This is a genomic window from Streptomyces corallincola (genome assembly GCF_019104725.1).
In the GTDB taxonomy this organism is placed as follows: Bacteria; Actinomycetota; Actinomycetes; order Streptomycetales; family Streptomycetaceae; genus Streptomyces; species Streptomyces corallincola.
This window is the reverse complement of sequence record NZ_JAHRXF010000047.1, coordinates 1-46,523: the sequence shown is the minus strand read 5'-3', so window position 1 is coordinate 46,523 and position 46,523 is coordinate 1. Positions and strand designations below refer to the sequence as shown.

Genomic DNA, 46,523 nt, shown 5'->3' with positions numbered 1-46,523 from the left:
CCCCCGGGCCCCCCCCCCCCCCCGGGCGGGTGCCCCCCGCGCGCCGCCCCCCGCCGGTGCCCCCGCCGCCGAGGTCGCGGCGCCCGCCGTCGAGGCCGCGCCGGTCGTGGCGGACGTCCCCGCCGTCGAGGCCGAGGCCGAGGCAGAGGCCGCCCCCGCCCGTGCGCGCCGCCGGGCCACCCGTCGTTCGTCCGCGCCCGCCGGTGCGCCCGCCGCCGAGGCCGTCGAGCCGGTTGTCGAGGCTCCCGCCGTGGCGGCCGTGGTGGAGGAGACCCCCGCCGTGGAGGCGGAGGCCCCCGCCCGTGCGCGCCGCCGGGCCACCCGCCGTTCGTCCGCGCCCGCCGGGGCACCCGCCGCCGAGGACACCGCGCCCGTCGCCGAGCCCGTGCGGGCCGCCGAGCCCGCGCAGGCGCCCGCCGCGCGGCAGGACGAGTCCGCCGAGGACGCCGGTCCGCGCCGTCGCCGCCGGGCCGTGCAGCGCGCCGCCGGTGGTTTCTCCGCGCCCACCCGTTCCGGTGGCGGGAAGGACGACGCCGACGGCTCCCGCCGCCCCGCGCGTCCGTCCGTCGCCGTGTTCCAGGCGCCGGTCTTCACCGAGCCCCGCTTCCAGACCCCCGAGCGCGCCGCCGCCGAGGCCGCTGCCGAGGCCGCCGGTACCCCGGCCGCGCCGGTGAGCGCCGAGGAGCCCGAGGAGACGTACGCCGAGGAGCGCGCCGACGCCGGTTCGCGCCGTCGCCGTCGCCGCCGGGGCGCGCCCGAGGAGGCGCCCGCCGCCGAGGCCGCGCCGGTCGAGGAGACCGCGGACACCGAGGACGCCGACGACAGCGACGAGGGTGACGAGGCCGAGGGCGCCGAGGCCGCGGACGGCTCCGAGGAGGCCGGTTCGCGCCGCCGTCGCCGCCGGGGCGGCCGTCGCCGCCGCAAGGGCGACGCCGCCGAGGGCTCCGACGACTCCGCCGACGACGACGAGACCGACGCGGCGGCCGAGCAGGCCACGCAGGACGCCGAGGACACCGCCGAGCAGGAGGACGAGGACGCCGACGACGCGCGCGGCGAGGAGTCCGGCTCGGGCTCCAGCAGCAGCCGTCGCCGCCGTCGCCGCCGTCGCCGCGCCGGGGACTCCGGCCCGGACGGCGAACCGTCCGCCGACGACCCCGAGCGCACCGTCGTCAAGGTCCGCGAGCCGCGCAAGGCCACCGAGCCGTCCGACGAGGTGCAGTCCATCAAGGGCTCGACCCGTCTGGAGGCGAAGAAGCAGCGCCGCCGCGAGGGCCGCGAGCAGGGGCGCCGCCGCGTCTCGATCATCACCGAGGCCGAGTTCCTGGCCCGCCGCGAGGCCGTCGAGCGTGTCATGGTCGTGCGCCAGCACGGCGAGCGCACCCAGATCGGCGTCCTGGAGGACGGGGTGCTCGTCGAGCACTACGTCAACAAGGAGCAGTCCACCTCGTACGTCGGCAACGTCTACCTGGGCAAGGTCCAGAACGTGCTGCCGTCGATGGAGGCCGCGTTCATCGACATCGGCAAGGGCCGCAACGCCGTGCTGTACGCCGGTGAGGTCAACTTCGGCGCGCTCGGCATGGCGAACGGGCCGCGCCGGATCGAGTCGGCGCTGAAGTCCGGCCAGCCGGTGCTCGTCCAGGTCACCAAGGACCCGATCGGCCACAAGGGCGCCCGCCTGACCAGCCAGGTCTCGCTGCCCGGCCGGTACCTGGTCTACGTGCCCGAGGGCTCGATGACCGGCATTAGCCGCAAGCTGCCCGACACCGAGCGGGCCCGGCTGAAGACCATCCTCAAGAAGATCGTCCCCGAGGACGCGGGTGTCATCGTGCGCACCGCCGCCGAGGGCGCGAGCGAGGACGAGCTGCGCCGCGACGTCGAACGGCTCCAGGCGCAGTGGGAGGACATCCAGAAGAAGGCCAAGTCCGGCAACGCGCCGACGCTGCTGTACGGCGAGCCGGACATGACCGTCCGCGTCGTCCGGGACATCTTCAACGAGGACTTCTCCAAGGTCGTCGTCAGCGGTGACGAGGCCTGGCAGACCATCCACGGCTACGTCGCGCACGTCGCCCCCGACCTGGCCGACCGGCTGTCGCGGTGGACGTCCGAGGTGGACGTGTTCGCCACGTACCGGATCGACGAGCAGCTCGCCAAGGCGCTGGACCGCAAGGTCTGGCTGCCGAGCGGTGGTTCGCTGGTCATCGACCGGACCGAGGCGATGGTCGTGGTCGATGTCAACACCGGCAAGTTCACCGGCCAGGGCGGCAACCTGGAGGAGACGGTCACCAGGAACAACCTGGAGGCGGCCGAGGAGATCGTGCGCCAGCTCCGGCTGCGCGACCTCGGCGGCATCATCGTGATCGACTTCATCGACATGGTGCTGGAGTCCAACCGGGACCTGGTGCTGCGGCGCCTGCTGGAGTGCCTGGGCCGGGACCGGACCAAGCACCAGGTGGCCGAGGTCACCTCGCTGGGCCTGGTGCAGATGACCCGCAAGCGGGTCGGCCAGGGTCTGCTGGAGTCCTTCTCCGAGACCTGCGTGCACTGCAACGGGCGCGGTGTCATCGTCCACATGGAGCAGCCGGTGTCCGTCGGCGGCAACGGGGGCGGCGGCTCCAAGCGCAAGAAGCGGGGCAAGGGCGGCGACGCCCACGAGCACGACCACGCCCACGACCACGTACACGAGACGGCCGCCGTCGCCGAGGAGGGCGGCGAGGCCCTGACGCCCGAGGTGGAGACCGCCGTCGAGGTGGCCGCCGAGGCCGCCGCGCCGGTGGCGCTGCCCGCGCCGGAGTTCGCGCCCGACGAGGAGCTGTACAGCTCCGTCGCCGAGGCGGAGGCGGCGGCCGGGCGCGGCCGTGGCCGCCGCCGGGCGAGCCGCCGGGCGTCCTCCCCGGCCGGTGCCCCGAGGGCCGCGTCCCGCCCCGAGCGGGAGCCCGCCGCCGAGGTGCCGACCGCGCGGGACGTCACCGTGGCCGAGGAGGTGGCCCGCCCCGTCCTGGCGGAGGCGTCCGCCGCTCCGCAAGCCGCGCCGGTCGCCGCCGAGGACCCGGTGGTCCCCGCCGCGTCCGACGACGCCGCGCCCAAGGGCCGTACGCGCCGTCGCGCCACCCGGAAGGTCTCGGCCCCGGCCGGTTCCCCGGCGGGCGCGGAGGCGACGGTGGTGACGGTCCCGGAGACGGTGACCGAGACCCCTGTGGCGGAGGCTCCGGCCGCTGCCCCGGCCGCTGTCGAGGAGACGCCCGCCGAGAGCGCCGCCCCGGCCCGCCCGCGCCGCCGCGCGGTCCGCAAGGCCACGGCGCCCACCGCCCCGGAGGAGACGGCCGTCCTGGTCGTCCCCGCCGCGTCGGAGGAGCCCCCGGCCGCCGAGGTCCCGTCCGACGAGCCGGCCCCGGCCAAGAAGACCGCCCGTAAGGCGGCCACCAAGAAGGCCACGGCGAAGAAGACGGCCACCAAGAAGACCGCGGCCACCGCCAAGAAGACGGCCGCCAAGAAGACGACGACCAAGAAGGCCGCGGCCAAGAAGACGACGGCAAAGAAGACCGCCGCCGTCCCGGCCGAGGAGAACTGACCTTCCGGGGTTGAGCGTTCACTGCCGCGCGGGCTCCCGACACTTCGGTGTCGGGGGCCCGCGCGGTTCCGCGTACTGCCCGGTACGGTTTCGCCGAGTACGAGGACATGGCCGGACTCGCCCGTACGGTGGACGTGCGCGCACTCGCGGCAGACCTGGGCGCGATCGTGGCATTGGTCCGCGGGGAGGACTCCGGTGAGGCGTTCACCGCACCGGACCGCACCTGGCCCGGGTCCCGGAGGACCTCGCGCGGAGGGCGTCCCGGCTGCCCCGCCGAGCAGTCCCCGGAGCCCGGTTTGACCCCTCACCCGCCGCCCCGTAACCTTGGGCGTCGGCGTGTCGAGTGGTGCGCCACATCTCCGTAAACCTTCTTCCTCCTGGGTGCCGGTTCGGCGGCCTGGAGAGGTGGCCCGTGTCCTGTGTCCGGGCTGCTGGACTGCGGGGGTGCCGTTTCCTAGCAGAGAGTGAGATCCGCGTGTACGCCATCGTGCGCAGCGGTGGTCGCCAGCACAAGGTTGCTGTCGGCGACATCGTCGAGGTTGACAAGATTTCCACCGCCAAGGTGGGCGACACGGTCGAGCTCTCGACCCTGCTCGTGGTGGACGGCGAAGCCGTCACCAGCGACCCGTGGGTGCTGGCCGGCATCAAGGTCCAGGCCGAGGTCGTGGACCACCACAAGGGCGCGAAGATCGACATCCTCCGCTACAAGAACAAGACCGGCTACCGCCGTCGTCAGGGCCACCGCCAGCAGTACACGGCGATCAAGGTCACTGAGATCCCCGCGGCTGCGAAGTAAGGGACTGAGAACACATGGCACACAAGAAGGGCGCATCGTCCACCCGGAACGGGCGCGACTCCAATGCCCAGCGGCTCGGCGTGAAGCGCTTCGGCGGTCAGGTCGTCAACGCCGGTGAGATCCTCGTCCGCCAGCGCGGCACCCACTTCCACCCCGGCGCCGGTGTCGGCCGTGGCGGCGACGACACCCTGTTCGCCCTGCAGGCCGGTGCGGTGGAGTTCGGCTCCCACCGCGGTCGCAAGGTCGTGAACATCGTCCCCGTCGCCTGAATCGACTGATTCGGCACACCGGACGAACGCTTGCGCGAGGCGGACCTCACTTCCCGTACGGGAAGGCGGGTCCGCCTTTCGCGTGTTGACAATGGCAATACCCGTGATTTTCTGGAGGCACTGAACCATGACCACCTTCGTGGACCGCGTCGAGCTGCACGTCGCCGCGGGTAACGGGGGCCACGGCTGTGCCTCCGTCCACCGGGAGAAGTTCAAGCCGCTCGGCGGCCCGGACGGCGGCAACGGCGGCCGGGGCGGCGACGTCATCCTGACCGTGGACCAGTCGGTCACCACGCTGCTCGACTACCACCACTCCCCGCACCGCAAGGCCACCAACGGCAAGCCCGGCGAGGGCGGCAACCGCTCCGGCAAGGACGGCCTGGACCTCGTCCTGCCCGTGCCGGACGGCACCGTCGTCCTCGACAAGCAGGGCAACGTGCTCGCCGACCTCGTCGGCCACGGCACCTCCTTCGTCGCCGCCCAGGGCGGCCGGGGCGGGCTCGGCAACGCCGCGCTGGCCTCCGCCCGCCGCAAGGCGCCCGGCTTCGCGCTGCTCGGCGTCCCCGGCGACCTCCAGGACGTCGTGCTGGAGCTGAAGACCGTCGCGGACGTGGCCCTCGTCGGCTACCCGAGCGCCGGGAAGTCCTCGCTGATCTCCGTGCTCAGCGCCGCCAAGCCGAAGATCGCGGACTACCCGTTCACCACCCTGGTGCCCAACCTCGGTGTGGTGACGGCCGGTTCGACCGTCTACACCATCGCGGACGTGCCGGGTCTGATCCCCGGCGCCAGCCAGGGCCGCGGCCTCGGCCTCGAATTCCTGCGGCACGTCGAGCGGTGCAGCGTCCTGGTGCACGTCCTGGACACCGCCACCCTGGAGTCCGACCGCGACCCGCTCTCCGACCTCGACATCATCGAGGAGGAGCTGCGCCAGTACGGCGGTCTGGATGACCGGCCCCGCATCGTCGTCCTGAACAAGACCGACGTGCCCGACGGCAAGGACCTCGCGGAGATGGTCCGGCCCGACCTGGAGGCGCGCGGCTACCGCGTCTACGAGGTGTCCGCCGTCGCCCATCTCGGGCTGCGCGAGCTGTCGTTCGCCCTCGGTGACCTCGTCGGCCGGGCGCGTGCCGCCAAGCCGAAGGAGGAGGCGACCCGTATCGTCATCCGGCCCAGGGCCGTGGACGACTCCGGGTTCACCGTCACCCCCGAGGAGCTCGACGGCGCGCCGGTGTTCCGGGTGCGCGGCGAGAAGCCCGAACGCTGGGTGCGGCAGACCGACTTCAGCAACGACGAGGCCGTCGGCTACCTCGCGGACCGGCTCAACCGTCTCGGTGTGGAGCAGGAGTTGATGAAGGCGGGCGCCCGCAACGGCGACGCCGTCGCCATCGGCGCCGAGGACGACGCGGTCGTCTTCGACTGGGAGCCCACCGTCATGGCGGGCGCCGAGATGCTCGGCCGACGCGGCGAGGACCACCGCCTGGAGGAGCCCCGCCCGGCCGCCCAGCGCCGCCGCGACAAGCAGGCCGAACGGGACGAGTCGCAGCGGGAGTTCGACGACTTCGAGCCCTTCTAGACCTCGTTGGGCGCGGCATGAAGAAGCGGGCCGGGGCTTTCATAGCCCCGGCCCGCTTCTTCGTGCCCGGTGCGCGCGGGCTCTCATGCCCCGCGCATCCGGGCGCCGCGCTCTCAGGCCGTCTCGGCCACCGCCGGAGTCCCCGGCTTCGCCTGCGCGGGTACGAACGGTGCCGCCGCCGGTGCCGGGGCGTGGGTGCGCTCGTCGAACGGCACGAACGGCACCGGCTCGGTCTCCCCGAGGAACACCCGGCGTACCACGCGCTCGGCGGCGTGACCGTCGTCGAACTCGCAGAAGCGGCGGCGGAAGACGTCGCGGCGGGCCGCCGCCTCCGCGCCGCGGTACTCGTCCGAGCCGAGCAGCTCGAACAGCTCTTCCTGCGTGGTGGCGACCGAACCGGGCGCCTCCTCAAGGAGGTTGAAGTACGTGCCGCGCACCGCCGAGTAGATGTCCCAGTCGGGGGCGTAGATGATGATCGGCCGGTCCAGCACCGCGTAGTCGAACATCGCGGAGGAGTAGTCGGTGATCAGGGCGTCGGCGGCGAGGTACAGCTCCTCGACCTCCGGGTGCCCGGACACGTCGATGATCCGGCCGCTGCGGCGCAGGTCCTCGATGTGCGAGTCGGCGCCGTAGAAGTAGTGGCCGCGCACCAGCAGGGTGACGTCCTCGCCGACCTCGTCCGCGATGCGGGTCAGATCGATGCTGGGCACGAAGCCGGGCTGGTACTCGCGGTGCGTCGGCATGTAGAGGAAGGCACGGGTGCCGTCCGCCAGGCCGAGCGCCGCGCGGGCCCCGGCGACGTCCTCGGCGCTGGCGTGGACCAGGCGGTCGTTGCGCGGGTAGCCCGTCTCCAGCGACTCGTACGAGCAGGGGTAGACCCGCTCCCAGATCGCGGTGGAGAACCGGTTGGCGCTGAGGCTGAAGTCCCAGCGGTCGCACCGCTTGAGGAGCTTGCGGAAGCTCATGTCGGTGGACGCCGGGAACTTGCGCTGGTCGAGACCCATCGTCTTCAGCGGTGTGCCGTGGTGGGTCTGGAGGTGGATCTGGCCCTCGCGCTTGAGCACGCTGTCGGGGAAGTTCACGTTGTTGACCAGGTACTTGGCCCTGGCCACGGCCGCCCAGTACTCCCGGGAGCCGACCCGGACGACGTCCACGCCCTCGGGGACCCGCTCCACGGAGTCGGGGCGGACCGCCCACACGCGGCGGATCTGCGGGGCCAGGCGCCCGAGTTCGGCGTCGATGGCCGCCGGGTTGCAGCTGACGCTGCGGCTCCAGTACGCGGAGAACACCGCGAGGTTCTCGTCCAGCGGACGGCGCATCTGGGAGCGGTACAGCAGGCCCATCGCGCGCTTCTTGGACCGGGTGACGGTCTTGCGGGCCCGTCCGCGCAGCGACTCGCGGAGCTTTCCGGCGGCGCTCGCGCCGAGCAGCGAGCTGTACGAGTCCCGCTCCAGCATCGCGTACTTGCTGCCGCGGTTGCCGTCCGGGCGGACGAAGCCCTTGGGCAGCCGGGCGCGGTAGTCGGCGGAGGCGCGGTGGAAGAACTCGGCGCGGGCCTGGGCCGGGAGCCGGTCCGGGCGCTCCAGGACGGTCAGGAAGTGATCGACCATCTTGCCGAACAGCGGGCCGCGCCAGGCGTCCAGTTCGGGGTGCGCGTCGAGGTACTCGAAGACCCGGCGGTACTGGTCGAACACGTCGAAGTGCTTGCGGCTGACGGTCTTGAGGATGTTGCCGCCCTCACGGCGCTGGCGGTACTCCACGACGACGCGCGCCAGGACGGCGATCCGCTCGGCGCTGATCATGGAGCAGAACGTCCAGGGGGCGTCCTCGTAGTAGCCGGGCGGGAAGGTCAGCCCGTGCCGCTGGACGAAGTCCATGCGGTACGCCTTGTTCCAGACGATCTGGAGCAGGTCGAGCAGTTCGGGCCGCTCGGCGAGGGTGAACGTGTCGGGGCCGTCGGGCTGGAGGAGTTCGGCACGCTGGTTGGGGCGGACGCGACCGTCCCAGAAGGTGCGGGCGTAGTCGAAGACGAGGATCTCGGGGTCCTGGGCGGCTTCCAGCCGCTCGGCTATGGCCCGCAGCGAGCCCTTGGTCAGGGTGTCGTCGCTGTCCAGGAACAGGACGTACTCACCCGTGACGTGCTCAAGACCGGCGTTGCGCGCGCGGCCGAGGCCGACGTTCTCCGCGAGGTGGAGCACCCGGACGCGCGGGTCGCGGGCGGCGTACTCGTCGAGGATCGCGCCCGAGTGGTCGGGCGAGCAGTCATCGACGGCGATGACCTCGAAGTCCGTGTAGTCCTGGCCCAGCACGGAGTCCAGGCACTCGGCGAGGTAGCCCTGCACCTTGTACGCAGGTATGACGAGGGAGAGTCTGGGCATCAACACAACCTGTTCCGAGACTGATCACAAGGGCAAGGGCCGGGCTCGGGGCACTCGTCGCCGGTGACGGGTGCTCGCAGCACGCCATCCGGCCAGACTAAGGGATTCACCTGAAGTCTCCGTGCGCGTACCGGACCCGTCGGATCGGCATGGTGCGACTTTCGGCCGCCCGCCCGTCGGCTTCCGGCCGTTCCCCTTCCCACCTGGGGTACGGGGGTCCCGGACGCCCTGCCACCAGCACGGAAGTGTGGGTAAGTTGTCCCTTTTGGGGCGTATTGAATTCTTACGCATCCCTCACCGCCGGCCCCCGTCGGCGTGACTGCTTTCACGTCCGCGGGCGGGGGCCGACGGGGCGGTCAGGCGCGCAGTTCGGCCCGGTCGCCCATCACGACCACGGGGTGCTGGGCCGGGTCCAGGGTGCGCAACAGGTAGCGCATGTCGGCCTCGGGCTGGCTGACACAGGCGGAGGTGCCGCTGCCGTGGTCCATGTGCAGCCAGATGCTGCCGCCCTTGGTCTGGCCCTGCGGCCGGGTCGGGTCGTTGGGCGAGGTGCCCTTGACGCGGTTGTAGTCGATGGCGATGACGTAGTCGAAGTCGTGCCAGTACGCCTTGTTCCAGTAGTGCGGGGCCTGGAAGGACGCCGACCGGGTGTACGGCAGCCTGCCGCCCGGCGAGGGGAGCACACCCCCGGCGTCGCTCAGGGTGAAGACCCCCACGGGGCTGCGTTTGTCGCCCTCGTGGTGGTCCGGGGTCCAGCCCTTGCGGCCGTTGTGCGCCGACCAGGTCCGCTCCTGCTTCCACACCGAGCCCTGCTTGGTGAACAGCGCCACGGTGGAGTCCGGGGAGTCCTTCCCCGCGCCGTACACGGCCACCACCTGGCGGCTGTCCGCCGGGACCCGGTCCCACAGCCGGTCACCGATGCCGGGCACCCGCTTCAGCGGGGCCTTCTTCTCCGGCGCCGCGGCCTTCTTCCCGCCCGGTGCCGCCGTCTGCTTCTCCTGTGAACCACCGCATCCCGCAAGGGACATCACCGACAGCGCGCACCCGGCCGCGACCAGTGCGACCCACCCCGAACCTCGTTTCGACATGTCTTCATGGTCGCAGGCGAGGTGTGGCGATTCGGTCCGGGTACGGACACGGGTGGACACGAAGGGGCGGCGCCGCACGCCGCGGCGGCCTCGCGACGGTGCCCGGTGGCGGTCCGGCAGGTGGAACGCGCGGGCGCGGCACGTGACGTTTCGCATAGATTGCGAGGGCAGCCGTCGTCGAGCAGGAAGACCAGCCGTGACCAGCGCAAGGCAGGCCGTGAGCGAGGCTCGCAGGGTCGTCGTCAAAGTGGGCTCCTCCTCGCTGACCACCGCCGCCGGAGGACTCGACGCGGACCGGGTGGACGCCCTCGTGGACGTCCTCGCGGGCAGCCGGGGCATCGGCGGCGCCTCCGGGGCCGCGTCCCGCGAAGTGGTCCTCGTCTCCTCCGGCGCCATCGCCGCCGGGCTCGCCCCGCTCGGCCTGCCCCGCCGCCCCCGCGACCTCGCCCGCCAGCAGGCCGCCGCCAGCGTCGGACAGGGCCTCCTCGTCGCCCGCTACACCGCGTCCTTCGCCCGCTACGGCGTCCGTGTCGGCCAGGTGCTGCTGACCAGCGACGACATGAGCCGCCGCGCCCACCACCGCAACGCCTCCCGCACCCTGGACAAGCTCCTCGCGATGGGCGCGCTGCCCGTCGTCAACGAGAACGACACCGTCGCCACCGACGAGATCCGCTTCGGCGACAACGACCGGCTCGCCGCCCTCGTCGCCCACCTCGTCCACGCCGACCTCCTCGTCCTCCTCTCCGACGTGGACGGCGTCTACGACGGCGACCCCGGCCGCCCCGGCACCTCCCGGCTGGCCGAGGTGCGCGGCCCCGAGGACCTAGCCGGGGTCGAGATCGGCAGCTCGGGCCGGGCGGGCGTCGGCACCGGGGGCATGGTCACCAAGGTCGAGGCCGCCCGGATCGCCGCCGCCGCGGGCATCCCCGTCGTCCTCACCAGCGCCGTGCACGCGGCCGAGGCGCTGGCCGGCGGCGACACCGGCACCTACTTCCACCCCACCGGGCGCCGCTCCGCCGACCGGCTGCTCTGGCTCCAGCACGCCTCCACCCCGCAGGGCGCGCTCACCCTGGACGACGGTGCCGTACGGGCCGTGGTCGAGCGGCGCACCTCGCTGCTGCCCGCCGGGATCGCCGCCGTCGAGGGCGAGTTCAGCGCGGGCGACCCCGTCGAACTCCGGGACACCGCCGGGCGGCCGGTCGCGCGCGGGCTCGTCAACTTCGACGCCCGCGAGATTCCCCGGCTGATCGGGCGTTCGACCCATGAGCTGGCCCGTGAACTGGGGCCCGCCTACGAACGGGAGGTCGTCCACCGGGACGACCTCGTCCTTCTGCACGCCTGACGGGACGCGCGGCGGGCGGTCCGGGAGGAGCGGGGGCGGTGCCGGGCGGTGGGCGCCCGTGCGTCCCGGTGGGGGACGTTCCGTAAAACCGCCCCAATCCGGCGCTCGGCCTGCTCAACTTTGTTGTCGGGGCGGCGGGTCCGCGCGCCCCCGCGGCAGCGGTCCCCTGAGCCGTACGCCTGAGCTGTCTGAGCTGTGCGACTTCGTGAAGGAGGCCGTCGTGAGACGAGTACGCCCCGGTCCGGCGGCGTCCCGCGGTGGGCTGAAGAGTGTCGCGGCGGGGGAGTCGTACTCCGGCCCGCCGCCGAAGGATCTGCCCCGGCTGTGGCACGTCACGCTCAGTCTCTCCGGGGCGTCCGTGCCGCTGCCGGAGCTGCGGCGGGCGCTGGAGCGGCTCGCGCAGGACCATCCGTTTCTGCTGACCAGCAGGTACGCGCCGGACCACACGGAGATCCGGTACTGGGAGGAGGCACGGGATCTGCACGACGCCGCGGCCGTCGCCCTGCGGTTGTGGGGGGAGCACCGGGTGAGTGCGGGGTTGCCCTCCTGGGAGATCGTGGGGCTTGAGGTGATCGACCGGGAGACGTATCACCAGCGGGTGGCCGAGGGATACGGCCCCGCGCCCGCCACCCCCGTCGGGGTGCACCCGTTCTGAGGGCGCCCTCCGGGGTGCGGGTCCGTCACGGGCGCTCGCGCAGTTCCCCGCGCCCCTCGCGGGAGCTGGGCACTACGCTGCCTGCATGACCACGCTCTCGCCGTACGACTCTCTCTCGCCGGTTGTCCAGGCCGCCTACCGGGCCAAGGCCGCGGCTGCGGATCTGGCCCCGTCGCCGCGGGCCGAGAAGGACGACGCGCTGCTGGCGGTGGCGGACGCGCTGGAGGTCCGGACGGCGGAGATCGTGGCGGCGAACGCGGAGGACGTGAAGCGGGCGCGGGAGAGCGGTACGAGCGAGTCCGTGGTGGACCGGCTCACGCTGACCCCGGAGCGCATCCGGGCCATCGCCTCCGACGTACGGGACGTGGCCGCGCTGCCCGACCCGGTCGGGGAGGTCGTCCGGGGCTCCACGCTCCCCAACGGCATCGACCTGCGCCAGGTACGCGTCCCGCTGGGCGTCGTCGGGATCGTCTACGAGGCCCGGCCCAACGTCACCGTGGACGCCGCCGCGCTCTGCCTCAAGTCCGGCAACGCCGTGCTGCTGCGCGGGTCCGCCTCCGCGCTCGCCTCGAACACCGCCCTCGTACGGGTGATCCGGGACGCCGTCGGGGGCGCCGGTCTGCCCGCCGACGCGGTACAGCTCGTCCCCGGCGAGAGCCGCGAGTCGGTACGGGAGCTGATGCGGGCCCGCGGCCTGGTGGACGTGCTCATCCCGCGCGGCGGCGCCTCGCTGATCCGGACCGTCGTCAACGAGTCCACCGTGCCCGTCATCGAGACCGGCACCGGCAACTGCCACGTCTACGTGGACGCCGACGCCGACATCGACATGGCGATCGACATCCTGATCAACTCCAAGGCCCAACGGGTCAGCGTCTGCAACGCCGCCGAGACGCTCCTCGTCCACCAGGACATCGCGGACGCCTTCCTGCCCCGCGCGCTCGACGCGCTCGCCGCCGCCGGGGTCACCGTGCACGCCGACGAGCGGGTCATGGCGTACGCGGCGGACTCCGGGGCCACCGTGGTCGAGGCGACCCCGGAGGACTGGGAGACCGAGTACCTGTCGTACGACATCGCCGCCGCCGTCGTGGACTCCCTCGACAGGGCGGTCGAGCACATCCGGCTGTGGACCTCCGGGCACACCGAGGCGATCGTCACCACCTCGCAGACCGCCGCCCGCCGGTTCACCCGGCTGGTGGACTCCGCCACGGTCGCCGTGAACGCCTCCACCCGGTTCACCGACGGCGGCCAGTTCGGCTTCGGCGCCGAGATCGGCATCTCCACGCAGAAGCTGCACGCCCGCGGCCCGATGGGGCTGCCGGAGCTGACCAGCACGAAGTACATCGTCACCGGGGACGGGCACGTGCGCCGCTGAGCCCGTCCCCACCGGGGTGTCTCATCTGGCGGGAGAATTTCCGTACCGTCTGCCCAAATTGACCCCCCAGGTCTACTCTGGACGCGTGCCGGAGGACGCGGGGGGCACGCCGTCGTTCCCTGACGGCTGGGAGCCCGACGACGACACCGACCACGGGGTGACGGACGAAGAGTTCGCCTCCGTGGTCTTCGACGAGGAGTTCGTGCGGGCGGCCGTGGTGCACGAGCCCAGCGCCGTCGAGCGGCTGCTCGCCGCCGCGCGGGCACGGGCCGAGGCGTCCGAGGCCCGGCGGGACCGGGGGGAAGACGGATTCGGGCCCGGGTTCGAGGGGTACGACGGCGAATCCGACGACGAGGGGTACGCCCCCGGCGGTTATCCCGGTACCTACGCTCCCTACGGCAAGTACGTCCGGTGGCATCGGCCCGTCGCGTGGCTGCTCGCGCTCGTGATGGGCGTCGGGATGGTTGTGCTCGCCTTCGCCGCGGTGTACCGGGGGGCTTCCGGAGGGCGGGACCGGGTGCCCTCGCCCGCGACCACGGGGCTTGAGCAGGGGGTCGGTCCCGTGCCGGGCGCGTCCGCGGGGGTGGGGGCCGGGGCCGGGCAGCCCGCGGTGTCCTTGGTGCCGCCTGCGCCCTGAGGGGCCTTGGTTCTCGGTGCGGGTGCGGGTGCGGGTGCGGGTGCGGGCGCGGGTGTGGGTGCCGGTGCGTGGTGGCTGTGGCTGGTCGCGCAGTTCCCCGCGCCCCTTTGGGGGATTGCCGTGCGGCCTTGTCGCGGGTGCGGCTCGGCCGTGGCTGGTCGCGCAGTTCCCCGCGCCCCTTGGGAAGTCTGCGTGGTCCCTTGCTTGGTCGTGGCCGGTCGCCGCACTTGCCGCGCAGTTCCCCGCGCTCCTTTGGGGGTGGCTCGTGGGCTGGAAATGGGGGCTTGTTGGGGTTTATCGGGGGCTGTGGGGACCCACTCTGAAAGTATGAGCGGGCCTGGAGAGTTCCCTGAGGGGGCATCCGAGGACGAGTACCGATCCGTCGTGTTCGACGAGTCGTTCGTGCGGGCTGCTCGGATTCAGGAGTTCTCGGCGCGGGAGCGGATCGCGGATCATTCGCCGGCCGTGCGGCGCCGGAGGCCCGCGCACCGGACGCTGACGCGGCAGTTGATGGTGATCGCCGTGCTGATCGCCGCCGCGTTCGGTACGGCCGTGTGGATGGGGGTGCGACACCCCTACGGGGCCGACCCGCAGGTCCGCCGTACCGTCGGCGCCGCGCGGACCGCGTTCGTACCGCTCGCGCCGGTCGGACGGGTGCCGGGGGACAGCGATCCCGAGGCGTTGTACGCGCACAGTCCCGCCGCCCGATTCGAGGCCGGGGCCAGCGGGATTCCGCTGCCCGCTGTGCGGGGGACCGCGCACTTCTCCGACAGCCAGGTCACGGCCGCGCTGATCAGCGCCCGGAGCTATCTGGTGCGCTCCTCGCTCTACCCCGAGGTGCTCACCGGACGGCAGTACCGGCCGGTGCGCCCGCTGATCGACTCCGCGCAGCTCGACCAGTTCGACCGGAGCTTCACTCGTCCGGCGGCGGACGGGCGGCACGCGCCGACCGGCTGGCTGGTGCGGTTCGACCCGGCGCGGGTACGGCTCGCCGACGAGCGGATCAGGGCGCGGGGCACCCTCCGGGCCGCCGAGGCGGACCCGGCGACGCTGGAGGTCAGCTCCGACGCGGTGTTCGTGTACGCGCTGCGGCCCGCCCAAGCCGCCGACGGGACCGCCGCCTCCCTGTTCACCGTGCGCCGGGAGATCGTGTTCCGGCTCGACCACGAGGACCTGCGCCTCGGCCAGCTCCAGCTGGTCTCCGCCCGCGCCGAGGCCGGGCCGGAGTCCTGCGGCGACGACAGCACCGGCTACCTCCAGCCCCTCCTCGCCGGTCGGACCGCCCGCCCCGGCACGCCCAGGGGCACCGACCCGTACCGCACGGGCGCCGAGGCGGCCCTGTGCGGCACGCTGGCGCCGGGGGACCGGCCGTAGGCCGTCGGGGCCTCAGCCGTCCTTGGCCTCTCCCCCCTTGCCCGCCTCGCCCGCTTCGCCCGTGCTCCCCGTGTCCCCCGTGTTCTTCGGCCGGGGCGTGCCCCGGAAGCCGTCGAAGCCCCGGCGGACCCGGCCGCCCAGGTCTCCCGCGCCGCCCGCGAGGTCGGAGACCAGCTTCATCAGGGGGTCCTTGGAGGACTTGACGTCCTCCGCGTACCCGGCGGCGGACTCGCGGAAGGCGTCGCGGACCGAGGCGTCCTTGTCGTCCTCGCGGCGCGGATAGTGGCCGTCCATCAGTCGCTGGAAATCACGCGACTCCGCCCACCTCTTCAGCTCGGCGGCGCGGATCGTGGCGAACGGGTGCGAGCGGGGCAGCACGTTCAGGATCTTCAGCACCGAGTCGCGCAGGTCGCCGCCCGCCTCGTACTCCTCGGCCTGCTCCAGGAAGGCGTCCACGTTCATCTCGTGCAGATGGTCACCGCCCGCGATCTTCATCAGGCCGCGCATCGAGGCCCGTAGATCCTGGCCCACCAGCAGTCCGGCCCGGTCGGCGGACAGCTCCGACTTGCGGAACCACTCGCGCAGCGCCGTGACCAGCGCCATCACCGCGATGTTGCCGAGCGGAATCCACGCCACCCGGACCGCGAGCGTGGTCAGGAACAGCAGCACCGTGCGGTACACCGCGTGACCGGAGAGGGCGTGGCCCACCTCGTGGCCGACGACCGCCCGCATCTCCTCCTCGTCCAGCAGCTCGACCAGGCCGGTGGTGACCACGATCAGCGGCTCGTCCAGGCCCACGCACATCGCGTTCGGCCGCGGGTCCTGCGTGACGTACATCGGCGGGACCTTCTCCAGGTCCAGGATGTGACAGGCGTCGCGGAGCATGTCGTTCAGGTGCGTGAACTGGCGGTCGGAGACCCGCACCGAGTCGGACAGGAACAGCAGTCTCAGGCTCCGCTCCGGGAGCAGCGCGCTGAGCGCCCTGAACACCGTGTCGAAGCCGCTGAGCCGACGCAGCGCCACCAGCGCCGACCGGTCGGCGGGGTGTTCGTACGCCCGCGAGGAGAGCCCCGGAAAGCGCCTGCGCTGCCTGCCCGGCACCTGCTCACGCCCCGGAAGTCCCGGCTGTCCCTGCTGGCCGTCGGACATGTCTTCCCCCATGCGCTCGTCGTGACCACACCTGCCGCGCGGCTCCCGCGGCGACCCCGGGGCCGGGGCCGACCCGGGCGGGGATACCGTGGACGGGCAGTACAGCCGAAGGAGTCCCCATGCACCACCAGCGAGCAGCCGCCCGGCTGTCCGAAGCAGTGAACCTCGCCGCCCCGCAGCACGGGACGGGCGACCTGCTCCGCATCGTGATCATCGTGATGGTCCTCGGTTGTGCACTGACCGCCTGGTTCCTGCTGCGCGGCTACAAGCAGAACGACGACTGACGCTCCCCGCGAGTTCCCGGCGGGGCGGGGCGGAGCCCCTGAGAAAACCCCGGAGACGATCCCCTACGGGACACCCCGCGCCCCCGCGCCGCCGCACGAACCCTGCCCCGCCGCACCCCCTCCCCGCCTCTCGGCGGAGTCGGGGTGATCGCCGACAGGCACCCCGCTTACGATGAGGGCAGTCGTCTTTATCCCGCCCTCACGCGATAGGTCCTGCCGAAGATGAGCCTCCACAGCGTCGCCGCACAGCTGGTCACCCTCGCCGCCGACGAGCACGGCGGCAACCACAACAGCCTCAACCCGGCCGTCACGGGCGGCTGCGCCCTGGGCATCCTGCTCCTCCTCCTGTGGATCACCACCCGCTTCAACCGCGACCGCTGAGCCCACCGGGCCCCACCTGGTCCGGCCCCGGCCGAGGACCACGGACCGGGCCGGTAGGGTCTGCACGCATGGAGCAGGACATGGCTACCGGTCCGGCGCACGAGACGGCCGCACACGCGACCGGCGCCGCCGACGACGCCCGCCGGGAACCCGGCGCGGCGCGCACCCCGCTGCCGGGACCGGGGAACGGCCCCGCCGACACCGGCAAGCGACGCCTCGGCGTGATGGGCGGAACGTTCGACCCCGTGCACCACGGGCACCTCGTGGCGGCCAGCGAGGTCGCCGCGCGCTACCAGCTGGACGAAGTGGTGTTCGTGCCCACCGGCCAGCCCTGGCAGAAGTCCGACCGCCGGGTCTCCCCGGCCGAGGACCGCTATCTGATGACGGTCATCGCCACCGCCGAGAACCCGCAGTTCTCCGTCAGCCGCATCGACATCGACCGCGGCGGCCACACCTACACCGTGGACACCCTGCGCGACCTGCGGGCGCTCAACCCGGACACCGACCTGTTCTTCATCACCGGCGCCGACGCCCTCGGCCAGATCCTCACCTGGCGGGACTCCGAGGAGCTGTTCTCCCTCGCGCACTTCGTCGGTGTCACCCGCCCCGGCCACGTCCTGGCCGACCCCGGCCTCCCGGCGGGCGGTGTCTCGCTCGTCGAGGTCCCCGCGCTGGCCATTTCCTCCACGGGATGCCGGGCGAGAGTCGCCAAGGGCGATCCCATCTGGTACATGGTGCCCGACGGAGTCGTGCGCTACATCGACAAGCGCGAGCTGTACCGCGGCGACTGAGCCGAGAGGGGCACCGGTGAACGACCGATACGACGCGGGGGACTCCGGCCACGGCGGCGACCCCTGGGAGCTCGTCGGCTACGACGAGTACGGGCAGCCCGTGTACCGGCAGGTACCGGCACAGCAGCCCCCGCAGCACCAGCCGTACGACCCCTACGGGCAGCAGCCCCAGGCCCCGTACGGCTACGACCCCTACGGGACCGGAGGGACCTCGGGGAACGGAACCGGCCAGACTCAGGCCGGGGACTACAACACCGGCCAGACGTACGGGAGTTACGACACCGGGCAGCAGCCGCAGACCCCGTACGGTTACGACCCGTACGGGACCGGCGGCCACCAGAACCCCTACGGGCAGCAGGCCGGGTCTCCTGGGTCCCCCGGGTCACCCGAGGCACCCGCGCGCCCGGCCCGCACCGCCGAGCAGACCGCGTACATACCCCAGCAGCCCGCACCCGCCGCGCCCGGACCGGACCCCCGCGACGCCCATGACACCCGTGATGCCCGCGACCCCCGTGACCCGCACGGTGAACCCGCCCCCGGCACCGAGGAGTTCGCGTTCGCGGAGGAGCCCGACGGCGACTCCGAGGACGTCATCGACTGGCTGAAGTTCACCGAGAACCGCACCGAGCGCCGCGAGGAGGCCCGCCGCCGTGCCCGCAGCCGGATCATCGCGCTGCTCGTCGTCCTCGTCCTCGTCGTGATCGCCGGAGCGGGCTACCTCTGGTACGCGGGCAAGCTGCCGTTCCTCGCCTCCCCGCGCGCCAAGACCGGCGCCGCCACCCCGGTGGGCGCGCAGAAACGCGACGTCATCGCCGTGCACCTGCACAACACCGGCAAGGGCGGGACCTCCACCCTGCTGCTGGTGGACAACACCACCACCCGGCACGGCACGGTCGTCCTGCTGCCCAACTCCCTTGCCCTGTCCGGCGACGACGGCTCCACCACCACCCTCGCCAAGTCCGTGGACGACGACGGCGCCTCCGGCACCCGCGACCAGCTCGACAGCGTTCTCGGCACCGACATCCAGGGCTCATGGCGGCTGGACACCCCGTATCTCCAGAACCTCGTGGACCTCGTCGGCGGCATCGACGTGGACGCCAACGCCGACGTCCCCGATCCGGACAGCGGGAAGAAGGGCGCCGGGCCGCTGGTGCACCGGGGCAAGGGCCAGTCGCTGAGCGGCCGGATGGCCGTCGCCTACGCCACGTACCGCGCCGCCGGGGAGAGCCAGGACGCCCAGCTGGAGCGGTTCGGGCAGGTCATGCAGGGCGCCCTGCGGAAGATCTCCTCCGACGCCTCCGGTGCCACGGTCACCGTGCAGACCCTCGCGCAGATCCTCGACCCGCCGCTCACCGACCAGGACCTCGGCGCCTTCCTCGCCCGGTTCTCCGCACTCGCCAAGGGCGGCGACTCCGGCACCGCGCTGCTGCCCGTGCGGGCCGACGGCACGCTCGACGCGAGCACCGGCGACAGCGTCGTGAAGACCGTCCTCGGCGGCACCGCCAAGAGCCCCGACGCCGGTTCCGCCGTGCGCGTCTCGGTGCAGAACGCCACCGGGGTCAAGGACGACACCGAGCAGGCCCGTGTGGTGCTGCTCAACGGCGGCTTCACCTTCCTCGGCGGCGGCACCGCCGACAGCGCGCGCACCACCTCCGAGGTGCGGTACGCCGACGCCAAGGACAAGGAGAACGCCGCCGAGGTCGCCAAGACCCTCGGACTGCCCGCCGGGTCCGTAGCCAAGGGGACTGTCTCCTCCGGCGCCGACGTCTCGGTGGTCCTCGGCACCGACTACCGGCCGCCCGCGCGGTGACCCGGAACCGGCCGTGCCTCCCCGTCGTCCGGCGGTCACCGGGAGGCACGGCCGGTTCGCCGTGAGACCCTTGGTGCCAAGTGACCCTTGACGGAAAGCCGTGCAGTGACCGCCACCGACCGTTCCCTTGACCTCATCAACATCGCCGCGCAGGCCGCGGCCGACAAGCTCGCCCACGACGTCATCGCCTACGACGTCAGCGACGTGCTGTCGATCACCGACGCCTTCCTGCTGGCCTCCGCCCCGAACGACCGCCAGGTGCGGGCGATCGTGGACGAGATCGAGGAGCGGCTGCAGAAGGAGCTGGGCGCCAAGCCGGTCCGCCGTGAGGGCGACCGCGAGTCCCGCTGGATTCTGCTCGACTACGTGGACATCGTCGTCCACGTCCAGCACAGCGAGGAGCGTGTCTTCTACGCCCTGGAGCGGCTGTGGAAGGACTGCCCCGAGCTGGAGCTGCCCGCCGACGCCAAGGCCACCCGTGGCAAGGGCGAGGAGCACGCCAAGCTGCGTGCCGACGAGGCCGAGGCCGACGAGGCCGGCGGGGCCTGGTGATGAGCGCCACGGGAGAGGTCGGCGACCGGCCCGGCCGGGGCCGCCGGGTCATCCTGTGGCGGCACGGCCAGACCCCCTGGAACGTGGAACGCCGCTTCCAGGGCGACACGGACGTCGAGCTGACCGGGACCGGCGTCGGACAGGCGCGCCGCGCCGCCCGGCTGCTCGCCTCGCTGAAGCCCGACGCCATCGTCGCCTCCGACCTGAAGCGCGCCGCGGACACCGCGGCGGAACTCGCCGCGCTCACCGGCATCGAGGTCGTCCTGGACCAGGGCCTGCGGGAGACCTTCGCGGGGGTCTGGCAGGGCCTGACGCACGAGGAGATCATCGAGCGGTACGGCGACCAGTACACGGCCTGGAAGCGCGGCGAGCCCGTGCGCCGGGGCGGCGGCGAACTGGAGACCGAGGTCGCGGACCGCGCGGCCCCCGTGGTGCTCCGGCACGCCGAGAAGCTGCCCGAGGACGGCACCCTCGTCGTCGTCAGCCACGGCGGCACCATCCGCACCACCATCGGCCGCCTCCTGGGCCTCGAACCCCGGCACTGGGAGAGCCTCGGCGGGCTCTCCAACTGCTGCTGGTCCGTCCTCGGCGAGGGCGCCCGCGGCTGGCGTCTCCTGGAGCACAACGCCGGCACCCTCCCCGAGCCCGTCCTCGGCGACGACGACTGACCCCGGATTTCACTTTCCGGCAGGTCGCAGGCTAAAGTTCTTCTTGTTCGCCCCGCAGGAACGGGAAGAACGCAAGGGGCTATAGCTCAGTTGGTAGAGCGCCTGCATGGCATGCAGGAGGTCAGGAGTTCAATTCTCCTTAGCTCCACAATCCGAAAGGCCCGTACGGGGAACCGTACGGGCCTTCTTCGTGCGCCCCGGTGCCTCGGGGGGCCCGGTGCCTCGGGGGCCTGGTGGGGCGGGCGGGTTCGGGGGTGCGTGAAGGGTTACGCGCCCCGAGGTCCGGAGGGGAATTTCCTCGTACTGGTGAGCGGGGCGTGGGTGCTCGGCGTATATCTGGGCGCGGGCTTCGGCTCGCCAGGCCCTCTGGCCTGCCGCGAGACCGTACCGGTACCCAAGCGTCGCTGACCGTATCGGTCGGGTCGTGGCAGAATCAAACGGCCGGAAGGGGACGCGGCCCGACGGGAGGAGTACCGATGCCTTCGAGCATCCGCGAGGAGGTCGGCCACCTCCTCGGTGCGGCGTGGATACGGGGCTCGGTCACCCGGCCCGGCCCGCCCGTCGCCGGGTGTTCGGTCCGCGAAGACCGCCGGAGCTGATCGATGGGTGCACACAGGCGGAAGTGCGACTGGTGCGGCAGCGGCACGCCCATCGTCCGTGACATGGAGCCGCTCAACTCCGACTACCAGTACTGGTGCGAGGAGTGCGCGCGGGCGCTGATCATAAAAGGCGACCCGATCGAGACGTACCGCGAGCTGGAGGGCGAGCCGATCTACGGCCGGTTGCTCGAAGAGCACTGCACCCTCAAGCGGTTCTACTCCTTCGTGACCGCCTGAGCCGCCTCCGCCCAAGCCGCCCTCGCCCGTGCCGTCCCCGTCCGGGCCGCGCTCACCCGGTCCGCCTGCCACGCCAGTGCGAGAAACACCCCGGCGGCCCCCGCGTACACGGCGGACAGCACCAACTGCCCGCCTCCCAGCCGCAGTTCCGGTCGCGTGCTGCCGTGCGGCACCCACCACGGGACGTACGCGCAGAACGCCACCGCCAGACCGGCCGCGACCGCCCGCCGCCCCCGTGACCAGAGCAGTACCGCCACCGGTACGCACCACACCCAGTGATGGGTCCAGGACACCGGGCTGACCAGCAGGGACGTGACCGCGCAGCCGCACACCGCCCAGGCCCGCCGGCCCCGCAGCTCCGCCGTCACGGCAACCCCCAGCCCGAGCGCCGCCACCGGCACGGCCGCGAGGACCCAGAGCGCGCCCGGATCGCCGGTGTGCAGCAGCCGCGCCAGGACCCCGCGCAGCGCCTGGTTCGCGGTGTCCTCCGCGTGCCCGACCCGGCTCGCCCGGAACACCGCCGCCGTCCAGAACCGCCAGGAGTCGTGGGGGAGTACGACCGCGCCGAGCAGGCCCGCACCGGCGAAGACAGCCGTCGCCGTACGGGTGGCCCGCAGCCAGGGTCCGCCGTCCCGGCCCGAGAGGCGGGCCGCCAGCCCGGTGGCCAGCAGGAACGCCACGAACAGCGCCGGGGTCAGCTTCACGGCCGCCGCCAGCCCGATCCCCACCCCGGCCCAGCGGCCGTGGCGACCGGGCCCGGCGGGCCGCAGCGCCGGGTCGGCCAGGACCAGCACCGCGAGCGCCAGGTTCACCTGGCCGTACCGCAGCGTCGTCCACACCGGCTCGCACCACACCGCCCCCGCCGCCACCCACCAGCCGCCCGCCCCCGCGTGCGGACATCCCGCCAGCCGCAGCGAGAGCCGGACGAACACGACGAGCAGGGCGAGGTTCACCGCCGTCGCCAGCACCCCCAGCAGCGCGGGGCCCGGCACGGTCAGCGCCGTGAACAGCAGGGCGGCGAACGGCGGGTAGGTGGTGGGCAGCCGGGCGGCGGTCGCGCGCAGGGCGTAGAGGTCGCCGCCGGACAGGACGGTCGCGCCCTCCGCGCGGTACACCCGCAGGTCGATCAGCGAGACGTGCGCGGCCCGCTGCGCCCACCAGAACACCGCGAACGACAGCAGGCACACGCCCGCCGCCACCCACATACGGCGCCGCTCACCGGCGTACCCGATCAAGGTCACGAAAGCAGACATTAGCGGGCGTACCGGAGGGGGCCGGAAACCGATTTGGTGCTGCACCCCGGGGACCGTGTACTGTTGGCGAAGCCGCCGGGGGAACCGGGCGGAACCAGTCGAAATACGGCATCGCCGTATGGAGCACGGGGCTATAGCTCAGTTGGTAGAGCGCCTGCATGGCATGCAGGAGGTCAGGAGTTCAATTCTCCTTAGCTCCACAGCAGTTGAGAGCGGGTCATCCGAAAGGGTGGCCCGCTTTCTCGTGTCCGGACACTGTGCCCGGACGTGGTGCGGGCAGGGCGGCGGGGCCGGACCCATGTCGCTTCCCGTTGGTCCGGCCCCGCCCTTCGCGCGCGCCTCAGCGTCCGAGCGCGCGCCGTCCGCGTCCCTGCGGCGAGACCACCGGCAGATTCCGCGCCGGTGCCTGGCCGCGGGTGTCCTCCTCCAGGCGCAGCGCGAGCGCCGGGCAGCGGCGTACCGCGCGCAGCGCCTTCGCCTCCGCGTAGCGCGGCACCTGGGCCTGGGCGACGGTCGGGAAGCCGTCGGCGCCCAGCTCGAAGACCTCCGGGAGGATGTCCGCGCACAGGCCGTGGCCCCGGCAGAGCGTCCAGTCCACGTGGATCTTCTGGCGGCTGGCGCCGGTGTCCTCCGGGTCGCCGCCGGGCAGGCCGGTCGGTGTCCTGCCCCCCTGGTACAGCGGCAGCACGCCCTCCACGGGCCGCCCGCAGCCGTTGCCGAGGACATGCGCGGCGAGGTCGTCGGTGAACGCCTTGATGGTCGATTCCAGGAACATCGCGGAACCGTCCGGGTGCGAACAGGCGCCGCGCCGCTTCACGTTCTTCGCCACCTGCTTCAGCGCCTCCAGCGCGGCCGGACCGCCGCCGTTCACGATGTCCTCAAGGCCGCGCGCGGCGGCCGGCAGCCCCAGGTAGCAGGGCCCGCACTGGCCCGCGCTCTCCTCGGCCAGCCACTGCGCCACCCGCAGCGACTCGCCCAGCGGGCAGGTGTTCTGACTGATCGGCAGGATCGCCCCCGCACCGAGCGAACCCCCCACCGCGTCCAGGGAGTCGCGGGAGACGATCGCCTCGTCCAGGGTCGCCGCGTCGATCCACTTGCCGTGGTAGCCGCCGGTCAGCACACCCTGCGGCTGCGGCGGGGCACCGGCGAGCTGGAGGACGTAGCGCAGCGGCACGCCCGTCGGGACCTCGATCACCATCGGGCGCGGGACCGCACCGGAGACGGTGAGCAGCACGGTGCCCGGCTCGTCGTACAGGCCGGTGTTGCGGTAGCGCTCCGGGCCGATGCGGGCGGCGATGGCGAGTTGCGCGAAGGTCTCCGCGTTGGACAGCAGGGTCGGGGCGCCGCCGACCCCGCTCTTGGAGGCGCTGATCTTGCGGCCGGGCGGGATCGCCGGGCCGCCGTCCACCGAGCGGATCAGGGAGGCCGCGGCGCCGGTCACCATGCGCACCGGGTTGCGCTGCACCCACACCCGCAGCGCGGAGCGGCGGCTGTTGCCCAGGCCGCGCTCCACCAGCGCCTTCTCCATCGAGCGCTGCGTGGACTCGCGGGTCACCCCGATCACCAGCGTCCGCGCGCCCAGCGCCTCCGCGCACAGCAGCGCGCCGTCCAGGATCAGGTGCGGGGCGCGGTTGATGAGGACGGTGTCCTTGCGGCAGGCGGGTTCGTCCTCACTGCCGTTGACGACCACGACCGGCCGCACCCCGCGCTTGATCGCGGACTCCGCGACCGAGCGCAGCTTCTTGTGGAACGGGAAGCCCGCCCCGCCCCTGCCGCGCAGGTTGATCCGCTCCGCGAGCTGGGCGAGCTGTTCGCCGCCGAGCGCGTCGAGCGGGCCGTGCACCTTCAGATGCATGGCCAGGTCGAGCCGTTCCACAAGGTCGAAGCCCGACGTGAGCTGCGGAAGCCCGACCACGCGGACCTCGGGTACGTCGGGCAGGGCCTCGTTCACCTATAGCCTCCGGACGGCGTGTTCCAGGGTTCACCGGTGCCGGGTGCGTCGAACGGCGCGCCGGGGATCGGTCCGGTGCCGGGACCACCGCTGAACGTGTCACCCGAGTTGTACGTCGCGCGCACCCCGGTCGTCTCACCGGTGTCGTACACATCACGCGGCCCCTGCGCGCCCATGCCCGGACCGCCCGGGATCGGGGTGATGTGTCCGGTGTCCTGGAGCGGGTCGTACAGCGACGGCGGGGCCTCGCCGACCGGTGGCGGGGACGGCACCGGCCAGCTTCCGGTACCCGGCGCCGGGCCCTCGGCGGGCGGGTACGGCGGCTGGGGCATCCGCGGGGTGACGGAGCGGTAGGCGGCGGCGAAACCGTCGGCCGCCGGTTCGGCCGGTGCGCCGTACGGGGGCCGCGCGGGGGAGCGGTACGGCGCCTCGGCGCGCCGGGACCCCGGCTCGCGGCGCCCCTCGTAGCCGGGCAGGGCGGACTCGGCGGCCCGCGACCGGCCCGCCTCCGGACCGGTCGGCACGGTCCGTTCGGAGCTGCCGAACACCGCGACCAGCCGGTCCGCGACCCGCCGCTTCACCGGGCGCGGAGCGGCGCGCAGCGCGACGGCGGCCATCACGCCGAGCAGCGAGACGCTGTAGAGGATCACGAAGACCGGCTTCGCCTGACGGCCCGCGTACAGGCCGTGCACCAGGGCCGCGCACCAGGCCGGGTAGGCGAGCATGTGCATCGCGCGCCAGCGGGAGGCGACGGGCGCGGGCGCGGCGAAGTTGCTGCGCAGCGCGCCGGTCACGCCGACGAAGATCATCAGCAGTCCGGCGAGCGAACCGAGCCCGATCAGGCCGCCGGTGCCGGTGACGCCGAGCGAGAAGGGGACGAGCGCCGCGATGACCTGGGTGTGGTCCAGGGCGATCTTCGTGGTGATGTGCAGCAGCAGGAACGCGATCGAGGCCACGGATGTCGTCCGGTGCACGGCCTGACCGACGATCCGCTGGCGGGTGTTGAGGAAGATCCGGTCCTGTGCGAACAGGCCCCAGATGACCGAGCAGCTCAGCGACACCAGACAGAGCACACCCGCGCCGAAGTTCAGGAACTCGCGGAACTGGCTGCCTCCGACCAGCACCACCACGGGTATCAGCAGCAGGACGACGGCGGACGCCACCCCATAGGCCGAGCGGCCGGGTCTGGGGAGCGAACTGTGGTTACGACGAGGGTTCATGGGGGCAACTCCGAGCAGTTCCGGGAAGGCGGTCCCGCTGCCGAACTCTAGGTGGCGGCATACCGGTTGGTACGCACTTTGAGCGATCGCGTCCGCTGTTCAGTGTCGGGCGGTCCGTTTCGGCGTCCTGTGACATGTCCATCAGGCATACGGATGCGGGGGGCGGGTTGCTCAAGGGGCGGGATGTGGCGTGGGTCGCTGGGGCGTGATGTGGCGTGGGTCGTGCCCCGTCCCGTACGACTTCGCCGCCGTTCCGTAGCGCTTCGCCCTTGTCCCGTACGGCTCCCGTGCGGCTCCCATACGGCTGCGCCCCTGTCCGGTACGGCTCCGGCCCCGTCCCGTACCGCTTCGCCCGGCGCGCGGCCCCTGCGGTACTCTGACGCCATGCGTGCCGTACGCCTTCTGCTTAGCGGGCCGCGCTGATCAGTACCGACCTCCGGGCAGGACCGGACGGGTCGGCATCGGCGCGGCCACCCCTCCATGTGCGAGGGGTTTTCTCATTTCTGCGGCATCCCCGGCCTTCCGCCCGCATCCCGCAGGAATTCCGCAGGCAGAGACGATCGATGGAGCTTTGAGGACGATGAGCGAGACGAACCCCGCTGCCGCCGCCACCCCGGACGCCGCGCCGCACCGCTACACGGCCGCCCTGGCGACCGAGATCGAGGCACGCTGGCAGGACTTCTGGGACGCCGACGGCACCTACGCCGCCCCCAACCCCAAGGGTGACCTGGCGGGCGACCCCGAGGTGGTCGCGCGGCCCAAGAAGTTCATCATGGACATGTTCCCCTACCCCTCGGGTGCGGGACTCCACGTCGGCCACCCGCTGGGGTACATCGCCACCGACGTGTACGCCCGGTTCCAGCGGATGACCGGCCACAACGTCCTGCACACCCTGGGCTTCGACGCCTTCGGCCTGCCCGCCGAGCAGTACGCTGTGCAGACCGGCACGCACCCGCGCGTGTCCACCGAGGCCAACATGGAGAACATGAAGGCCCAGCTGCGCCGCCTGGGCCTGGGCCACGACAAGCGCCGCTCGTTCGCCACCATCGACCCGGACTACTACAAGTGGACGCAGTGGATCTTCCTGCGGATCTTCGACTCCTGGTACGACCAGGAGGCCCGCCGCGCCCGCCCGATCGCGGAACTGGTCGCGCAGTTCGCCTCCGGTGAGCGCGCCGTCCCCGGCACCGACCGCGCCTGGTCCGAGCTGACCGCCGCCGAACGCGCCGACGTGCTGGGCGGGTTCCGGCTGGCCTACGCCTCCGACGCGCCGGTCAACTGGTGTCCCGGTCTGGGCACCGTGCTGGCCAACGAGGAGGTCACCGCCGACGGCCGCTCCGAGCGCGGCAACTTCCCCGTCTTCAAGGCCAAGCTGCGCCAGTGGAACATGCGCATCACCGCCTACGCCGACCGGCTGCTGGACGACCTGGACGGGCTGGACTGGCCCGAGGCGATCAAGCTCCAGCAGCGCAACTGGATCGGCCGCAGCGAGGGCGCCCGCGTCGATTTCCCCGTCGGGGACGAGCGGATCACCGTCTTCACCACCCGCCAGGACACGCTATTCGGCGCCACGTACATGGTGCTGGCCCCCGAACACCCCCTGGTGGAGACCATCACCCCGGCCGCCTGGCCCGAGGGCACCCACGACGTGTGGACCGGCGGACACGCCTCCCCGGCCGACGCCGTCGCCGCCTACCGTGCGCAGGCCGCCGCCAAGTCCGACGTGGAGCGCCAGGCCGAGGCCAAGGACAAGACGGGCGTCTTCACCGGCGCGTACGCCGTCAACCCGGTCAACGGCGAGCGCGTCCCCGTCTTCATCGCGGACTACGTCCTGATGGGCTACGGCACCGGCGCGATCATGGCCGTACCCGCCCACGACAGCCGTGACTTCGCCTTCGCGCGCGCCTTCGAACTGCCCATGCGCTGCGTGGTCGGCCCCACCGACGGCCGCGGCACCGACCCGGCCGCCTGGGACGACGCCTTCGCCTCCTACGAAGCGACCAGCGTCAACTCGGCCAACGACAAGGTGAGTCTGGACGGCCTGGGCGTCACCGACGCCAAGGCCCGCATCACCGAGTGGCTGGAGCGCGAGGGCATCGGCGAGGGCACCGTCAACTTCCGCCTGCGCGACTGGCTGTTCAGCCGCCAGCGCTACTGGGGCGAGCCCTTCCCGATCGTCTACGACGAGGACGGCATCGCCCACGCCCTGCCCGAGTCGATGCTGCCGCTGGAGCTGCCCGAGGTCGAGGACTACTCCCCGCGCACCTTCGAGCCCGACGACGCCGACACCCGCCCCGAGACCCCGTTGTCCCGCAACGCGGACTGGGTCAACGTCACCCTGGACCTGGGCGACGGCCCGAAGAAGTACCGCCGCGAGACCAACACCATGCCCAACTGGGCCGGTTCCTGCTGGTACGAACTGCGCTACCTGGACCCGCACAACGACACCGCCCTGGTCGATCCCGAGATCGAGCGGTACTGGATGGGCCCCCGCGAGGGCCTGCCGCACGGCGGAGTCGATCTCTACGTCGGCGGCGCCGAGCACGCCGTACTGCACCTGCTGTACGCCCGGTTCTGGTCCAAGGTGCTGTTCGACCTGGGCCACGTCTCCTCCGCCGAGCCGTTCCACAAGCTGTACAACCAGGGCATGATCCAGGCGTACGTCTACCGCGACGCCCGCGGCTTCCCGGTCCCGGCCGCCGAGGTCGAGGAGCGGGACGGCGCCTGGTACTACGAGGGCGAGCAGGTCGGCCGACTGCTGGGCAAGATGGGCAAGTCCCTGAAGAACGCGGTCACTCCGGACGAGATCTGTGCCGAGTACGGCGCCGACACCCTGCGCCTGTACGAGATGGCGATGGGTCCGCTGGACGTCTCCCGCCCCTGGGACACCCGCGCGGTCGTCGGGCAGTTCCGGCTGCTCCAGCGGCTGTGGCGCAACGTCGTGGACGAGGAGAGCGGCGAGGTCACCGTCACCGACGGCGCGGCCGACGAGGACACGCTGCGCGCGCTGCACAAGGCGATCGACGGGGTGCGCCAGGACCTGGAGGGCCTGCGCTTCAACACCGCCATCGCCAAGCTCACCGAGCTGAACAACCACCTGACCAAGGCGGGCGGCGCGGTGCCCCGTGCGGTCGCCGAGCCCCTGGTACTGATGGCGGCGCCGCTGGCCCCGCACGTCGCCGAGGAGCTGTGGCGCCGCCTGGGCCACACCGACTCCGTCGTCCACCGGGACTTCCCCGTGGCCGACCCGCGCTACGTCGTGGACGAGACGGTGACCTGCGTCGTGCAGATCAAGGGCAAGGTCCGGGCCCGCCTGGAGGTGTCGCCCGACATCACCGACGCCGACCTGGAGAAGGCCGCGCTGTCCGACGAGCGGGTCACGTCGGCGCTGGACGGGGCCGTGGTGCGGAAGGTGATCGTGCGGGCACCGAAGCTGGTGAACATCGTCACCGGCTGAGGGACTCTGCCGAGGCCTGCGGGCTGAGGGGCTCTGCCGAGGGCCTGGTGTGCGGGGTTCGCGTGCGGGGGCGGGGGCTTGGCGGCTCGGGTCGGGGCCCGTGCGGGGGCCTCGGGTCGTGGGCCTCGGCGGCTCGGGCGCGCCTGTTGGGGCCGTGTGGGCTGTGTTGACTGTGCGGGCCGTGGCAGCTGTGTCGGCCGTGTCGGGGTAGTCCCCTAAGGGCAGGTTCGGGGTTCTTCCGGAACTCCGGGCCTGCCCGCAGCGTTTACGGTGGTAGGAGGACGCGGCGCTGCCCGTCGCGCCGGGCGGAGGAGGAGCCGTGGAAACACTGGTCGTCGTGATCACCGTGCTCTTCCTGCTGTTCGTCGCGGCCGGGGTGTACGCCACGGTGAAGGTGGTGGGTGCCGCCAAACGCGGGGTGGACCGCACGGTGGCCCAGGCCAGGCGCACCGTCGAGGACCACACCCTGCGCGCCAGGACCTTCACCCAGCCCGGCCCGGCGGGCGAGATCGCCCAGCTCCGCCTGACCCTGCGCACCTCGATGCGCGCGACCCAGGACGCGCTGCACGCGGGTGCCGCCGAGGACGTCTCCCTGAAGGAGTCCCTCGGCCTCTTCGAGCGGCTCAGCGCGCACGGCCGCACCCTGGACGCCGACCTCAGACGCCTGGAGTCCGAGCCCGACCGGAACGCGCTGGCCGCGCTCCTGCCCGAGCTGCGCTCCCGTACGCAGCGGATCACCGCCTCCGCCGACTCCCTGCGCTGGGCCGCGCGCGACCGGGCCGCCCGCTTCTCCGACGACGACCTGGACGGCCTCAGCGCCCAGATCGACGTGGAGGCGGGCGCGCTGCGGCACTGGACGACCTCCGGTCCCGGTGCCGCGTCCGACGTGGGCGGCCGTTCGGTGGCGGAGCCCGCGCACGCGATCACCCCGCCCGGACCGCGCCCCTCCTACCCCTGGCAGAAGAAGCCCCGCCCCGAGAGCACCACGTGAGCGGACCCGTCCCGGCCGCTCCGGGGCGCGGCCCGGCACTCCGGGCCCGGACCGTCGCACACCCCCTACGGCAGGTAACCTCCAGCACATGTCCCGCCATGTCGCCATCGTCACCGATTCCACGGCCTATCTGCCGCCCCGGACGATGGAGCGCCACGGCATCACCAGGGTGCCGCTGACCGTCGTCCTCGGGGACCGGGCGCTCGAAGAGGGCACCGAGATCTCCACCCGCTCCCTGGCCCAGGCCCTCCAGAAGCGACGCCCGGTGACCACCTCCCGGCCCAGCCCGCAGGAGTTCACCGCCGTCTATCGCGGGCTCGCGGAGTCCGGCGCGACCGACATCGTCTCCCTGCACCTCTCCGCCGAGCTGTCGGGCACCTACGACGCGGCCGTCCTCGCGGCCCGTGAGGCACCGGTGCCGGTCCGGGTGGTGGACACCGGGATGGTCGCTATGGCCCTCGGTTTCTGCGCGCTCGCGGCGGCCCAGGTCGCGGAGGGGGGCGGCTCGGCCGACGAGGCGGTGACAGCGGCGGAGAAACGTGCCGCCGGGACCACGGCCTACTTCTACGTGGACACCCTCGACTATCTCCGGCGCGGTGGACGCATCGGCGCGGCCCAGGCCCTGCTGGGCTCCGCCCTCGCCGTCAAGCCGCTGCTCCGGCTGGACTCCGGGCGCATCGAACCGCTGGAGAAGGTCCGTACGGCGTCGCGGGCCATCGCCCGCCTGGAGGAGATCGCCGCCGACCGCGCGGGCGGTGCGGAGACCGACATCGCCGTCCATCATCTCGCGGCCCCCGAGCGGGCGTCCGCTCTCGCGGAACGGCTCCGGGCACGCGTGCCGGGCCTGGCGGAGCTGCATGTCAGCGAGGTGGGAGCGGTGATCGGGGCGCACACGGGGCCTGGACTGCTGGGGGTCGTGGTCTCCCAGCGCTGAGGGTGCCTGCGGCGGCTTGGACGGGGGGTGCGTGTGGGGGAGTTGGCGGATGGTGCTCTGGGGCGTGGAAGCGGGCTCGGCTCTGCGGGTTCTCGGCTCTGCGGGAGGCTCGGCCGTTGAGGCGGGCTCGGCTCTGAGGGTTCTTGGTCCTGTGGAGGGGCGCTCGGTCCTGCGGGTTCTCGGTCCCCGTCACTCGTGTGAGGGACGGGGTTTTCCACAACCTGCTGCTGCTCCACGGAAATCGACCATGATCATCGCGGATCGCGTGGATGCCCGATCCTCGTCGCATGGCGCTTCGATCACGTGTACGCACGGTCACTTCGAGTAGCGGTCCCGGCCGGGGCTCCGGTTCCGACGTCCGCGACCGGCACCGGTCCCCGGGTCCCCCCGGCGCGGTCGCGGGCGGTCGTACGGGCGCTGGTCGGGGCGTGGGTGCGGGCTCGCGCCGTCGGGCGGCCCGGCGCCGGGCGCCCGCACCGGCAGATGAGGTACGGCGGCGGGCTGAGCGGCTGTTCGGTCAACACGCGGTGCGGGACCGGGACCGGGAGCGGGAGTTGGGGAGTTGGCCGCCGCCGGGGGAGCTGACGGTCTCTGGGACGGGGGCGATGAGGTGGGAGGGCTGTGTCCCCGGGGCGCCTGAGGGCGCGGGTGAGGCCGGTGTCGGTGCCGGGGCTCCGGGGCTGCGGGAGCGGGTCGGGCTGGCTGTGCGGGAGCGGTTGCCGGTGTGGGCGCAGGCCCGGTGCGCGGTGGACCGGCGGGCGGTGCTGGCGCTCGCGGTGGTGCTGGTGGTGGCGGCGCTGTTCGCCGCGCGGCACTTCTGGGTGGCACGTCCGGAGAAGGTCGGCGTGCCTCAAGTCGTGCGCACGGGCGAGCCGTTGAGGCCGTCCGCCGCGACGGGTCCCGCCGCCGCGGCCGGGATGCCTGCCACTCCCGCCGGTGGTTTCGTCGTCGTGGACATCGGCGGCAAGGTCCGCGCGCCGGGCGTACGGCGGCTTCCGGCGGGCTCGCGGGTCGCGGACGCGCTGAAGGCCGCGGGCGGGGTGCGGCCCGGTGTGAACACCGATGGGCTGAACCGGGCGCGGTTCCTGGTGGACGGTGAAAAGGTGCTGGTGGGTGTGCCCGCGCAGGCGGTGGGCGCGGGCGTGCCGGTGGCCGGGGTCGGCGGTGCGGGCAGCGGCGGTGCGGTCGCCGGTGGAGGGGCCGTGGGCGGGGGCGCTGGGGGAGCGGGGCCGGTGCAGCCCGTCTCGCTGGGCACGGCGACCGTGGACCAGCTGGACAGCCTGCCCGGCGTGGGTCCGGTGCTGGCCCAGCACATCGTGGACTACCGCACCCGGCACGGCGGTTTCCGCTCGGTGGAGGAGCTGCGGGAGGTCAACGGCATCGGGGAGCGACGATTCGCGGATCTGCGGGAGCTGGTGCGGCCATGAGGGCTCCGGAGCGCCGTAGGGCGGACTCTTCGGCTGGCCGGGCGGCGGAACGTACGGCTGGCCACTCGGCGGCGGACCGCGCGGCGGACTCGGCAGCGGACCGTACGGCCGACCCGCCCGCGCCGATGGACCTGCGCCTGGTGCTCCCCGCTCTCGGGGCGTGGGCGACGGCGGCCCTGGTGCTGGACGCGGGTCCCCGCTGGGGCGCGGGGGTCGCGGTGGGGTGTCTGGTGGCCGGGGTGGTCCTGCTGTACGTCGCGCGGCGGCGTGCGGCCGGTGACCCCCGGCGCTCCTGGACCCGCCCCTCGGCGGCGGCCCTGCTCCTCTGCGTCGCGGCGGCAGCGGCCTCCGCCGGACTGCACGGCGCGGACCTGCGGCGCGGCCCGCTGCCCGAACTGGCCCGCCGCTACGCCACGGTGACGGCGGAACTGGAGCTGACCGGCGACCCCTGGCTGAGCAGGCCCCGGGTGCGCGGTGACCACGCGGCACCGGTGAGCGTGGTGGCCAGGGCGGAGGTACGGCGCGTACGGGAGGCGGACGGCACGGAGACCAGGACTCTCACCCCGGTTCTGCTCACCGTGGATCAGGGCACCCCGGCGCCGGTGCCTCCCGGCGCCCCGCGGGCACGGGACGCCCGTGCCGTCTGGCTCGCCCTGCTCCCCTCCACCCGGCTCCGGGTCACCGCCCGCCTGGCACCGGCGCTGTCCGGAGGCGACCGGAGCGCGGCCGTACTGCGCGTACGGAAGTGGCCCGAGCCGGAGACCCTGGCGGGTCCGAGCGGGCCGCAGCGGCTCGCGGGGCGGCTGCGGGCGGGGCTGCGCGAGGCGACGGACCAACTCCCCCCGGACGCACGGGCGTTGCTCCCCGGTCTGGTGGTGGGAGACACCGCGCGCATCGAACCCGAGTTGGCCGAGGCGTTCGAGAAGACGGACCTGACGCATCTGCTCGCGGTGTCGGGCAGCAACCTGACCATCCTGCTCGCCCTGCTCATCGGCCCGCCCGGTCTGGCACAGCGCGCGGAACGCCGGGGCCTGGCACCGCGCCTGGGCCTGCCGCTGCGCACCACCGCGCTGCTCGCCGGGGCGCTGACGCTCGCCTTCGTGATCGTGTGCCGTCCCGACCCCAGCGTGCTGCGCGCGGCGGCCTGCGGCGCAGTGGCCCTGCTCGCCCTGGCGACCGGCCGCCGCCGCTCCCTGATCCCGGCCCTCGCCACGGCGGTCCTGCTCCTCGTCCTCTACGATCCCTGGCTGTCCCGGAGTTACGGCTTCCTGCTCTCGGTGCTGGCCACCGGCGCGCTGCTCGTCCTCGCCCCGCGCTGGAGCGAGGCGCTGCGCCGCAGGGGGCTGCCGCCCCGGCTCGCCGAGGCACTGGCCGCCGCTGCCGCCGCGCAGGCGCTGTGCGCGCCGGTCGTCACGGTGCTGTCGGCCCGGGTGAGCCTGGTGGCGGTTCCCTGCAACCTGCTGGCGGAGCTGGCCGTGGCCCCCGCGACCGTACTGGGGTTCGCGGCACTGGCCGTGGCGCCCCTGTGGACGGCGGGCGCCGGGGCGCTGGCCTGGTGCGCGGGCTGGCCCACCGGCTGGATCGCCACCGTGGCCCGCACGGGAGCGGGTTTGCCGGGTGCCACGGTGGCCTGGCCGGGAAGCTGGGCCGGGGCGTTCCTCCTCGCCGGGCTCACGGCGGCCCTGGTCATGCTGGCCCGCCGTCTGCCCCGCAGCCCCTGGTGGTACGGCGCCCTGTCCCTCCTCCTGCTGCTCGCGGTGCTCCGCCCGGCCCCGCTGACCCGCGTCCTGACCGGCTGGCCGCCGCCCGGCTGGAGATACGCGATGTGCGACGTGGGCCAGGGTGACGCCACCGTCCTGGCGGCGGGCGCGGGTACGGCAGTCGTCGTGGACGCGGGCCCCGACCCGGACGCCGTGGACCACTGTCTGCGCGCCCTCGGGGTGACCCGTGTCCCGCTCCTCCTGCTGACCCACTTCCACGCCGACCATGTGGCGGGCCTCCCCGGAGTCCTCCGGGACCGCACGGTGGCCGCGATCGAGACGACCCCGTACGAAGAACCCCCGGACCAGGCGGCGTTCGTCCACCGGCAGGCAGCGGCCCACGGCATCCCGGTCACCCGTGCCACAGCGGGCGAGGAGCGCGGAACGGACGGCCTGTCCTGGCAGGTGCTCCGGCCCCCGGCCGACTCCTTCCCCGCCGACCCGAACGACGCGAGCGTGACCCTCCTGGCCCGCACGGCAGGGCTCCGCGTGCTGCTCCTGGGCGACCTCGAACCCCCGTCCCAGCAAGAGCTGTTCCGCTCTCCGATGGCGTCCGCCCTGGGCCGCGTGGACATTCTGAAGGTCGCCCACCACGGCAGCCCCTTCCAGGACCCGGACCTGCTCCACCTCACCTCCCCCCGCCTGGCCCTCATCTCGGTGGGCGCCGACAACACCTACGGCCACCCCTCCCCGGTCACCCTGGACGCGCTCCGGCGGACGGGCGCCAGAACCCTCCGCACGGACAGGGACGGAGCCGTGGCGATCACCACCGGGGAAGGCGGGATACGCGTGACGACGACCCGCTGACCGAGGCGTGTCCGAGCGGTAACCCTGAGAAGGAGCGGGCGATCGTCGGACTCTCGCCCGGCAAGCAGGCAGCGGTGCCGTGTACGACCGCGGCGGGGAACCGGAGCGGAGGACGGGCGGGTGAGCGGGGTGGTGCTCCGGGTGCCGGACAATGTGGGACGTGAGTGATGTGAGACATGTGCTGGTGCTGCCCGACCGGGAGGCCGCCGAGGAGGTGGCCGAGGTGCTGGGGGAACGGTTCGGGACGGACGAGGAGCCCCGGCTCGTACGGGACGCGCTGGCCGGTGAGGACGACGCCGAGGACGCCCAGTGGCTGGTCGTCCTCCGCGACGAGGCCGGGCGGCTCGACCCGGCGGAGCTGGACGCGTTCGCGGGGGAGTGGGACGGCTGGCGCGAGGAGCCGTGAGCCTCGCCCCCAGCCCCCTCCGCCCCAGCCTCAGCCCCAGTCCCAGTCCCCTCCGCCCCGGCCCCGGCCCCGACCCCGGCCGTCCTGGCCCCGGCTCGGCCCCAGCCCACGCGCCGGGTGCGGTCGGCGTCGGCGGCGCCCCCCGTTGTCGTACCCCCCCACGTTCGTCCCCCCCCTGTCGTACCCCCCACCGTCGTACCCCTCGTTGTCGTACCCCCGTGGGATGCTGGTCGTGATGGCCAGGAAGAACGCTGAAGACGATCCCCTCGCCCCGGTGACGCTCGCCGTGGGCCAGGAAGACCTGTTGCTCGACCGTGCCGTGCGGGACGTGGTCGTGGCGGCGCGGGCGGCCGACGCCGACACGGACGTACGGGACCTGACCGCCGAGCAGTTGCAGCCCGGCACGCTCGCGGAGCTGACCAGCCCCTCGCTGTTCGCGGAGCGCAAGGTCGTGGTGGTGCGGGGCGCGCAGGACCTGTCGGCGGACTCGGTCAAGGACGTGAAGGCGTATCTCGGCGCGCCCGCCGAGGAGATCACCCTCGTCCTGCTGCACGCGGGCGGCGCCAAGGGCAAGGCGCTGCTGGACGCGGCGCGGAAGGCGGGCGCCCGTGAGGTGGCCTGCCCGAAGATGACCAAACCGGCGGACCGGCTGGCCTTCGTCCGGCAGGAGTTCCGGGCGCTCGGCCGCTCGGCCACCCCCGAGGCGTGCCAGGTGCTGGTGGACGCCATCGGCAGTGACCTGCGCGAGCTGGCCTCGGCCGTCACCCAGCTCGTCGCGGACATCGAGGGCACCATCGACGAGGCGGTCGTCGGCCGCTACTACACCGGCCGCGCCGAAGCCTCCAGCTTCACCGTGGCCGACCGCGCGGTGGAGGGCCGTACGGCGGAGGCCCTGGAGGCGCTGCGCTGGTCGCTCTCCACCGGGGTGGCGCCGGTGCTGATCACCAGCGCGCTCGCCCAGGGCGTCCGCGCCATCGGCAAGCTCTCCTCCGCGCGCGGAGGCCGCCCCGCCGACCTCGCCCGCGAACTCGGCATGCCCCCTTGGAAGATCGACCGCGTCCGCCAGCAGATGCGCGGCTGGACCCCCGACGGCGTCTCCGTCGCCCTCCGCGCCGTCGCGGAAGCCGACGCGGGCGTCAAGGGCGGCGGCGACGACCCCGAATACGCCCTGGAGAAAGCCGTGGTGACCATCGCGCGAGCCGCCCGCTCACGGGGCCGGGGCTGAGCCCGCTCCCGAGGAGCCGCCCCTGAAAAGCCGCCCCGGAGGAGCCGCCCCCCGGAACCGGAAAGCCGAGAACCCCGGCGCCCCTCCCCGAAGGGAGGCGCGCCGGGGTTCTCGTACAGCTGCCGGGTCCGTCCCCGCGTGGCGAACGCAGGCCGCGGACGAACCCTGGGTGCCGGTCGGGAGCGGATGAGAGAGGGCCCGCTCTGGGTCCTTCCGGCGGTCAGATCAGCAGGTGTGGTCCTTAGAGGGACGCGACCTTGGAAGCAAGCGCCGACTTCTTGTTGGCGGCCTGGTTCTTGTGGATGACGCCCTTGGAGACGGCCTTGTCGAGGGCACGCGCGGCGACGCGCTGCAGCTCGGTGGCCTTCTCGACGTCACCCGCGGCAGCGGCCTCACGGGCCTTGCGGACCGCGGTCTTCAGGGAGGACTTGACAGCCTTGTTGCGCTGACGAGCCTTCTCGTTGGTCTTGATCCGCTTGATCTGGGACTTGATGTTCGCCACGAAGGAGCCTTTTCAGGTTCAGGCACGGAGCCGTACGGCCGCCGTGCCGGTGATCCAAAATTTCTCGGACGTGCCTCCGGCCGAGAGGGCATGAGGCACAGCCATCTACAGTACCAGTGGCCCTGCGAGCGGCCCAAAACGGTTCCCGGTCCGTCCCCGTGGGACCATAGAAGCTACGTATCGATCCGACCCGAGGCACAAGGCGCCTCAAGAGACAGGACCCTGCGTGCCCGCGACCCCTGACAACGTGCCCGAGCCGAGCCGTACCGCCCCGGCGCTGATCCGCAATTTCTGCATCATCGCCCACATCGACCACGGCAAATCGACGCTCGCCGACCGCATGCTCCAGCTCACCGGCGTGGTGGAGCAGCGCCAGATGCGCGCCCAGTACCTCGACCGCATGGACATCGAGCGCGAGCGCGGCATCACGATCAAGTCCCAGGCGGTACGGCTGCCCTGGGCCCCCACCGAGGGCCCCGACCAGGGCAGTACGCACATCCTCAACATGATCGACACCCCCGGCCACGTGGACTTCACGTACGAGGTGTCGCGGTCGCTCGCGGCCTGTGAGGGCACCGTGCTGCTGGTGGACGCGGCCCAGGGCATCGAGGCGCAGACCCTCGCCAACCTGTATCTGGCGATGGAGAACGACCTCACGATCATCCCGGTGCTCAACAAGATCGACCTCCCGGCCGCCCAGCCGGAGAAGTTCGCCGAGGAACTGGCGAACCTGGTCGGCTGCGACCCCGACGACGTGCTGAAGGTCTCCGCGAAGACCGGTCTCGGTGTGGACGCGCTGCTGAACAAGGTCGTCAAGGAGATCCCGGCGCCGGTCGGCGTCGCGGACGCCCCGGCCCGCGCGATGATCTTCGACTCGGTGTACGACTCGTACCGGGGCGTCGTGACGTACGTCCGTGTCATCGACGGGCAGCTCAACAGGCGCGAGCGCATCCGGATGATGTCCACCGGCGCCACCCACGAGCTGCTGGAGATCGGTGTCAGCTCGCCCGAGATGCTGCCCTCCGACGGCCTCGGCGTCGGTGAGGTGGGCTATCTGATCACCGGTGTGAAGGACGTCCGCCAGTCCAAGGTCGGTGACACCGTCACCAGCCAGGTCAAGGGCGCGACCGAGGCCCTCGGCGGCTACAAGGACCCCCGGCCGATGGTCTTCTCGGGTCTGTATCCGCTGGACGGCTCGGACTACCCGGAGCTGCGTGAGGCGCTGGACAAGCTCCAGCTCAACGACGCCGCCCTGGTGTACGAGCCGGAGACGTCCGCCGCGCTCGGCTTCGGCTTCCGCGTCGGCTTCCTCGGCCTGCTGCACCTGGACGTGATCCGGGAGCGCCTGGAGCGCGAGTTCGGCCTCGACCTGATCGCCACCGCCCCCAACGTGGTCTACCGCGTGGTCATGGAGGACGGTGTCGAACACACCGTCACCAACCCCAGCGAGTTCCCCGAGGGCAAGATCGACGAGGTGTACGAGCCGGTCGTGCGGGCCACGATCCTCGCGCCCACCGAGTTCATCGGCGCGATCATGGAGCTGTGCCAGACCCGGCGCGGCACCCTGCTCGGCATGGACTACCTCTCCGAGGACCGCGTCGAGATCCGCTACACCCTGCCGCTCGCGGAGATCGTCTTCGACTTCTTCGACCAGCTGAAGTCCAAGACCCGCGGCTACGCCTCGCTGGACTACGAGCCCACCGGCGAGCAGAGCAGCACCCTGGTCAAGGTGGACATCCTGCTGCACGGCGACAAGGTGGACGCGTTCTCCGCGATCACCCACCGGGACCAGGCGTACGCGTACGGCGTACGGCTCGTCGCCAAGCTGCGGGAACTGATCCCGCGGCAGAGCTTCGAGGTCCCGGTCCAGGCCGCCATCGGCGCGCGGGTCATCGCCCGCGAGACCATCCGCGCCATCCGCAAGGACGTCCTCGCCAAGTGCTACGGCGGTGACATCTCCCGTAAGCGGAAGCTGCTGGAGAAGCAGAAGGAAGGCAAGAAGCGGATGAAGATGGTGGGTTCCGTGGAGGTTCCCCAGGAAGCCTTCATCGCGGTTCTGTCCAGCGATGACAGCGCGGGGTCGGCCAAGGGCAAGAAGTAGCGGGGGTGACCCGGGGTCACCGTTCGTAAAGCGGACATCGAGGGGCCCGTCGTACGAAAGTGCGGCGGGCCCCTACGCGTGCGTAACGTCGCTCTCCGTGGAAACCGACTGGCCGAGGCCTCTTACGTGCGCGCCGGTCGGCGCTTACGCTGATGCCTGCTCGATAGTTACTCGTGAGTTAAACAACGTAGCCGTACCCCACCCGTGAGTGACCCCAGCCGCACCTGATGAGCCAGCCGCACCGCCGCCGCGGGCCCCGGAGGATGTCGTGACCGACACACACGCCCAGATCGAGAACCGTCCGCCGTCCGTCGCCACCCTGTTCCTGGAGCGGGTGGCAGCGACACCGGACGCCGAGGCCTACCGCTACCCGGTCCCGGCCGAGCGGGGACCCGACGAGTGGCGCTCGCTGACCTGGGACGAGGCCGCGCAGCGGGTCTTCGCCGTCGCCGCCGGTCTGATCGAACTGGGTCTGGAGCCCGAGCAGCGGGTCGCGCTCGCCTCCTCCACGCGCGTCGAGTGGATCCTCGCCGACCTCGGCATCCTCTGCGCGGGCGGCGCCACCACCACCGTCTACCCGCAGACCAACGCCGACGAGTCCGCGTTCATCCTGTCCGACTCCGCCAGCCGCGTGCTGATCGCGGAGGACGCGGCCCAGGTCGCCAAGGCGCGCGAGAAGCGGTCCGAGCTGCCCGCGCTCGCCCAGGTCGTCGTCATCGACGCGGCCGGGGTCGAGACCGACGACTGGGTGATCACCCTCGACGAGCTGGAGCGCCGGGGCACCGCACACCTCGCCACGCACCCCGAGCTGATCAAGGAGAAGGTCGGCGCGATCACCCGCGAGCAGCTCGCCACGCTCATCTACACCTCCGGCACCACCGGCCGCCCCAAGGGCGTGCGCCTCCCGCACGACAACTGGTCGTACATGGCCAAGGCCATCGCCGCGACCGGGCTCGTCCGCCGCGACGACGTGCAGTACCTGTGGCTGCCGCTCGCGCACGTCTTCGGCAAGGTGCTCACCTCCGGGCAGATCGAGGTCGGGCACGTCACCGCCGTGGACGGGCGGGTGGACAAGATCGTGGAGAACCTGCCGGTGGTCCGGCCGACCTACATGGCCGCCGTGCCGCGCATCTTCGAGAAGGTCTACAACGGCGTCGCCGCCAAGGCCCGCGAGGGCGGACCCGCCAAGTACAAGATCTTCCAGTGGGCCGCCGAGGTCGCCCGCGAGTACGCCAAGGTCACCCAGGACAACTTCCGCCGCACCGGCACCGCCTCCGCGCCGGTCGGCCTCACCACCAAGCACAAGGTCGCCGACCGGCTCGTCTATGGCAAGATCCGCGAGGCGTTCGGCGGGCGGCTGCGCGCCTGCATCTCCGGTGCCTCCGCGCTCGCGCCCGAGATCGGCTTCTTCTTCGCCGGTGCCGGTATCCACATCCTGGAGGGCTACGGCCTCACCGAGACCTCCGCCGCCTCCTTCGTCAACCCCGGCGAGGCGTACCGCATCGGCACCGTCGGCAAGCCGGTGCCCGGCTGCGAGGTGCGCATCGCGGACGACGGCGAGATCCTGCTGCGCGGCCCCGGCGTCATGCAGGGCTACCACCAGCAGCCCGAGAAGACCGCCGAGGTGCTGGAGAGCGACGGCTGGTTCCACACCGGGGACATCGGGGAGCTGTCCGTGGACGGCTACCTCCGCATCACCGACCGCAAGAAGGACCTGATCAAGACGTCCGGCGGCAAGTACGTCGCCCCCGCCGAGGTCGAGGGCCAGTTCAAGGCGGTCTGCCCCTACGTCTCCAACATCCTGGTGCACGGCGCCGACCGGAACTACTGCACCGCCCTCATCGCCCTCGACGAGCCCACCATCCTCCAGTGGGCCGCGGACAACGGCCTGGAGGGCAAGGCGTACGCCGATGTCGTCGCCGCCCCGCAGACCGTCGAGCTCATCGACGGCTACGTCCGCGAACTCAACTCCGGTCTCCAGCGCTGGCAGACCATCAAGAAGTTCCGGCTCCTGCCGCGCGACCTCGACATCGAGCACGGCGAGATCACCCCGAGCCTGAAGCTGAAGCGGCCGGTGGTGGAGCGGCAGTACAAGGCGCTGATCGACGAGATGTACACGGGGACACGGGAGGCCTGAGGCGGGCGCCCACGGCCGGCGGGAGCGGGGCCGGGGCCGGGGCCGGGGCTGCGGCGGGGGCTTGGCCGTGTGGCTGCGATACGTCGGCGGAGCCATGCCGGTCTCCCGCCATGTTGCCCGCAGCTATGTGGCCCGGCCCTATGTGCCCCGGCCCCATGTGGCCCGGTGCCATGTGGTGCGGCTCCATATGAGGTCGCCCCATGAGCGGTCTCGCCATGTGGCGTCACACCATGTGGTCGCGCGCCATGTGTTCCTTCACCACCCCGCGCCACCCCAGCCCCGCCCGGATGAGCACCGTTTCTGTCCGGGTGGGGACGGGTCGGGGTCCGGTCGTGTTCCGCTTAGCACAACTCGCGCCCATTGTCGGCCGGTTCGCGCGGACAGCCGTTGAGGAAGGCCGGTTCTGCCAGGCTGGCCGCATGGACATGGCGGCCATACCCACGCAACGGGAGCCGGCGGCCGGTGCGGCGCCGGGGCGGGCCACGCTGCCCGGCAGTCCCGTCGCACCGGGGTCCGCGCGCGCCCTCGTACGCGCCGCGTTCCAGGAGTGGGCCGAGCGGGGGCTCACCGATCCGCGTACCGCCGGACGGCAGGCCGACGACGCGGCGGCCGTCGTCAGCGAACTCGTCACCAACGCCGTCGTGCACGCGGGCACCGAGATCGATGTCGCCTGGCGGCTCCAGGAGGACGGCGCGTTCGTCGTGGAGGTCGGAGACCGGCACGCCGCCCGTGCCCCGCGCGACCCGGCCGCCCCCGGCACCCCGCACGAGGTCCCCGAGCACGGGCGAGGCCTGCGCCTCGTCGCCACCCTCGCGGAGACCTGGGGCGTCACCTACCGCCCCGGCGCCAAGACCGTCTGGGCGCTGCTCCCCGCCCGGCCCCGCGAGGAACCCGGCGCCCCCGCGCCCCTCCCCGCCCTCGACACCGCCGAGGCACTCGCCCCGCAGCACCGCTCCGGCAGTGACCGCGACTGGCTCGGCAGGGGCGCCCTCACCTTCCTCGCCGAAGCCTCCGACCTGCTCGCCGGACAGCTCGACGAGACCCTCGTCATCGCCCTCACCGGCCAGCTGATCGTGCCCCGCCTCGCGGACTGGTGCGCGGTGTGGCTGGAGGACGAGGCCAGCGTGCGCGGCGGCGCCGGGGGCGCACCGGCCCGCGTCTGGCACCACGCCGGGGAGCAGCGCGTCGAGGAACTGGCCCGCGTACTGGAGAAGGACCCGCCCCGGCCGCCCGGGGGATTCGCGCCGGGCCCGGAGCCGTACCCCTGGCCCGGCGAGGCGCTCGGCCCGGACGGGACGCCGGGCGCCGCGCTCGCCTACCGGCTGGTCGCGGGCGGCAGCCCCGTCGGCACCCTGGTCATCGGACGGTACGGCCCGGCGGGCTTCCCCGACGAGATCACCGGCCTGGTCGAGGACCTGAGCCGCCGCGTCGCCCTCGCCGTCGGCGCGGCCCGGCAGTACGCCCGCCAGGCCACCATCAGCGCCGTCCTCCAGCGCGGCCTGCTGCCCGGCGCGGTCGCGCGGATACCCCGGATGACCAGCGCCGTCGTCTATGAGCCCCGCGACACCGGCGGCCCCAGCGGCGACTTCTACGACCTCTTCCCGGCCGGTGACGGGCGCTGGTGCTTCGCCGTCGGCGACGTCCAGGGCAAGGGGCCCGAGGCCGCCGTCATGATCGGCCTCGTCCGGCCCTGGCTGCGGCTGCTGGCCCGCGAGGGCTACCGCGTCGCGGACGTCCTCGACCGCCTCAACCAGCTCCTGCTGGACGAGTCCACCGAGGCCGCCGACGCCGCCGCCCGCGCGCTGGTCGCCGCCGGGGGCCGCCCGCCGACCGGCGGCGACGGCCCGCAGACCCGGTTCCTGTCCCTGCTCTACGGCGAACTCGTCCCGCACGACGACGGCGTCCGCTGCACCCTCGCCTCCGCCGGGCACCCGCTGCCGCTGGTACTGCGCCCCGACGGCTCGGTCGGCGCCGCCGCCCGCCCGCAGACGCTGCTGGGGGTGGTGGAGGACGAGACGTACACCAGCGAGACCGTTGAACTCCGGCCCGGCGAAAGCCTGTTGTGCGTCACCGACGGGGTCACCGAGCGCCGCTCCGGCTCCCGCCAGTTCGACGACGGCGACGGCCTCGCCCACGCCCTGTCCGGCTGCGCGGGCCTGGACGCCGACTCCATCGCCCGGCGCATCCGCCGCCTGGTCCACGACTTCGGCGACGAACGCCCTGAGGACGATCTCGCGCTGCTGGTCCTCCAGGCGGGCTGAGACCCCCTCCGGGGCCAGACCGGGGCGGGGGAGGGGCTGGTGGACCCGTAGGGGGCTGCGGCGGCCCGTAGGGGGTTCAGGGTGACGAGGTTCACGGTGACGGGGCTCACGGTGGCCCTTAGGGGATCACCGGCGCCCCCTACGGCGTCCAGCGCCCCCTACGACGTCCAGTGCCCCCTACGGCATCCACCGGCGGCCCCTACGGGACGCATCCCCCCCCGCACCCTCAGGCCTCCCCGGCACCCCCGCACCCCGCCCGGATCGGCGCCCGCGTCCCGTACGGGACAATGGAGGACATGCCTTCCGCACTCCCCGACGGCGAGCCGGTCCCCGACGACGGCGCGCTGCCCGCCTCCGCGCTCGCGGGCGCCGCCGACCGGCCCCTCGGTTTCTATCTGCACGTCCCGTACTGCGCGACCCGCTGCGGGTACTGCGACTTCAACACGTACACCGCGACCGAGCTGCGCGGCAGCGGCGGTGTCCTCGCCTCGCGGGACAACTACGCGGACACCCTGACCGACGAGATCCGGCTCGCCCGCAAGGTGCTGGGCGACGACCCCCGGCCGGTCCGCACGGTCTTCGTCGGGGGCGGTACGCCGACCCTGCTGGCCGCCGCCGACCTCGTGACGATGCTCGGCGCGATCCGCGACGAGTTCGGGCTCGCACCCGACGCGGAGGTCACCACCGAGGCCAACCCGGAGTCCGTGGACCCCGCCTACCTCGCGGAACTCCGCGCGGGCGGCTTCAACCGCATCTCCTTCGGCATGCAGAGCGCCCGGCAGCACGTTCTGAGGATCCTCGACCGCACCCACACCCCCGGCCGCCCCGAGGCGTGTGTCGCGGAGGCCCGCGCGGCTGGGTTCGAACACGTCAACCTCGACCTGATCTACGGCACCCCCGGCGAGTCCGACGACGACTGGCGGGCCTCGCTGGACGCGGCGATCAGCGCCGGACCTGACCACGTCTCCGCGTACGCGCTGATCGTGGAGGAGGGCACCCAGCTCGCCCGGCGCATCCGGCGCGGCGAGGTCCCGATGACCGACGACGACGTGCACGCCGACCGCTACCTCATCGCGGAGGAGGCGCTGTCGGCGGCCGGTTTCCACTGGTACGAGGTCTCCAACTGGGCCACCTCCGAGGCGGCCCGCTGCCTGCACAACGAGCTGTACTGGCGCGGCGCCGACTGGTGGGGCGCCGGACCCGGCGCCCACTCCCACACCGGCGGCGTCCGCTGGTGGAACGTCAAGCACCCCGGCGCCTACGCCGCCGCCCTGGCCTCCGGCCGCTCCCCGGGCGCCGGACGCGAACTCCTCACCCACGAGGACCGCCGCGTGGAACGCGTCCTCCTCGAACTCCGCCTCCGCGACGGCGTCCCCCTGACCCTGCTGCACCCGGCGGGCCGCGAAGCGGCCGCCCGCCACCTCGCCGACGGCCTCCTCCGCCCCGAGGACTACGCCTCCGGCCACGCGGCCCTCACCCTCCGGGGCCGCCTCCTGGCGGACGCGGTGGTCCGGGACCTGGTGGACTGATCCATCCCTGTGGGTGAATCCGCGGGGACCGGCGGGGGACAGGGCGGACTGCGTGGCGCAACGGATCACCAAGTTCGGCGCCGGACTCCCGCTCACCCCGCTCGGTATCGAGTTGGACACCGGCGACTTCGGCACCTGTCCCGACGTCACTCCGCACCGCCTCCCGTGACGAAGTCGATCAACTCCTCCACTCTGCCGAGGAGTTCCGGTTCCAGGTCCTTGTAGGACGTGACCTTTTTCAGGATGGCCTGCCAGACGGCGCCGGTGTTGTCGGGCCAGCCGAGGGCGTGGCAGACGCCGGTCTTCCAGTCCTGGCCGTGGGGGACGCGGGGCCAGGCGGGGATGCCGACCGAGGAGGGTTTCACCGCTTCCCAGATGTCGATGTAGGGGTGGCCGACGACCAGGGCGTGGTCGCTGGTCACGGACTGGGCGATGCGCCACTCCTTGGTGCCCGGCAGCAGGTGATCGACCAGAACACCGAGGCGCGCGTCCGGGCCGGGGGCGAACTCCGCGACGACGGACGGGAGATCGTCCACGCCCTCCAGATACTCCACGACCACGCCCTCGACGCGCAGGTCGTCGCCCCAGACCCGCTCGACCAGTTCGGCGTCGTGGCGACCCTCGACGTAGATGCGCCCGGCGCGTGCCACCCGCGCCCGCGCGCCGGGGACCGCGACCGAGCCGGAGGCGGTGCGGGCGGGCTTCGCCGGACCGGCGGCCGAGGGGCGTACCAGGGTGACGACCCTGCCCTCCAGCAGAAAACCCCGGGGTTCCATCGGGAAGACCCGGTGTTTGCCGAAGCGGTCCTCCAGAGTGACCGTGCCCGCCTCGCAGCGGATCACCGCCCCGCAGAAACCGGTGGCGGGCTCCTCCACCACCAGACCGGGCTCCGCCGCGATCTCGGGGGCGGGCTGCTGCGGCTTCTTCCAAGGGGGAGTCAGGTCCGTCGAGTACTGGCGCATTCGGATGACGATAGGAGAAACGCGGCAACTGCTTTCACGACACGCCGAATCCCGTCATCGTCAGCAGTCGGCGTCCC

The 46,523-nt window shown here is 72.9% G+C and carries 36 protein-coding genes and 2 tRNA genes; 30 read left to right on the top strand and 8 right to left on the bottom strand.

Going from position 1 to position 46,523, the window contains the following annotated elements:
- From KUM39_RS23640 to obgE, 4 genes are all read left to right on the top strand, one after another.
- On the top strand, positions 1-3,568 hold a 3,568-nt coding region (locus tag KUM39_RS23640; RefSeq protein WP_217787777.1), incomplete at its 5' end, for an Rne/Rng family ribonuclease.
- A gap of 475 nt (positions 3,569-4,043) precedes the next feature.
- Positions 4,044-4,364, top strand: a complete 321-nt coding sequence (gene rplU, locus KUM39_RS23635) for a 50S ribosomal protein L21 (RefSeq protein ID WP_103551359.1) — start codon at positions 4,044-4,046, stop codon at positions 4,362-4,364.
- Positions 4,365-4,378: 14 nt separating this feature from the next.
- Complete coding sequence (gene rpmA / locus KUM39_RS23630; RefSeq protein WP_061922958.1) at positions 4,379-4,633, top strand: 50S ribosomal protein L27; 255 nt, start codon at positions 4,379-4,381, stop codon at positions 4,631-4,633.
- A 127-nt stretch (positions 4,634-4,760) separates the two neighbouring features.
- A complete protein-coding gene (gene obgE / locus KUM39_RS23625) occupies positions 4,761-6,206 on the top strand; it encodes a GTPase ObgE (RefSeq protein ID WP_217787776.1) in 1,446 nt (481 codons plus the stop codon).
- A 113-nt stretch (positions 6,207-6,319) separates the two neighbouring features.
- Here obgE and KUM39_RS23620 read toward each other — a convergent pair whose 3' ends face one another.
- Both KUM39_RS23620 and KUM39_RS23615 read right to left on the bottom strand, forming a co-directional pair.
- On the bottom strand, positions 6,320-8,584 hold the full coding sequence (locus tag KUM39_RS23620; RefSeq protein ID WP_217787775.1) for a bifunctional glycosyltransferase/CDP-glycerol:glycerophosphate glycerophosphotransferase: 2,265 nt from the start codon (positions 8,582-8,584) through the stop codon (positions 6,320-6,322).
- A 356-nt stretch (positions 8,585-8,940) separates the two neighbouring features.
- A complete protein-coding gene (locus KUM39_RS23615; protein WP_246620626.1) occupies positions 8,941-9,672 on the bottom strand; it encodes a L,D-transpeptidase family protein in 732 nt (243 codons plus the stop codon).
- A 217-nt stretch (positions 9,673-9,889) separates the two neighbouring features.
- On the opposite strand from KUM39_RS23615, the gene proB reads away from it, so the two are divergent.
- The 5 genes from proB (at position 9,890) to KUM39_RS23590 (ending at position 15,052) form a co-directional block, all read left to right on the top strand.
- Positions 9,890-11,014 carry a glutamate 5-kinase gene (gene proB, locus KUM39_RS23610; RefSeq protein WP_217787780.1) on the top strand — a complete coding sequence of 375 codons (1,125 nt, stop codon included), beginning with the start codon at positions 9,890-9,892 and terminating at the stop codon, positions 11,012-11,014.
- A 220-nt stretch (positions 11,015-11,234) separates the two neighbouring features.
- Entirely contained in the window at positions 11,235-11,669 is a 435-nt protein-coding gene (locus tag KUM39_RS23605; protein ID WP_217787774.1) for a DUF8830 family protein, read from the top strand.
- Between the two features lie 85 nt (positions 11,670-11,754).
- A complete protein-coding gene (locus tag KUM39_RS23600; RefSeq protein WP_217787773.1) occupies positions 11,755-13,041 on the top strand; it encodes a glutamate-5-semialdehyde dehydrogenase in 1,287 nt (428 codons plus the stop codon).
- A gap of 85 nt (positions 13,042-13,126) precedes the next feature.
- Positions 13,127-13,678 carry an SCO2584 family spore wall biosynthesis protein gene (locus tag KUM39_RS23595; protein WP_443732241.1) on the top strand — a complete coding sequence of 184 codons (552 nt, stop codon included), beginning with the start codon at positions 13,127-13,129 and terminating at the stop codon, positions 13,676-13,678.
- A 327-nt stretch (positions 13,679-14,005) separates the two neighbouring features.
- Positions 14,006-15,052: an SCO2583 family membrane protein gene (locus KUM39_RS23590; RefSeq protein WP_217787771.1), complete on the top strand. Its 1,047-nt coding sequence runs from the start codon at positions 14,006-14,008 to the stop codon at positions 15,050-15,052.
- A gap of 12 nt (positions 15,053-15,064) precedes the next feature.
- Here the strand turns inward: KUM39_RS23590 and KUM39_RS23585 are convergent, their stop codons facing one another.
- The gene (locus tag KUM39_RS23585; RefSeq protein WP_372455804.1) at positions 15,065-16,201 is read right to left on the bottom strand and encodes a M48 family metallopeptidase; all 1,137 of its coding nucleotides are present in this window, start codon (positions 16,199-16,201) and stop codon (positions 15,065-15,067) included.
- Between the two features lie 119 nt (positions 16,202-16,320).
- Here KUM39_RS23585 and KUM39_RS23580 point away from each other — a divergent pair, with 119 nt between their 5' ends.
- From KUM39_RS23580 to KUM39_RS23545, 9 genes are all read left to right on the top strand, one after another.
- A complete protein-coding gene (locus KUM39_RS23580) occupies positions 16,321-16,485 on the top strand; it encodes a hypothetical protein (RefSeq protein WP_217787769.1) in 165 nt (54 codons plus the stop codon).
- Between the two features lie 222 nt (positions 16,486-16,707).
- The gene (locus KUM39_RS23575; protein ID WP_217787768.1) at positions 16,708-16,866 is read left to right on the top strand and encodes a hypothetical protein; all 159 of its coding nucleotides are present in this window, start codon (positions 16,708-16,710) and stop codon (positions 16,864-16,866) included.
- Positions 16,867-16,946: 80 nt separating this feature from the next.
- Positions 16,947-17,657, top strand: coding sequence for a nicotinate-nucleotide adenylyltransferase (nadD, locus tag KUM39_RS23570; RefSeq protein ID WP_246620625.1), 711 nt, complete (start codon positions 16,947-16,949; stop codon positions 17,655-17,657).
- 16 nt (positions 17,658-17,673) lie between these two features.
- Positions 17,674-19,467, top strand: coding sequence for an LCP family protein (locus KUM39_RS23565; protein ID WP_217787767.1), 1,794 nt, complete (start codon positions 17,674-17,676; stop codon positions 19,465-19,467).
- Between the two features lie 105 nt (positions 19,468-19,572).
- On the top strand, positions 19,573-20,019 hold the full coding sequence (gene rsfS, locus KUM39_RS23560; RefSeq protein ID WP_217787766.1) for a ribosome silencing factor: 447 nt from the start codon (positions 19,573-19,575) through the stop codon (positions 20,017-20,019).
- Entirely contained in the window at positions 20,019-20,687 is a 669-nt protein-coding gene (locus tag KUM39_RS23555) for a histidine phosphatase family protein (RefSeq protein ID WP_217787765.1), read from the top strand. Before rsfS ends, KUM39_RS23555 begins: the two co-directional genes overlap by 1 nt.
- A 75-nt stretch (positions 20,688-20,762) precedes the next feature.
- A tRNA-Ala gene (locus KUM39_RS23550) sits at positions 20,763-20,835 on the top strand.
- Between the two features lie 328 nt (positions 20,836-21,163).
- Entirely contained in the window at positions 21,164-21,286 is a 123-nt protein-coding gene (locus KUM39_RS28625; RefSeq protein ID WP_281425743.1) for a hypothetical protein, read from the top strand.
- Between the two features lie 3 nt (positions 21,287-21,289).
- Complete coding sequence (locus KUM39_RS23545; RefSeq protein WP_215213048.1) at positions 21,290-21,523, top strand: DEAD/DEAH box helicase family protein; 234 nt, start codon at positions 21,290-21,292, stop codon at positions 21,521-21,523.
- Here KUM39_RS23545 and KUM39_RS23540 read toward each other — a convergent pair.
- Positions 21,502-22,764, bottom strand: coding sequence for a glycosyltransferase 87 family protein (locus KUM39_RS23540; protein WP_308288216.1), 1,263 nt, complete (start codon positions 22,762-22,764; stop codon positions 21,502-21,504). The two genes, KUM39_RS23545 and KUM39_RS23540, sit on opposite strands and share 22 nt — an antisense overlap.
- Positions 22,765-22,903: 139 nt before the next feature.
- Between KUM39_RS23540 and KUM39_RS23535 the strand changes: the two genes are divergently transcribed.
- Positions 22,904-22,976: transfer RNA gene (locus KUM39_RS23535), tRNA-Ala, on the top strand.
- Between the two features lie 140 nt (positions 22,977-23,116).
- Here KUM39_RS23535 and KUM39_RS23530 read toward each other — a convergent pair.
- Both KUM39_RS23530 and KUM39_RS23525 read right to left on the bottom strand, forming a co-directional pair.
- Positions 23,117-24,727: an NADH-quinone oxidoreductase subunit NuoF family protein gene (locus tag KUM39_RS23530; protein WP_217787763.1), complete on the bottom strand. Its 1,611-nt coding sequence runs from the start codon at positions 24,725-24,727 to the stop codon at positions 23,117-23,119.
- Positions 24,724-25,947 carry a cytochrome b/b6 domain-containing protein gene (locus KUM39_RS23525; RefSeq protein ID WP_217787762.1) on the bottom strand — a complete coding sequence of 408 codons (1,224 nt, stop codon included), beginning with the start codon at positions 25,945-25,947 and terminating at the stop codon, positions 24,724-24,726. Before KUM39_RS23525 ends, KUM39_RS23530 begins: the two co-directional genes overlap by 4 nt.
- A 580-nt stretch (positions 25,948-26,527) precedes the next feature.
- Here KUM39_RS23525 and leuS point away from each other — a divergent pair.
- The 7 genes from leuS to holA all read left to right on the top strand — a co-directional run bounded on the left by leuS (position 26,528) and on the right by holA (position 36,954).
- Positions 26,528-29,404, top strand: coding sequence for a leucine--tRNA ligase (gene leuS, locus KUM39_RS23520; RefSeq protein ID WP_217787761.1), 2,877 nt, complete (start codon positions 26,528-26,530; stop codon positions 29,402-29,404).
- Between the two features lie 319 nt (positions 29,405-29,723).
- Complete coding sequence (locus tag KUM39_RS23515; RefSeq protein ID WP_217787760.1) at positions 29,724-30,395, top strand: hypothetical protein; 672 nt, start codon at positions 29,724-29,726, stop codon at positions 30,393-30,395.
- An 88-nt stretch (positions 30,396-30,483) separates the two neighbouring features.
- Positions 30,484-31,329, top strand: coding sequence for a DegV family protein (locus KUM39_RS23510; RefSeq protein ID WP_217787759.1), 846 nt, complete (start codon positions 30,484-30,486; stop codon positions 31,327-31,329).
- Positions 31,330-31,934: 605 nt separating this feature from the next.
- Positions 31,935-32,756, top strand: a complete 822-nt coding sequence (locus tag KUM39_RS23505; RefSeq protein WP_443732240.1) for a ComEA family DNA-binding protein — start codon at positions 31,935-31,937, stop codon at positions 32,754-32,756.
- Positions 32,753-35,323 (top strand): ComEC/Rec2 family competence protein, encoded by a 2,571-nt coding sequence (locus KUM39_RS23500; RefSeq protein WP_217787757.1) that lies wholly within the window; start codon positions 32,753-32,755, stop codon positions 35,321-35,323. The genes KUM39_RS23505 and KUM39_RS23500 overlap by 4 nt, the downstream gene beginning before the upstream one ends.
- 151 nt (positions 35,324-35,474) lie before the next feature.
- Positions 35,475-35,729 (top strand): hypothetical protein, encoded by a 255-nt coding sequence (locus KUM39_RS23495; protein WP_217787756.1) that lies wholly within the window; start codon positions 35,475-35,477, stop codon positions 35,727-35,729.
- A 235-nt stretch (positions 35,730-35,964) separates the two neighbouring features.
- Complete coding sequence (gene holA / locus KUM39_RS23490) at positions 35,965-36,954, top strand: DNA polymerase III subunit delta (protein ID WP_217787755.1); 990 nt, start codon at positions 35,965-35,967, stop codon at positions 36,952-36,954.
- A 241-nt stretch (positions 36,955-37,195) separates the two neighbouring features.
- Here the strand turns inward: holA and rpsT are convergent, their stop codons facing one another.
- Positions 37,196-37,456, bottom strand: coding sequence for a 30S ribosomal protein S20 (rpsT, locus tag KUM39_RS23485; protein WP_217787754.1), 261 nt, complete (start codon positions 37,454-37,456; stop codon positions 37,196-37,198).
- 226 nt (positions 37,457-37,682) lie between these two features.
- Here rpsT and lepA point away from each other — a divergent pair, with 226 nt between their 5' ends.
- From lepA to hemW, 4 genes are all read left to right on the top strand, one after another.
- Positions 37,683-39,557 (top strand): translation elongation factor 4, encoded by a 1,875-nt coding sequence (gene lepA / locus KUM39_RS23480; protein ID WP_217787753.1) that lies wholly within the window; start codon positions 37,683-37,685, stop codon positions 39,555-39,557.
- Between the two features lie 268 nt (positions 39,558-39,825).
- On the top strand, positions 39,826-41,694 hold the full coding sequence (locus tag KUM39_RS23475) for an AMP-dependent synthetase/ligase (RefSeq protein ID WP_217787752.1): 1,869 nt from the start codon (positions 39,826-39,828) through the stop codon (positions 41,692-41,694).
- A 425-nt stretch (positions 41,695-42,119) separates the two neighbouring features.
- Positions 42,120-43,955: an ATP-binding SpoIIE family protein phosphatase gene (locus KUM39_RS23470; protein WP_217787778.1), complete on the top strand. Its 1,836-nt coding sequence runs from the start codon at positions 42,120-42,122 to the stop codon at positions 43,953-43,955.
- 296 nt (positions 43,956-44,251) lie between these two features.
- Positions 44,252-45,484: a radical SAM family heme chaperone HemW gene (gene hemW, locus KUM39_RS23465; protein WP_217787751.1), complete on the top strand. Its 1,233-nt coding sequence runs from the start codon at positions 44,252-44,254 to the stop codon at positions 45,482-45,484.
- A 146-nt stretch (positions 45,485-45,630) separates the two neighbouring features.
- Here the strand turns inward: hemW and KUM39_RS23460 are convergent, their stop codons facing one another.
- Complete coding sequence (locus KUM39_RS23460) at positions 45,631-46,446, bottom strand: DUF3097 domain-containing protein (RefSeq protein ID WP_217787750.1); 816 nt, start codon at positions 46,444-46,446, stop codon at positions 45,631-45,633.
- Positions 46,447-46,523: the final 77 nt, after the last annotated feature.

Excerpts from the sequence above, each read along its gene's own strand:
- KUM39_RS23525 (WP_217787762.1), bottom strand. The coding sequence starts at position 25,947 with ATGAACCCTCGTCGTAACCACAGTTCGCTCCCCAGACCCGGCCGCTCG.
- hemW (WP_217787751.1), top strand. The coding sequence starts at position 44,252 with ATGCCTTCCGCACTCCCCGACGGCGAGCCGGTCCCCGACGACGGCGCG.
- KUM39_RS23505 (WP_443732240.1), top strand. The coding sequence starts at position 31,935 with ATGAGGTGGGAGGGCTGTGTCCCCGGGGCGCCTGAGGGCGCGGGTGAG.
- KUM39_RS23495 (WP_217787756.1), top strand. The coding sequence starts at position 35,475 with ATGTGGGACGTGAGTGATGTGAGACATGTGCTGGTGCTGCCCGACCGG.
- KUM39_RS23600 (WP_217787773.1), top strand. The coding sequence starts at position 11,755 with ATGACCACGCTCTCGCCGTACGACTCTCTCTCGCCGGTTGTCCAGGCC.
- KUM39_RS28625 (WP_281425743.1), top strand. The coding sequence starts at position 21,164 with ATGCCTTCGAGCATCCGCGAGGAGGTCGGCCACCTCCTCGGTGCGGCG.
- KUM39_RS23620 (WP_217787775.1), bottom strand. The coding sequence starts at position 8,584 with ATGCCCAGACTCTCCCTCGTCATACCTGCGTACAAGGTGCAGGGCTAC.
- nadD (WP_246620625.1), top strand. The coding sequence starts at position 16,947 with ATGGCTACCGGTCCGGCGCACGAGACGGCCGCACACGCGACCGGCGCC.
- KUM39_RS23575 (WP_217787768.1), top strand. The coding sequence starts at position 16,708 with ATGAGCCTCCACAGCGTCGCCGCACAGCTGGTCACCCTCGCCGCCGAC.
- KUM39_RS23555 (WP_217787765.1), top strand. The coding sequence starts at position 20,019 with ATGAGCGCCACGGGAGAGGTCGGCGACCGGCCCGGCCGGGGCCGCCGG.
- KUM39_RS23580 (WP_217787769.1), top strand. The coding sequence starts at position 16,321 with ATGCACCACCAGCGAGCAGCCGCCCGGCTGTCCGAAGCAGTGAACCTC.
- KUM39_RS23585 (WP_372455804.1), bottom strand. The coding sequence starts at position 16,201 with ATGTCCGACGGCCAGCAGGGACAGCCGGGACTTCCGGGGCGTGAGCAG.
- KUM39_RS23500 (WP_217787757.1), top strand. The coding sequence starts at position 32,753 with ATGAGGGCTCCGGAGCGCCGTAGGGCGGACTCTTCGGCTGGCCGGGCG.
- KUM39_RS23615 (WP_246620626.1), bottom strand. The coding sequence starts at position 9,672 with ATGTCGAAACGAGGTTCGGGGTGGGTCGCACTGGTCGCGGCCGGGTGC.
- KUM39_RS23460 (WP_217787750.1), bottom strand. The coding sequence starts at position 46,446 with ATGCGCCAGTACTCGACGGACCTGACTCCCCCTTGGAAGAAGCCGCAG.
- KUM39_RS23545 (WP_215213048.1), top strand. The coding sequence starts at position 21,290 with ATGGGTGCACACAGGCGGAAGTGCGACTGGTGCGGCAGCGGCACGCCC.
- KUM39_RS23590 (WP_217787771.1), top strand. The coding sequence starts at position 14,006 with ATGAGCGGGCCTGGAGAGTTCCCTGAGGGGGCATCCGAGGACGAGTAC.
- obgE (WP_217787776.1), top strand. The coding sequence starts at position 4,761 with ATGACCACCTTCGTGGACCGCGTCGAGCTGCACGTCGCCGCGGGTAAC.
- leuS (WP_217787761.1), top strand. The coding sequence starts at position 26,528 with ATGAGCGAGACGAACCCCGCTGCCGCCGCCACCCCGGACGCCGCGCCG.
- rpmA (WP_061922958.1), top strand. The coding sequence starts at position 4,379 with ATGGCACACAAGAAGGGCGCATCGTCCACCCGGAACGGGCGCGACTCC.
- KUM39_RS23510 (WP_217787759.1), top strand. The coding sequence starts at position 30,484 with ATGTCCCGCCATGTCGCCATCGTCACCGATTCCACGGCCTATCTGCCG.
- KUM39_RS23470 (WP_217787778.1), top strand. The coding sequence starts at position 42,120 with ATGGCGGCCATACCCACGCAACGGGAGCCGGCGGCCGGTGCGGCGCCG.
- holA (WP_217787755.1), top strand. The coding sequence starts at position 35,965 with ATGGCCAGGAAGAACGCTGAAGACGATCCCCTCGCCCCGGTGACGCTC.